Source organism: Microcoleus sp. Pol14D4 (genome assembly GCF_036701245.1).
Lineage (GTDB): Bacteria > Cyanobacteriota > Cyanobacteriia > Cyanobacteriales > Microcoleaceae > Microcoleus.
Window position 1 is genome coordinate 87284 of the sequence record NZ_JAUBQM010000004.1, and the last position, 57671, is coordinate 144954.

45 protein-coding genes, 1 tRNA gene and 1 CRISPR repeat array (1 of these 47 cut by a window edge) are annotated in these 57671 nt (G+C 45.9%); of the genes, 33 read left to right on the plus strand and 13 right to left on the minus strand.

The features are described 5' to 3' along the window. The coding region (locus QUA33_RS03560; protein ID WP_333146521.1) for a ribbon-helix-helix protein, CopG family at positions 1-573 on the minus strand (573 nt) is incomplete at its 3' end. A gap of 274 nt (positions 574-847) precedes the next feature. Between QUA33_RS03560 and QUA33_RS03565 the strand changes: the two genes are divergently transcribed. From QUA33_RS03565 to QUA33_RS03575, 3 genes are all read left to right on the plus strand, one after another. Next, positions 848-970 (plus strand): hypothetical protein, encoded by a 123-nt coding sequence (locus QUA33_RS03565; protein ID WP_333146523.1) that lies wholly within the window; start codon positions 848-850, stop codon positions 968-970. Positions 971-1163: 193 nt separating this feature from the next. Then, on the plus strand, positions 1164-1463 hold the full coding sequence (locus tag QUA33_RS03570; RefSeq protein ID WP_333146525.1) for a type II toxin-antitoxin system HigB family toxin: 300 nt from the start codon (positions 1164-1166) through the stop codon (positions 1461-1463). Next, on the plus strand, positions 1447-1845 hold the full coding sequence (locus QUA33_RS03575; protein ID WP_333146527.1) for a transcriptional regulator: 399 nt from the start codon (positions 1447-1449) through the stop codon (positions 1843-1845). Before QUA33_RS03570 ends, QUA33_RS03575 begins: the two co-directional genes overlap by 17 nt. Positions 1846-2282: 437 nt before the next feature. Here QUA33_RS03575 and QUA33_RS03580 read toward each other — a convergent pair. Further along, positions 2283-2367, minus strand: a tRNA-Ser gene (locus QUA33_RS03580). A gap of 214 nt (positions 2368-2581) precedes the next feature. Between QUA33_RS03580 and QUA33_RS03585 the strand changes: the two genes are divergently transcribed. The 9 genes from QUA33_RS03585 to moeB all read left to right on the plus strand — a co-directional run bounded on the left by QUA33_RS03585 (position 2582) and on the right by moeB (position 10084). Continuing rightward, positions 2582-2950 carry a 2Fe-2S iron-sulfur cluster-binding protein gene (locus QUA33_RS03585; protein ID WP_333040827.1) on the plus strand — a complete coding sequence of 123 codons (369 nt, stop codon included), beginning with the start codon at positions 2582-2584 and terminating at the stop codon, positions 2948-2950. Between the two features lie 34 nt (positions 2951-2984). Continuing rightward, the gene (locus tag QUA33_RS03590; RefSeq protein ID WP_333146529.1) at positions 2985-3500 is read left to right on the plus strand and encodes a thermonuclease family protein; all 516 of its coding nucleotides are present in this window, start codon (positions 2985-2987) and stop codon (positions 3498-3500) included. Positions 3501-3612: 112 nt separating this feature from the next. Continuing rightward, a complete protein-coding gene (locus QUA33_RS03595) occupies positions 3613-4428 on the plus strand; it encodes an inositol monophosphatase family protein (protein ID WP_333146531.1) in 816 nt (271 codons plus the stop codon). A 101-nt stretch (positions 4429-4529) separates the two neighbouring features. Continuing rightward, the gene (locus QUA33_RS03600; protein WP_333146533.1) at positions 4530-5447 is read left to right on the plus strand and encodes a tetratricopeptide repeat protein; all 918 of its coding nucleotides are present in this window, start codon (positions 4530-4532) and stop codon (positions 5445-5447) included. 442 nt (positions 5448-5889) lie between these two features. Next, positions 5890-7125: an ATP phosphoribosyltransferase regulatory subunit gene (locus QUA33_RS03605; RefSeq protein WP_333146535.1), complete on the plus strand. Its 1236-nt coding sequence runs from the start codon at positions 5890-5892 to the stop codon at positions 7123-7125. 144 nt (positions 7126-7269) lie between these two features. Then, positions 7270-7497 carry an indolepyruvate ferredoxin oxidoreductase subunit alpha gene (locus QUA33_RS03610; RefSeq protein ID WP_194061489.1) on the plus strand — a complete coding sequence of 76 codons (228 nt, stop codon included), beginning with the start codon at positions 7270-7272 and terminating at the stop codon, positions 7495-7497. A gap of 147 nt (positions 7498-7644) precedes the next feature. Continuing rightward, the gene (locus tag QUA33_RS03615) at positions 7645-8259 is read left to right on the plus strand and encodes a Uma2 family endonuclease (protein ID WP_333146537.1); all 615 of its coding nucleotides are present in this window, start codon (positions 7645-7647) and stop codon (positions 8257-8259) included. 93 nt (positions 8260-8352) lie between these two features. Beyond that, positions 8353-8832: a M67 family metallopeptidase gene (locus tag QUA33_RS03620; protein ID WP_333146539.1), complete on the plus strand. Its 480-nt coding sequence runs from the start codon at positions 8353-8355 to the stop codon at positions 8830-8832. Positions 8833-8911: 79 nt separating this feature from the next. Next, on the plus strand, positions 8912-10084 hold the full coding sequence (moeB, locus tag QUA33_RS03625; RefSeq protein ID WP_333146541.1) for a molybdopterin-synthase adenylyltransferase MoeB: 1173 nt from the start codon (positions 8912-8914) through the stop codon (positions 10082-10084). Positions 10085-10295: 211 nt separating this feature from the next. Here the strand turns inward: moeB and alaS are convergent, their stop codons facing one another. Next, entirely contained in the window at positions 10296-12944 is a 2649-nt protein-coding gene (alaS, locus tag QUA33_RS03630; RefSeq protein ID WP_333146543.1) for an alanine--tRNA ligase, read from the minus strand. A 1128-nt stretch (positions 12945-14072) separates the two neighbouring features. On the opposite strand from alaS, the gene QUA33_RS03635 reads away from it, so the two are divergent. From QUA33_RS03635 to QUA33_RS03665, 7 genes are read left to right on the plus strand one after another with little or no spacing between them, the layout of a single operon-like run. Continuing rightward, positions 14073-14681 (plus strand): hypothetical protein, encoded by a 609-nt coding sequence (locus QUA33_RS03635; RefSeq protein WP_333146545.1) that lies wholly within the window; start codon positions 14073-14075, stop codon positions 14679-14681. Between the two features lie 6 nt (positions 14682-14687). Beyond that, positions 14688-17402 (plus strand): OmpA family protein, encoded by a 2715-nt coding sequence (locus QUA33_RS03640; protein ID WP_333146547.1) that lies wholly within the window; start codon positions 14688-14690, stop codon positions 17400-17402. 2 nt (positions 17403-17404) lie between these two features. Then, positions 17405-17941, plus strand: coding sequence for a Rab family GTPase (locus QUA33_RS03645; protein ID WP_333146549.1), 537 nt, complete (start codon positions 17405-17407; stop codon positions 17939-17941). After that, positions 17938-19494 (plus strand): PAS domain-containing sensor histidine kinase, encoded by a 1557-nt coding sequence (locus QUA33_RS03650; protein WP_333146551.1) that lies wholly within the window; start codon positions 17938-17940, stop codon positions 19492-19494. The genes QUA33_RS03645 and QUA33_RS03650 overlap by 4 nt, the downstream gene beginning before the upstream one ends. Positions 19495-19551: 57 nt before the next feature. Next, complete coding sequence (locus QUA33_RS03655) at positions 19552-22377, plus strand: adenylate/guanylate cyclase domain-containing protein (protein WP_333146553.1); 2826 nt, start codon at positions 19552-19554, stop codon at positions 22375-22377. A gap of 44 nt (positions 22378-22421) precedes the next feature. Next, positions 22422-26129, plus strand: coding sequence for a PAS domain S-box protein (locus tag QUA33_RS03660; RefSeq protein ID WP_333146555.1), 3708 nt, complete (start codon positions 22422-22424; stop codon positions 26127-26129). Positions 26130-26133: 4 nt separating this feature from the next. Next, positions 26134-27252, plus strand: coding sequence for an ATP-binding protein (locus tag QUA33_RS03665; protein WP_333095457.1), 1119 nt, complete (start codon positions 26134-26136; stop codon positions 27250-27252). A 14-nt stretch (positions 27253-27266) separates the two neighbouring features. Here the strand turns inward: QUA33_RS03665 and QUA33_RS03670 are convergent, their stop codons facing one another. Beyond that, entirely contained in the window at positions 27267-28466 is a 1200-nt protein-coding gene (locus tag QUA33_RS03670; RefSeq protein WP_333146557.1) for an FAD-binding oxidoreductase, read from the minus strand. Between the two features lie 212 nt (positions 28467-28678). On the opposite strand from QUA33_RS03670, the gene QUA33_RS03675 reads away from it, so the two are divergent. Further along, on the plus strand, positions 28679-28957 hold the full coding sequence (locus tag QUA33_RS03675; RefSeq protein WP_333070811.1) for a hypothetical protein: 279 nt from the start codon (positions 28679-28681) through the stop codon (positions 28955-28957). A 51-nt stretch (positions 28958-29008) separates the two neighbouring features. After that, positions 29009-29548: a DUF2231 domain-containing protein gene (locus QUA33_RS03680; RefSeq protein WP_333146559.1), complete on the plus strand. Its 540-nt coding sequence runs from the start codon at positions 29009-29011 to the stop codon at positions 29546-29548. A gap of 67 nt (positions 29549-29615) precedes the next feature. Here the strand turns inward: QUA33_RS03680 and cutA are convergent, their stop codons facing one another. The 3 genes from cutA to QUA33_RS03695 form a co-directional block, all read right to left on the minus strand. Continuing rightward, positions 29616-29936 (minus strand): divalent-cation tolerance protein CutA, encoded by a 321-nt coding sequence (gene cutA / locus QUA33_RS03685; RefSeq protein WP_333146561.1) that lies wholly within the window; start codon positions 29934-29936, stop codon positions 29616-29618. Between the two features lie 273 nt (positions 29937-30209). Next, positions 30210-31109 carry a pentapeptide repeat-containing protein gene (locus QUA33_RS03690; protein ID WP_333146562.1) on the minus strand — a complete coding sequence of 300 codons (900 nt, stop codon included), beginning with the start codon at positions 31107-31109 and terminating at the stop codon, positions 30210-30212. Between the two features lie 252 nt (positions 31110-31361). After that, entirely contained in the window at positions 31362-33872 is a 2511-nt protein-coding gene (locus QUA33_RS03695) for a VIT domain-containing protein (RefSeq protein ID WP_333146564.1), read from the minus strand. 329 nt (positions 33873-34201) lie between these two features. On the opposite strand from QUA33_RS03695, the gene QUA33_RS03700 reads away from it, so the two are divergent. The 3 genes from QUA33_RS03700 (at position 34202) to QUA33_RS03710 (ending at position 37826) form a co-directional block, all read left to right on the plus strand. Then, positions 34202-35182 carry an Rpn family recombination-promoting nuclease/putative transposase gene (locus QUA33_RS03700; protein ID WP_333146566.1) on the plus strand — a complete coding sequence of 327 codons (981 nt, stop codon included), beginning with the start codon at positions 34202-34204 and terminating at the stop codon, positions 35180-35182. A gap of 106 nt (positions 35183-35288) precedes the next feature. Then, positions 35289-36947, plus strand: a complete 1659-nt coding sequence (locus QUA33_RS03705; protein ID WP_333095452.1) for a CTP synthase — start codon at positions 35289-35291, stop codon at positions 36945-36947. A 456-nt stretch (positions 36948-37403) separates the two neighbouring features. After that, positions 37404-37826, plus strand: coding sequence for a hypothetical protein (locus tag QUA33_RS03710; RefSeq protein WP_333095449.1), 423 nt, complete (start codon positions 37404-37406; stop codon positions 37824-37826). A gap of 150 nt (positions 37827-37976) precedes the next feature. On the opposite strand, the gene QUA33_RS03715 is transcribed toward QUA33_RS03710, so the two are convergent. From QUA33_RS03715 to QUA33_RS03730, 4 genes are all read right to left on the minus strand, one after another. Further along, positions 37977-38864 (minus strand): ROK family protein, encoded by an 888-nt coding sequence (locus QUA33_RS03715; RefSeq protein ID WP_333146568.1) that lies wholly within the window; start codon positions 38862-38864, stop codon positions 37977-37979. Between the two features lie 224 nt (positions 38865-39088). Beyond that, positions 39089-39793: a tetratricopeptide repeat protein gene (locus QUA33_RS03720; protein ID WP_333146570.1), complete on the minus strand. Its 705-nt coding sequence runs from the start codon at positions 39791-39793 to the stop codon at positions 39089-39091. 153 nt (positions 39794-39946) lie between these two features. Further along, positions 39947-41149 carry a murein transglycosylase A gene (gene mltA / locus QUA33_RS03725; RefSeq protein WP_445243214.1) on the minus strand — a complete coding sequence of 401 codons (1203 nt, stop codon included), beginning with the start codon at positions 41147-41149 and terminating at the stop codon, positions 39947-39949. Between the two features lie 13 nt (positions 41150-41162). Then, complete coding sequence (locus tag QUA33_RS03730; protein WP_172192361.1) at positions 41163-41420, minus strand: hypothetical protein; 258 nt, start codon at positions 41418-41420, stop codon at positions 41163-41165. Positions 41421-42102: 682 nt separating this feature from the next. Between QUA33_RS03730 and QUA33_RS03735 the strand changes: the two genes are divergently transcribed. From QUA33_RS03735 to carB, 3 genes are all read left to right on the plus strand, one after another. Continuing rightward, complete coding sequence (locus QUA33_RS03735; protein ID WP_333146574.1) at positions 42103-42342, plus strand: hypothetical protein; 240 nt, start codon at positions 42103-42105, stop codon at positions 42340-42342. Between the two features lie 180 nt (positions 42343-42522). After that, positions 42523-43362: a glycosyltransferase gene (locus QUA33_RS03740; protein ID WP_333146576.1), complete on the plus strand. Its 840-nt coding sequence runs from the start codon at positions 42523-42525 to the stop codon at positions 43360-43362. 657 nt (positions 43363-44019) lie between these two features. Continuing rightward, complete coding sequence (gene carB, locus QUA33_RS03745; protein ID WP_333146578.1) at positions 44020-47331, plus strand: carbamoyl-phosphate synthase large subunit; 3312 nt, start codon at positions 44020-44022, stop codon at positions 47329-47331. 100 nt (positions 47332-47431) lie between these two features. Here the strand turns inward: carB and QUA33_RS03750 are convergent, their stop codons facing one another. Then, positions 47432-47686, minus strand: coding sequence for a DUF6737 family protein (locus tag QUA33_RS03750; protein ID WP_333095439.1), 255 nt, complete (start codon positions 47684-47686; stop codon positions 47432-47434). Between the two features lie 52 nt (positions 47687-47738). Next, complete coding sequence (locus QUA33_RS03755; protein WP_333146580.1) at positions 47739-48341, minus strand: Uma2 family endonuclease; 603 nt, start codon at positions 48339-48341, stop codon at positions 47739-47741. A gap of 244 nt (positions 48342-48585) precedes the next feature. On the opposite strand from QUA33_RS03755, the gene QUA33_RS03760 reads away from it, so the two are divergent. The 6 genes from QUA33_RS03760 (at position 48586) to QUA33_RS03785 (ending at position 56385) form a co-directional block, all read left to right on the plus strand. Further along, complete coding sequence (locus QUA33_RS03760) at positions 48586-49248, plus strand: VWA domain-containing protein (protein WP_332953856.1); 663 nt, start codon at positions 48586-48588, stop codon at positions 49246-49248. Between the two features lie 177 nt (positions 49249-49425). Then, a complete protein-coding gene (locus QUA33_RS03765) occupies positions 49426-50193 on the plus strand; it encodes a PP2C family serine/threonine-protein phosphatase (protein ID WP_333146582.1) in 768 nt (255 codons plus the stop codon). A 174-nt stretch (positions 50194-50367) separates the two neighbouring features. After that, positions 50368-51039, plus strand: coding sequence for a hypothetical protein (locus QUA33_RS03770; RefSeq protein WP_333146584.1), 672 nt, complete (start codon positions 50368-50370; stop codon positions 51037-51039). A 149-nt stretch (positions 51040-51188) separates the two neighbouring features. After that, on the plus strand, positions 51189-51881 hold the full coding sequence (locus QUA33_RS03775; protein WP_333073944.1) for a hypothetical protein: 693 nt from the start codon (positions 51189-51191) through the stop codon (positions 51879-51881). A gap of 352 nt (positions 51882-52233) precedes the next feature. Continuing rightward, a complete protein-coding gene (locus QUA33_RS03780; RefSeq protein ID WP_333146586.1) occupies positions 52234-54003 on the plus strand; it encodes an NACHT C-terminal helical domain 2-containing protein in 1770 nt (589 codons plus the stop codon). A gap of 264 nt (positions 54004-54267) precedes the next feature. Continuing rightward, positions 54268-56385 (plus strand): DNA-binding protein, encoded by a 2118-nt coding sequence (locus QUA33_RS03785; RefSeq protein WP_333146588.1) that lies wholly within the window; start codon positions 54268-54270, stop codon positions 56383-56385. A gap of 278 nt (positions 56386-56663) precedes the next feature. Further along, positions 56664-57671: direct repeats of the CRISPR family, unit length 37 nt; unit sequence GTCGGAAAAACCATAAAACCCTATCAGGGATTGAAAC (it continues 3763 nt past the right edge of the window).

A 57671-nucleotide genomic window follows, 5' to 3' on the forward strand; every position in this document is an offset into this window, starting at 1 on the left:
TACTGTGTCCTGCAATTGGCTTTCGAGATTTTGCTTTTCGGTAGCTAATTGTTGCTGCAAAGAAGCGATCGAACTTTCGCGTTCACTCAACTGCTGCTGTAAACTTTCGTAACTTGACTTGGCTACTGTTTCTTGCAATTGGCTTTCGAGATTTTGCTTTTCGGCAGCTAATTGCTGCTGCAAAGAAGCGATCGAACTTTCGCGTTCACTCAACTGCTGCTGTAAACTTTCGTAACTTTCTTGCAACGGATTTGGCTTTACACTCACCGAGTCCGATAGAGTTTCTGCCGTTACAGCCTCATTAATTTCGCTTTCTTCGGCTGTTTCCCCTTGCAAGTCGGGGGCATCTACCTGCGTTTCTTCACCTTTTTTCCAAGTGACAGTAACTTCCGTCTTGTCCTTAGAAATATCCAGAGCGCCTTGTGCCAAGCGTTCTAGGAGTTCTGACCTTGATATTCCGAGCTTGCGAGCGATCGTGTTTAATCGATCGGCACTAGAAGAAGTCAGCGAAAGTCCGACTTTGACTTTACTTTCTGAATTGGAACTAACTACATTGCGATTTTTTTTGACCATTGGCATTTTCCTCATGCCAACCTACACTAATAAGTGTAGTGGCTGAAGTTTCTATTAAAATTAATTCTTGTTACTTACCAATTGTGCCAGCTTCTGTTCCCAATTGAACAAAAATTCGTGAATATACCCTTCGGTCGATTCCTCGCCGTAGAACCCCGTGAAGATTCCCTGGCACGGTTTTTTTTTCGGCACAATACCGCAGATATAACAGTTGAGCTTGTTAGATACTATCTAACTTTGCGCCCGATTTCACCGGTTCGGCGCGATCGACCAAATGCCAATAAGAGGCCAGATAGTCTTTGAACGCTGCAAAAAGGCGAGTTTCCACAACTTCCATGCGATCGCCCCAACCACGCTGCTAGAAGCTTTTTTACACGATGAGGATCGAGTCGGGTGAGCAAGAGTGGGATTAAAAATAAAGCCTGCGGTTTCCAACCCCCCTACATACACAAAACCCACTCCAAGTGGGTTAAAGAATTTTTAGTCGATCGGGCATTGACGTTTTTCTCTCAAAATGAGAGCATGGGCATAGTAGTCAATCAACCAGAAAATCAGTATGCAAAACAAAAGAACAAATCAAAGAAAAACAAATGCACCTAATCTCGATCCGGAACCTCCGTAAAGATGCTGCCCAGTATCCCGATGTCAAAAATAAAATTGATAGCTGGAATGCAACTGTAAAGCAAGCAGAATGGCAGAATTGGGAGGATGTTCGCAAGATTTACCGGGATGCCGAAGCAGTAGGAAACTTCACAGTATTTAATATCAAAGGCAACGAATATCGCCTGATTGTCGGCATCAACTACGAGGAGCAAACTATTTTCTACAAATATTTCCTAACCCACGCTGAATACGACAAAGACAAATGGAAAAATGATCCTTACTTTTGATGGAGCCACTTATAGCAAATTGCTTGCAGAAATCGCTCCTATGGCGATCGAAAGTGAAGAGGAATACGATCGCCTCCTGGCAGTGGCAGAACGGCTAACGTTTGCTAAAAACCTCACTCCAGAGGAGAGAGCTTTATACAAGTTGTTAGTCACGCTGGTTGAAGTTTACGAGAGAGAAAATTATCCGATCGACAAATCGGAGCCTCACGAGATTTTGCAACACATCATGGAATCCAGCGGTACCCGTCAAGCAGACTTGGTAGGTATCATTGGATCGAGCGGTGTGGTGTCTGAGGTTGTCAATGGGAAAAGAGCGATTAGCAAGGCACAAGCTAAGGCACTAGGCGATTATTTTAAAATCTCACCTAGCTTGTTTATTTAATTTGGAAATTGGGCATGGCAAATTGGGCATTGGGAATAGGGCATTGGTTATTTGTGATTAGAAAAACTACTAGCCAGTAACCACTAACTATTACCTATGCCCGATGCCCGATGCCCATGCCAGAGGCATCTGACCCTTGGGAGTTGCTGAATTAAGGTATGATTAGTTCAAAGATAAATTTGGAAAAAACAATTAAGTGACGCTCTTAGAGCATATCGCTGGGGATTGGTGTAGGTCACTATGGTTTTCTACTATTGGCATTAGATCGGGGCGTTTATTCTCCGTCCGATCGCCCGTAATTTACACTCAGAAACATAAAAGCGAGATCCCTTGATTTTTCTAAAATAATTCAAGGGATCTCGCTCTAATCAAAGTATTTATCTCATATCAGAGATTTTTTTTGCAAGCTGTTTTTTTTGCCTAAACAGCTTGTTTAACGGAGAGGGAGGGATTCGAACCCTCGTTAAGTTGCCCTAAACACACTTTCCAGGCGTGCGCCTTCAACCGCTCGGCCACCTCTCCAGGGCTAAATTCATTCATTTAGCCACAGCTAAACTATCTTAGCAGAACAAATCTGATTTGGGAAGGGGTAACGGCATAAATTTGCTGTTTAATATGGGTAGGGTGTGAAACGGGCAGGCTTGGGTTCTCCTCCCTGGGTCGCAAACCCATTCATTTCAAGGATCTTGCCCCGCCAACCCCAATCTAAAATCTAAAATCTAAAATCTAAAATTCCATGACTAACTCTTACACAATTAAAATTCATAACAGACAGACAGGCGATCGCCACACCGTGCGAGTACCCGAAGACCGCTACATCCTCCAAAGCGCCGAAAACCAAGGAGTAGAATTGCCCTTTTCCTGCCGCAACGGCGCTTGTACCGCCTGTGCGGTGCGCGTCAATTCGGGGGAACTGCACCAGCCAGAAGCAATGGGGCTTTCTGTGGAACTGCAAAAAGAAGGTTATGCCCTGCTGTGCGTCAGCTATCCCCGTTCCAACATCGAGGTAGAGACGCAAGACGAAGACGAAGTGTACGAACTGCAATTCGGCCGCTACTTCGGCAAAGGTAAAGTTAAAGCCGGTTTGCCGTTGGATGAAGAATAAGGCAATTTGATAAATTATCAACTACCAATTATCCATGCTTTATCGGTTATTTACGATCGCCCTTTGTCTGTTGTTAGCTAGCTGCCAAAAACCAGAAATGCCTCAAGGTACGATCGCCAAAGTAGAAAGGGCCATCAGCGGGCAAACAATCGAAGTTATCAGTACAGCCGACAAAATAGCCTTATTAGAACAAATCAGGCTGATTGGTATTGATGCACCGGATTTAAAACAGCAGCCTTGGGGAGAAGCAGCCAAACAAAGACTAGAACAGCTAACTACGGGAAAACAGGTATTGTTAGAATCCGACATCGAAGAGAAAGACCAGTTCGATCGCAAACTAGCCTACTTGTGGCAAGATAAAAATTTGCTCAACGAACAGCTAATCAAAGAAGGTTATGCCCTGGCCTCAGTGCGATCGCGGAACACCAAATATCAGCAGCGACTCATCAACGCTCAAGAATGGGCGAGACTCATGGGTAAAGGCCTGTGGAATCCAGAACGAGCATTGCGCCAAACTCCCGCAGAATTTCGCCAGCAAAATCGGAAATAGTCAGTAGGGAATTGTTGACTGTTGACTGTTGACTGTTGACGGTTGACTGTTGACGGTTGACTGTTGACAACTAACAACTAACAACTAACAACTAACAACTGACAACTAACAAATGACTGACACTCAACTGCAAAACTTCTTAGAAATAGCCACCGAAGCAGCCCTAGCCGCCGGTTCCGTCCTGAAATCTTTCTGCGGAAAATTAGAAAAAATTCAAGAAAAAGGTCGATCGGGCGATTTAGTCACAGAAGCCGACAAAGCCTCAGAAGCCGTCATCTTAGAAATTCTCGGCCGCCACGTACCCGACCACGCCATCCTTGCCGAAGAATCTGGCAAATTAGGGGATGCAACTAGCAAATACCTGTGGGCGATCGACCCTTTGGACGGCACAACCAATTATGCTCACCAATATCCTTTTTGGGCCGTGTCGATCGGACTTATAATCGACGGCATACCACAAATTGGAGTAATTTACGACCCTTTTCATAATGAATTGTTTCGGGCAGGCAAAGGATTGGGAGCAACCTGCAACCGATCCCCGATCGAAGTTTCCCAAATCGCAGAATTGAGAACCAGCTTGCTAGTCACTGGCTTTGCATACGATCGGCGCGAAACAGCAGACAATAACTATGCCGAATTCTGTCACCTCACCCACCTCACCCAAGGCGTGCGGCGCAGCGGTTCCGCATCCCTAGACCTCGCACACCTCGCGATGGGGCGATCGGACGGATACTGGGAACGGGGACTCTCCCCTTGGGACGTAGCAGCAGGTGTACTCATCGTCTCCGAAGCCGGAGGTCAAGTTACAGCTTATGACGGCAGTGCATTTGAGATGAACTCCGGTCGGGTTTTGGCCACAAACGGCAAAATACACGCCGAACTCAGCAGCGCACTGCTAGCCGTTCCTCCCTTATCTTCTTGGAAGTAGCGCCCCCCAGCAATAGATCGGGGGTAGTACGGGGGTCACAACCCCTTGACTCAAGCTACATTAAAGAATAGTGAAAAGCCAGGAAAGGAAGAGTAAAAGTTATGTCTTTTGAAATGACAAAAGGGCTGTTCAAGTACGACTTTACAGATCAGCACGCAATTTTGGGAATTCCCTTAGACGCCGAGTTTAACGACATCCGCAAGCGTTACATGAAAATCGCCCGCCGGTTGCATTCGGATACTTGCTCTTTTGAAAGCCAAGCCGATAAAGATTGGGCTAACCAATTTTTGTCAAAAGTAGTCAATCCGGCTTACAACAAATTTTCCAAGGAAAGCGATCGCAAAGAATACAGCCTGCTATTAGCAGCCATCGCCAAGCGCGTCGTTAAAGAACAGGCGAAAATGCAAATTGAAAGCGAAGCAGCCAAACAGTTAGCTACCGCTCAAAATTGGGAAGAAGCTTACAAAACAGCAGTTAGCAAACTCGCTCTCAAGCAGTACGAATCAGTTAAGGAAACCGAAGATGCGATCGCTCAAATTAGCGAACTCAACATGGTTTACCTGCTGCGAAAAGAGCGCCTTGGCGGTGGTGCGGTTACACCTGCTTCACCCATAAAAGATGCAACCCCAACCCCAACCCCAACCCCAACCCCAACCGCAATTCCAACCCCAACTCCACCTCTGCCCAAAGTCGAAGACCCGCAGACTGAAGCCTATTGCCGCCGAGCTCAAGGATTCATGGACAGCAAAAGTTACGCCAAAGCAATTTTAGAGTTGAAAGAAGCCGTGAAGCGCCAGCCAAAACACAGCAAGGCTCACGCTTTATTAGCAATGTGTTACCTGGAACAAAATCAAGCCACAATGGCGAAACTTGAGATGAACAAAGCTTTGGCATCAAATCCTGAAGAACCGACGGCTTTGGAGGTTAAGAAAAAGCTGGAACAAGTTTCCGCAAAGGCTAAAAAAAGTGACGAAAAACCAGGATTTTTTGCAAGTTTGTTTGGCGGGAAGAAGAAGTGAGAAGTTGTGATTTGTGAGTCTTGAATTTTGAGAAAATGGTGAACTGCACAGCAGTGGAGTGAGCTCGATCAAAACTTGGTGAGATCAAATCCGGTAACTAGGAATTATACCGTCAGTGCGATCGTCCGGCGAGAGCAGATGCTCCAGAAAGAGCGGGACGCTTGCACTGACGGGGAAAATGATTATTGCCATGCCCACGAAAACGCTATGAGGCATTAATTTGTTAAAGTTGAATGTTAAGCTTGCCTGCTTGGACTTTAACACCGTCTCCTAAAGCTAAGCTTATAGGCCCAACCTAAAATCTAAAATCTAAAATTGATATGACACCTTAATTTGTTAAAGTCAACTGTTAAGCTTGCCTCGTTAGACTTTAACACCGTCCATAAAGCTAAGCTTCTAAGCCCAATCTAAAATCTTCTAAAGTCTAAAATCTAAAATTGATATGGTTCACCAACCCCCATCCGGTGCAAGAGATTTATTGCCCCTTGACGTTGCTCAAAAAATTTCGATCGAACGGCGCTTGCAGCAGGTTTTTCACCGCTGGGGCTATCACCGGATTATTACCTCTACTCTAGAAAGGCTGGAGACATTGATGGCTGGGGGCGCGATCGACCGATCGACCTTAATTCAACTGCAAGACGCCGAGGATGGAGAACTTGGTTTGCGGCCGGAATTGACAGCATCCATCGCCCGCGCGGCTGCAATGCGGATGGCCGGGACTCGCTGGCAGCCTCAGCGCCTCTACTACAACGCTAACGTGTTCCGCAAAGGCCCAGATACGGGCTCAGGCGGGCAACAGGAGTTCTATCAAGCTGGTGTAGAGCTCCTAGGCGCGGGGGGTACGGTTGCGGATGCGGAAGTGCTGCTGCTGCTGTCTGAGTGCTTGCAGAGCTTGGGAATTGATGACTGGCATTTGGTTTTGGGAGAAGCGGGCTTGACTGCAAGATTGCTGGAACCGTTTCCGCCAAATGTGCGCCAAAAAGTTCGGGGGGCGATCGCCAATCTCGATCGAATTGCCTTGGAAACTTTGCCGCTGTCAACCGAATTGCGAGAAAGAGCTCTGCTTTTATTTGACTTGCGCGGTCGCCCAGAAGAAGTGTTGCCAATTGTTGCCAAGCTGGATTTAGATTTGCCGCAGCAAGCCGCGTTAAATAATCTCAAATCTGCGATCGAATTGCTGCACCAATGTCAGTCAAAAATTCCCAATCTCAAATCTCACATTCACCTCGATTTGAGTTTAATTCAAACATTTGACTACTACACTGGAATTGTGTTTGAAGTTGTCAGCAGCAGTAAGACAGGACAGCGAGTTTTAGGACAAGGGGGACGTTACGACCAACTGTTGGGACTGTTCGATCCCCTAGGGCAAAATTCCCCCGGCATTGGGTTTTGTCTGAATATTGAAGAGTTGCACCAAGTTTTGCTCACAGAGGGGCAATTGCCCAGCCAGACACCAGCTAGCGACTGGTTGGTTGTGGCTCAAACTCCTGAAGCTAGTGCCGCCGCGTTTGCTTACGCTCGCAAACTCCGAGAGTCTACTCACCTAGTTCGGGTGGAAATAGATTTGGAGAGTCGGGAGACAGCAGAGTCGGCGCGGGAATACGCGCGCGATCGACGAATTGCTCAAATTGCTTGGGTAAATGCCGAAGGATTCCCAACAATTGAAACGGTAAATTAGGCTAATTGGTAATTAGTAATTGGTAGTTGGTAATTGGTTAAAAATCACCGGATATGATATTATGTATCCTGCTGATTGAGAGAAGGTTTTGCCAATTACTAATTGCTAATTCCCTATCTAACTAAAATCTTTTGAGAGAACACTATGGCACACACTATTGTTACGAATATTTGCGAGGGAGTTGCTGATTGCGTTGGCGCTTGTCCGGTTGCTTGTATTCACCCTGGCCCCGGCAAAAATGTCAAGGGTACTGATTGGTTTTGGATTGATTTTGATACCTGTATTGACTGCGGTATTTGTTTGCAGGTGTGTCCTGTCGAAGGTGCGATCGTTCCAGATGAACGCCCTGAGTTGCAGCAAACTCCCGCTTGATTGCTTTAATTAAATTCATCCGTAAGGTGCGCATTGCGCACCCTACATTTTTTTATGAACCGCAGGGGGCGCAGAGGACACAGAGAAGAAGAGTGAGAAAGAGCCTAAAAATCTAACCTTTAGATATTTAAGTGCAGGTAATTAATTATGTTACTTTTAGATCCAAAAACTCTCGAACCGGCTACCGAACAACGCATTATTTTATATGATGTGAGTTGGGAGCAATACGAGCAGCTTTCTGATATGTTTGTCGATGAATTCCCCAGGATGACTTACTTGGAAGGAACGTTAGAAATTATCATGACGACTTCGCCAGAACACGAAAGGCTCAAAAAAATTATTGCCCGGTTGATAGAAACCTATGCGGTTGAAAGACTCATTAATCTCAACGGTTACGGAAGTGCTACGTTTCGCCGCGAAGTTGTGAGACGGGGTGCGGAACCAGATGAGTGTTACTGTTTAGGTTTACTTGCAGAAGTCCCGGATATTGTGATAGAAATTGCTCTGACTAGCGGCGGCGTTGACAAGTTGGAGGTGTATCGCGGTTTGCAGGTTCCTGAAGTCTGGTTTTGGGCTAACAATCAATTTTCTATTTACCACTTGCGGGAGTCTGGTTATGAGTTAATTTCGAGCAGTGAATTTTTGCCTGAGTTAGACTTTTCTGTATTGAGTCAATATGTAGGATATGTTAACCAAACAGAAGCTGTCATTGCTTATAGAACTGTTTTGCAAACAGCTACAGCAACCTCAAATCAATTGTGAACTCTTTCTCTTCCTTCGTGTCCTTCGCGCCTTCGCGGTTCATTTAAAAAAAAGCCCGATCGCACTTTACAAAAAAATCTACACTAAAATCCTATGCAGCCGATCGCACTTTCCGACTCTCACATTTTATCCATCCGCACCCACGCCGAAAGCGCTTATCCTGAAGAATGCTGCGGTTTGTTGCTCGGTCGAGTTACTGGCGGTGTTAAAACTTTGGTAGAAGTTTGGCCGACTGACAATGCTTGGAGTTCTGAGGCCCAGGAGAATTGGCCCGAACAAAAAGGATTGACAGAAAAACGCAGATATGCTATCAAGCCGGAAGATATGTTGCGGGCGATGAAACATGGGCGCGATCGCACTCTGGATATTATCGGCATATATCATTCTCACACGGATTGTCCCGCAGTGCCCTCAGAGTGCGATCGGACATTGGCGTGGGCCGAATACTCTTACATTATTGTGTCCGTCCGACAAGGCTGTTGGGAAGACCTCCGCAGTTGGAGTCTTGACGGAGAGAGGAACTTTCAAGCAGAGGAAATTCGCCTAGTGGAACCGACTGAGATTAAGAAATAATTAGTAAAAATAACAAACACGTAAAAATGCGAAAGATTCAGATAGGATGTAATTCAAAATCTGCGCTACACACAATATCATGCTAAATCCTAATCTGGAGGAGATCCAGCTCAACAAACAAGAATACGAACGCTACTCTCGCCACCTCATCCTGCCAGAAGTTGGATTGGATGGGCAAAAGCGTCTCAAAGCTGCCAGCGTGCTCTGCATCGGTACGGGAGGCCTCGGTTCGCCGCTGCTGCTGTATTTAGCAGCCGCCGGTGTTGGCCGCATTGGGATTGTAGACTTTGATGTTGTAGACCATTCTAATTTGCAGCGGCAAGTAATTCACGGCACTTCTTGGGTTGGGAAACCGAAGATTGAGTCGGCTAAAAATCGGATTTTAGAAATTAATCCTTTTTGCCAAGTTGATTTGTACGAGACTCGCGTTAGTTCCGAAAATGCGATCGACATTGCCACTCCTTACGATATCATCATCGACGGCACGGACAACTTCCCGACTCGCTATTTGATGAACGACGTTTGCGTCCTTTTAAACAAGCCCAACGTCTACGGTTCCATCTTCCGATTTGAAGGACAAGCAACAGTTTTCAACTACGAAGGCGGCCCGAATTACCGCGATTTGTACCCGGAACCCCCGCCTCCTGGGATGGTTCCTTCTTGTGCCGAAGGCGGCGTTTTAGGCGTTTTGTGCGGAGTTGTCGGGTCTATCCAAGCAACGGAAGCTATCAAAATTATCTTGGGTCAAGGCACTACTTTGAGCGGCCGACTGTTGCTTTACAATGCCTTAGATATGACTTTCCGGCAATTGAAACTGCGGCCTAATCCAGTGCGTCCGGTAATTGAAAAGTTAATCGATTACGAACAATTCTGCGGCATTCCTCAAGCAAAAGATAAGGAAGCACAAGATCAAAAGAAAATCCCTGAGATGACTGTCACGGAACTTAAGGAGTTAATCGACAGCGGTGCCAAGGATTTTGTATTGTTGGATGTTCGCAATCCCAACGAGTATCAAATTTGTCAAATTCCTGGGTCGGTTTTGGTTCCTTTGCCAGATATCGAACACGGCGCAGGTGTTGCCAAGGTCAAGGAATTGTTGAACGGCCACCGCTTGATTGCACACTGCAAAATGGGCGGACGTTCTGCCAAGGCTTTGGGGATTTTGAAGGAAGCGGGAATTGAGGGGATTAATGTTAAGGGCGGGATTACTGCTTGGAGTGAAGAAGTAGACCCGTCTGTACCTCAATATTAAGTTCAATCTTTTTCTGGGGTGGGTTTAGCTAATATCACGAGATACAAGCGAGTAGACTCTGGTCATTAGTGTTAACTTACGCTGAAAAACCTTTGTATCTTTCGTTCACAGCCGAGTCTAGAACCCTCTAAATTCCCCTTTTTTAAGGGGAATTTGACCTTTAGTAGTGAAGCAGGACACGGCATTGCCGTGTCCCTACAAAAAACGCAGATTAACCCAACCCTTCAACTAACAGATTGCGAGCACTTTCTAACGCTTCCTGCAACTTACTTGTATCGCGTCCCCCAGCTTGGGCTAAATTAGGCCGGCCGCCGCCTTTTCCGCCGCAAATTTGAGCAATTCCCCCGATAAACTTGCCAGCTTGCAATCCTTTCTTATTGACTTCTGGACTAAAAGCAGCCACCAAACTTACCTTGTCCGGTTCAGGAATTGAGGCCAAAACAACCGCAGCATTTCCTAACTTTTGCTGCAATCTTTCCGCCGCTGTTTTCAGCGCTTCTGTATCTACATCACCCAATTGAGCTACAATGATTTTGAATTCGCCGAGATCCTCAGCCACACTCAGCAACTGGTCGGATTTTGCGATCGCCAATTCCGACTTCACAGCAGCCAAATGTTTCTGAGTATCCTTCAACTCATTCTGCAAATTAGTAATCCGGTTCGGCAATTCTTCAGGCTTCGCCTTAAATCGATCGCCCAAATCGCGCACCACCTTATCGCGCACGTTCAAATAGTCCAAAACAGCTTGACCGGAAACCGCTTCAATCCTGCGAGTTCCCGCCGCTACGCCCGCTTCGGAAACAATCTTAAACAGCCCGATTTCTGCGGTATTGCTGACGTGAGTCCCCCCGCACAATTCCATCGAAACGCCGGGAAAATCGATAACCCGCACCACGTCGCCGTACTTCTCGCCAAACATCGCAGTCGCGCCTTTTTCCCTCGCTTGGGCGATCGGCATTTCTGCAACGACCGCAGCGTGCGCCTCAGCAATCCAACTATTAACTAAATCCTCAATTTTCTGCAACTCTTCTGCTGTGACAGCGCGCGGAGAATTGAAATCAAACCGCAATCTCTCAGACGATACCAGCGAACCAGCTTGCGAAATCGAATCGTCCACAATTTTTCGCAAAGCTGATTGTAATAAGTGAGTTGCTGTGTGGTTGGCCTGAATTCGGCGGCGACCGCTATTGTCAATTTTCGCCGTAATACTATCGCCAACTCTCAGCGTTCCCCGTTCCACAAAGCCGAAATGCACGAAGAAATCCGATTCCTTCTTCACATCATCAACTCTTACCAACAAACCATCACCATTATCTCCGCTTTTCAAATAACCTTTATCCCCAATTTGTCCGCCGGATTCTGCATAAAACGGCGTTTGGTTCAAAACAACTTGTACCTCGGTACCGGCGGCTTCTTCCACCGATTTGCCGTCAACCAAGATAACTTCCACCTCAGCTAAACTCGACAATTCAGCATAACCGACAAACTCAGTTCCTTGGATAGTTTCAGCCAACTTGTCCAAAGAACCCTGCACCGTCAAATCGATTGTTTGGCGAGCATCTTTAGCGCGAGTTTGCTGTTCCTTCATCGCCTCTTCAAAGCCGTCCAAATCCACAGTAATTCCCTGTTCCTCAGCAATTTCTTGAGTCAGTTCTAAGGGGAAACCGTAGGTATCGTAAAGAGTGAAAGCATCTTGACCGCTGATTTGTTGGTTTGCTTGCTGTTTTGTGCGATCGACAATTTCCTCCAGCAGCCTCTCTCCGCGTTCCAAAGTCTTGAGAAACTGCGCTTCTTCCCTTGCCAATTCCGCCTTAATTTGAGCTTCCCGCCGCCGCACGTTCGGATAAGCAGCTTCCGAAAGGGCGATCGCACTTTCAGCCACCCGCACCGTAAATTCGCCCTGAATTCCAATCAGTCGCCCGTGGCGCACCACCCGGCGAATCAACCGCCGCAAAATGTAACCCCGGCCCACATTTGACGCGCGAATTTCGTCCGCAATCATGTGCACCACAGCCCGAATGTGATCGCCAATTACTTTCAGGGAAACCTTGACTTTTTCATCGCTACTGTGGTAATCAATCCCGGCAATTTCCGCAGCCGATTGAATGATCGGAAAAATCAAATCTGTTTCGTAATTGTTGGGGACTTTCTGGAGGATTTGCGCCATCCGTTCCAGTCCCATGCCAGTATCAATATTTTGATTTTGCAGCGGTGTTAAATTGCCCTCTGCATCTTTATTGTACTGCATGAAAACCAGGTTGTAGAATTCAATAAACCTGCTATCATCTTCTAGGTCAATATTGTCGCCTCTCTCTGGGTGGAAATCATAGTAAATCTCCGAACACGGGCCGCAGGGGCCAGTCGGGCCGGATTGCCAGAAATTGTCGTCTTCTCCCATGCGCTGAATGCGATCGCCCGGAATGCCAATTTCATCGCGCCAAATCGCAAAAGCTTCGTCATCTTCTCGAAAAACACTAACAACCAAATTGGAAGCTGGTAAACCGAAAACTTCCGTCGAAAGTTCCCACGCCCAGGCGATCGCCTGTTTCTTGAAATAATCCCCGAAACTGAAGTTGCCCAACATCTCAAAAAACGTGTGGTGGCGGGCGGTGCGGCCGACGTTTTCGATGTCGTTGGTGCGGATGCACTTTTGAGAAGTGGTGGCGCGCGGTGATTCTGCCGTGCGCTGTCCGAGAAATATCGGCTTGAATTGCAGCATTCCGGCGATCGTCAGCAACACCGTCGGATCTTCGGGAACCAAAGAAGCACTGGGCAATATCTTATGTCCCCGCTGAGCATAAAAGTCGAGGAAGGTTTGGCGGATTTGGCTGCCACTGAGAAACTTAGGAGAAATAGACATGACAAAAACACTTAAGTATGTAAAGATGTAGCAACAATAGAATTTATAGGACTTACGCACGGGTGTCCAGAAACCCGGTTTTTCTACCAAAATACTTGCTTAAAATCCTCAATCTCGGTAGAAAAACCCAGTTTGTTGGTTAGGAGTGCGTGAGTGCTAACTTACATCTATTTGGAGATTCATATCATTATACTTAGTAATGTAAAGACCAATCAAGTTTTGCAAATAGTGCTTTACTCCTCCGAAAGGCTATGCTAACTTAATAATAGACACCGGGACAGAAAGAGAAAGGAGGTCGCTATATTTAGAAAGAAAGTTCAAGGATATAGGCATGGTGTCTCCGGTCTAGATTCCCAGGCGCAGCAGAAATTAAACGAACACAACTTGAAATAGTGGCGAACTGCCGATAGAGCAGTCAAGCCAAACCGCAGTCAAGTAAGACTTAGTTGTAGTTGCGGATTAAAAGTAAAGCTGCACGAGTTGTAAACCCTAGTAAGTAACAGTTCTCAATCGGAAACACATCACGTTTGTTAGAAAAAACAAAGCTCTCCTATTATTGGGTCTGGTCGCTGTCGATCGGGCCCTATGAATTTTTATAAGGCGATCGCAGGAGAAGAGGCTTCGAGGGGGAGACTGGGCAGAGTTCGGGTGTGTAAATGCTTTGTGCTCAAAGGCAACATCCCTGGGAGTCGATCGGCGAGCGATCTGTGCAGCTTTTGAGTTATATATTATATATAATAGGACGTGAGCGCCCGCCCCCGCCCGCTTTTTGCCGGGGATCAAGCGCTGTGGTATGAGGCACTGTCAAGATGCGATATCATTGAAGATGTCAGTACAAGACATTAAAACCTACCCCGCTGTGCTGTATAGCAGCAAAATCTACGCTTCTATGAGCTTGCTGCAAGCCAAGGATAGCAAATCGCCATTTTTGGTGACAAGACCAGGCTCAACAATTTGGATCTCAGGATATTTAGAGTCAAGACTCTAAAAAATCCCATCCCCGACGCAGGGGTGAGAGTTCAAAAAATAAAAGCCCGCCCACTTAAAAAAGCTAGTGCCACCAACAACGGTAGTAAATCACTAGCACAGTTCTTAAACTCACAATCTCCGGAGATTCTAGGTACAAGCATGGCCGAAATAACTAAAGAAGAAATGCGCGAACGGCTGGGAAATATCGACCAGATTCGCGATATAATTTTTGGAGCGCAGCTTAGAGAATACGACAATCGCTTCGATAAAATAGATTCCGACTTGTCGATGATGCAGCAAGATATGCAAACTCGCATCGAACAAGTAAAAACTGTTCTTTCAGGAGAAATGAGGGCTGCAGTTGATTCGTTAGAAAAGAAAGTTAAATCGCTCACCTCAAACACCCAAGAAGAAAGCGCAGACATCCGTCAGCAAGTCGATCGCGTTAACCGCAAATTCTCCAGCAGCATTGAAGCCCTCGACGAGGCTATTGACAATCAAACCCGTTCGCTTCGCGACGAATTCTCCCAAACCAGAGAGCGACTATCTGAAGAAACCCGCACTTTGAAAACACAGGTTTTTGAAGAGCTAGACCGTCGCTTTTCTATGCTCAGAGATGTTAAAGTTTCTAGAGACGACATGGCAGAAATTCTGTTTGAACTGGGCATGAGGCTCAAAGGAACAGAATTTGTCCCCGAACTTAAAGGCGTTGCGGATAATAAGTTAAATACCGAATTTCTGTTGCCGGAGCGCCACCATAACGGATAATAACGCATGGCTTTACCGAAAGAAAATCCGGCTGACGAAAATGAGTTAGAGGGTTTTGTTTCTCAACCTGATGAGTCCGCTGCTGATGCAGCAACCCAGCTAGAACCCTTGCTGAATCTGTTAGTCGATCTCAAAATTATTGCTGGTTCCAACCAGCAAAATGCACAGTCCGAGGATGACAGCAGTGGCGAAAATAATCAAGCAGGGGCCCTCGGCGGGTTGATGGATTTGTTAGGTATTTCTGAGCAAGAGCCAGAGGAAGTTGCAGCGAGTGTACCCGAAACTGGCTCTCGCCAACCGGAGTCTGGCGATTCCCCGCCTGTTGCAGACGAGTTTAAAAGTTTGCTATTCGCGACTCACAAACTCAACACTTCAGAACTGGAAAAAAACTATTCCTCCGCTAAAACTATAGATGTTTCCGCGATCGCCCAGCCGGATTTGGAGGAGGAATCAAAGCCTGTCGAAGAATTGTCTAACTTGACAATGAAAGATTCTCTACAGTACGTACAGGCTAAAAAATCCCACGGGTTCGATCGGCAACAAGATGTTTCCGCTTCCGAAACCGAGTCAAAATCCTCGGAAATTCCCAAGGACTTCATAGTTGCCCCAGTCTCAGAGCCTGCAGAAACTACCTATTTAGATCCGGTGATTGCTTCGCTTCAATCGATGCCCAACATTGTAGAACAGCCGACACCGATATCGCAGCCCGGAGAAATATTAGGCCAAATTAAACAGGATTTAAATGAAGCCGACAGCGCCATGGAAAGGCTGCAAAATCTGATGTTCGGCTCAAAAATGTCGGATATCGAGCAAGTCAAAAATCTTCTGGCAGAAAACGATTTGCCGGGGGTGCGCCACCTGATGGCAACAATCGACGATAAATTAGGAAAATTGGAGCACCAAATCTACGAGCCCCAAGAGTTGATTGAGTTGATGCTGCCTTGGATCGCAGAAATTCTCAGTCGCAAAGTGGCCGATTCCAGGGAAGAAGTGGTCAACGCGATCGTCCCAATTATTGACGAAGTGATTAGGGCAAAAACTCAGGAAAACAAGTCGGCAATGAGTGCGGCAATAGCTGAGCTGCTTCCCGACGCACTTGCTCAACAAATAGTCAATTCGCCAGCGGATATTGCTAAGGCGATCGCCCCAGAAATTGGTCTGGCAATTAAAGAGCAAATTCGCCTCGACCAAGAGTCGATCGCCCAGGCCCTCGCCCCGGAAATGGGTAAAGCGATTACAGCCCAAATAAAACTCGAACGCGACTCTATGGTGGATGCCCTCTATCCCGTAATTGGCAGTACAATTGCCCGATACATGGCAGAAGCTATCAAGACAATCAATGAAAAAGTGTCAAATGCCATCAGCGTCGAAGGATTCCAGAGAAAAATTCGCTCCAAAGTACAAGGAGTCTCCGAAGCTGAATTAATCCTCCAAGAATCAGTACCCTTCACCGTCCAAGCAGCATTCTTAATTCACAAAGCATCAGGCTTAATAATTTCCGAAGTTCAAAACTCAGAAAGCTACCAGTTAGAATCAGAAATGGTAGCAGGAATGCTCACAGCTATTCGCAGCTTTGTTAACGAGTGCATCGTGCAGCCGGGAGAATCTTCCGAACTAAATCAAATTGAATACGGAGACTCAAAAATTCTGCTAGAAGTAGCGGGATATTGCTACATGGCCGTCGTGATTAAAGGAGAACCGCCAAACTTGTTCATCCAAAAAATACGACAAACCGTTAGTCATATCATCCTTAATTACGGTCAAGTCATTCACGATTTTAACGGCGACCCCGGTACTATACCGGACTCACTGCACCCGTCTATAAAAAATTTATTCGACCCGCTACAAACGGAAAAATCAACAAAACCCCCGATCGCCCTAGCCGCTATCAGTTTAGCCGCCTTGAGCTTAATCTTAGTACCTTGGGGAATTTATCAGTATCGCAGCAGCGTTGAGCGTCGTGTGGAAGCAAATGCCATCGCAGCTTTAGCCTCGACTCCCGAATTAGCAGTTTACCGCTTAGATGTTGCAGTAGATGGCAAAACTTTAAAGCTAACGGGAAAGTTGCCAAATCAAGAATTGCGGGTACAAGCTGCAAAAATAGCCGCATCAACTGCACCGAAATTGCAATTAGATAATAAAATTATAGCTGTAGATGTCCCCCCAGATCCCGTTTTGACGGCAGCCGAGGTGCAGCGAATTAGCGCTGTTTTGAACCAGAGAGAGGGCGTTTCTATTTCTAGTCGGTATGGCGATCGTAAAGTGACTGTAGAAGGTACAGTTAGAGACGGTGCAGACGCACAGAAAATAGCTCAGTCCCTAAAGCAAATTCCAGGTGTTCAGTCAGTCATCAGTACCGTTAAATTAGAGCCGCTGAAAATTACAACCCGCATCTACTTCCAGCAAGGAACGGCAACATTAGACTCAACAGATGAAGAAATCATCGCCAGTGTCAAAAATTTCATGGATCAATATCCTCAAAAACAGATTAAGATAATTGGGCACAGCGATCGAACTGGAGAACTTGTGACAAATCAACAGTTGTCGCTCAAGCGTGCCGCAGCAGTGCGAGATGCTTTAGTGCGACAAGGTGCTGACCCGAAGCGCCTCCAAACCGTCGGCAACCCCAATCCTCCTGCAGACGTGGAACCGAATCAACCGCGACTTTTAAGCAGATGCGTGCTATTTGAACCCATAACTAAGACCGTAAACAGTAAATAATTATGTCAGTTACTATATCTAAAAAAATGTGCATGATCGGCGACTTTGGCGTGGGCAAAACCAGCCTGATCCGCCGTTTTGTCGATCGGCAATTCAGCGACCAGTACCTCTCCACTGTAGGAGTAAAAATTTCCAGCAAAATCGTAGAATTAAAAGGGGTAAAACAGCGGGAAAACGTGACTGCAAAGTTGCTGATTTGGGACTTAGAAGGGCATACAAAATTCAAAGGAATAGCACCGACTTACTTGCAGGGAGCAAGTGGTGTTTTAATCGTTGCCGATGTCAGCCGCTCCGAAACTGTTGAGCGAATCTCCGAACACATTCAGCTTTTTTCTTCAGTCAATCCTAAAGGATCGATAATCGTCGCTTTAAACAAAGTAGACTTGATTGACGAGGAAAAATTGGCGCTGCTAGTGGAAATATCCCATTCGATATGTCAAGACAAAGTAATAGCAGTTTACACGACATCTGCTAAAACAGGCAAAGACGTTGACGAAATTTTCTATAAATTAGCTTACACAATGGTAGAACAATTATGAATCCACTGTTAAGAAAGCTGTTAGGCCCGCGACAAACACAGTATTTTATAGTCAATCACCATTTTATCATTCAGGCAATCTCTGCCGAAGTGCAGCATTATGCCGATATTCCAGGCGATGCTATACCCGGTGCAGATGCTCGCCTGAGTTTTCCCGAACTGATTGGCATTGAAAATATCCTTATGTCTATCATTATGGGACGGCTGCCGGGTTTTGAAGTCAAAGGTATCGCTCGGTTTACCGACCCAAACCGCCCTTTATACTTTGATATGTTGGCTATCAAATATGAAGAAGAACAAGAAGATGTGCCAAGTAAATTGCTAATTTTGATTGAAGATACCACCGAAAAGATGGTGATGAAGCAATCGTTGATTCAGAGGGCGAATGAAGCTAATCTTTTGGTTAGTGCCTTAGCCGCTTCTAAAGACTATATAGATAAAGTTATTCGGTCGATGGGCGATGCTTTGTTGGTGACAACAACATTAGGAACTATCAAAACAATCAATCAATCTGCCCAATGGTTATTTGGGTATAGCGAAGCAGAATTGATCGGCAAACCCCTGTCTTTAATATTACTCGAAGACACATTAATTTACCAAGCTCGCCACCGCTATATTTTGTCTCAGAAAGAGCTGCGTAGAGAACTAGAAATAGTCTGCACTACTAAAGCAAGAGAAGAAATTTGGGTAGAATTTTCCTGTTCAGCAATTCAGACCGAACTAGAGGGACTTTACGATTTCATTTATATAGGCAGGGACATCACAGAACGCAAACAACAAGAAATAGAAATTCGCGGCTCTTTGGCAAAAGAGCAAGAACTCAGACAGGTAAAATCTCGTTTTTTCTCGATGATTGCTCACGAATTTGGCAATCCTCTAAGTACAGTATTATTTGCTACTAAAATCCTCCAAGACTACGGCGACGAAATCACCCACGCGGAAAAACAAAAATACCTGCAACACGTTAAATCAGCATCTCAACAAATGGCTCAGCTATTAGATGATCTGCGGTTGCTCAGCAGCGCCGAAGCCGGAAAACTCGAATTCTATCCCGCACCAGTTGACTTAAAAAACTTTTGCAGTGAGTTAGTAGAATCAATTAAAATTAGTTATGGAAAAAATCATACAATTAACTTTACTTATCAAGAATTAGTTACGCCCGCGCAAAAAAATGATAACGAGTCGCAGGAAACGCAACAGTTGCCCGCACTAGATCCAAAATTGCTGCGGCACATCTTGACAAATTTGCTGTCAAATGCTATCAAATATTCGCCCCTCGACAGCCATATTTATTTTGAATTAAGTTGTCAGAATAATAAAGAAGCTACATTTAAAATTAAAGATGCAGGCCTGGGTATTCCTCTCGAAGACCAAGAACAACTCTTTGAATCTTATTATCGAGCCAAAAATGTCGGAAAAATACCCGGTACAGGACTGGGTTTATCTATAGTCAAGCAGTGTGTAGATTTGCACGGAGGTCAAATAGAATTTTCCAGCGAGATAGGCTTAGGCACTACATTTTTAGTTAGAATTCCATTTGATAAAAAGAGATAAATAGATTGATTTTAGATGATTCTATCCTAATGGCGGCTTCAATAGTAAAAATCTCACATGAAAACCTTGTTAAAAAAACTGTTAGTTCCCCACCACTTGGAGTACCTAGCACTTGATAAAAACTTTTTAATCCAAGAAATCTCTCTAAAAGTTCAGCGATTTGCCGACTCTCCAGAAGAAGTAGTCGCCGGCAACGATGTTCGCATTCCCTTTCCAGAATTAGTGGGAACTGAAGAAATTTTCATCGATATTTTTGAAAAACGGTTGCCAAATTTTGAATTAAAAGCAATCACGCGGCTATTAGGAAACGGTTCGCGGCTTTATTTTGATATGTATATGGTCGAGTTCACCAATGACGAGAATTATCAGAGATTAATTATATTTTTTGAGGACGTAACCGATAGGATGGCTTTAGAACAAACTCTAGTGCAAGCTACCAATGAAATGGATATTTTATTGAGTACCTTAGCGGCTACTAATAATTATGTGGAAAAAATTATTACTTCAATGGCGGAAATTTTGTTGGTAACAACAGCATCGGGGAAGATTAAAAAAGTCAATCAAGCTGCTCAAGATTTGTTCGGTTACAGCGAATCAGAATTAGTAGGCCAGCCAATAGACGCTCTCGCGGCTTTTTGCTCATCTTTGCAAGCAGTCAGCCAAGAGGATCCTCAACAATTGCAAACTAACGCCGAAGTAATTTGCACAGCAAAAACCGGAGAAAAGCTAACAGTTTCGTTTTCCTGTACCGCGATTTCGGCTGACATTAAAGCTATTTCTGGCTCGGGGCCGGCCCTTCAAGATTTCGTTTACATCGGCCGCGATGTCACAGATAGACAGCGGGCCCGCAAGCGACAAATAACTCAGTACGTCACCACTCGCATCCTGTCGGCATCCGAAACAATAAAAAAAGCTATAGCAGCAATTCTCCCCGTAATTTGCGACAGCTTGGGATGGGATACTGCAGAACTTTGGATGCCAGAATCTGGGGAAAAACTGCTGTCAGAAACTAAGAGAATAACTGCGGTTTCCGACCCCAATTTGCTTCGCTGCGTCGCCAATTGGACAAAACGCTCAGTTTCTATCCCCAAATTTGCCGAATTTACTGAACAAATGACTTGTGCGTTTGGCGAAGGATTACCCGGTTTCGTGTGGGCCAGCGGTTCCTCTCAGTGGATTGCCGATGTCACAAAAAGCGACAGTTGTCTGCGCCGCGAAATCGCTGCTGAAGAAGGATTGCACGGAGCTTTTGGTTTCCCAATATTGGGCGACTACGACCCTGAAAATTCTGCAAAGTCTGTGTTGGGGGTGATGATTTTCTTCAGCCGCGAAGTGCAGTGTTTTGATGAAGAACTGCTCCAGATAATGGCAAGCATCGGCAGTCAAATCGGTCAATTTATCAAGCGAAAACAAGCGGAAATAGCTTTGCGGGAAAGCGAAGAACAACTGCGAGACTTATTTGAAAATGCTACTGACTTAATTCAAAGTATTGGAGCCGACGGTCATTTTTTGTATGTAAATCGCGCTTGGCGGGAAACTTTGGGCTACACCGAAGCAGAAATTGCTCAAATGACTGTTTTTGATATCATTCATCCGAACAGTTCCCCAGAGTCTCTGGATATATTGTATCAAGCTATTACAAAAAAAACGGTAAATGAAAATACCTTGTATCCAGAGTCTATTGAACTAACATTTATTACTAAACACCATGAAAATATTTTGCTTGAAGGCAGTATAAGCTGTAAATTTGCGGCAGGTTCGCTAGTAGCTATTCGCGCTATTTTGCGAGATATTACTGCTCGAAAAATGGCAGAGGAGGCTCTAGCAAAATCTGTGTCCCTGCTGCTAGCAACTTTTGATTCTACTGCCGACGGTATTTTAGCGATTGACAGGAACGGAAAAATTGTCACTTTCAATCGACAATTTGGGGAAATGTGGGGCATACCTAATGAAGTGATGGCACTGCGAGACGACGCCATAACGATCGCCTTTGTTCTCAACCAACTCAAAGACCCCCAAGCATTTCAAGAGAGAATACAATCACTTTACGAGCAGCCAGAAGCCGAAAGTTACGACTTGTTGGAATTTCAAGATGGCAGATTTTTTGAACGCTATTCGCAACCGCAGCGACTGGGAGATACAATTATCGGGAGAGTCTGGAGTTACCACGACATTACGGAACGCAAGCAAGCAGAAGATGCGTTGTGGGAAGAACAAGAAAAATCAGAAAAACTGCTGTTAAATATCTTGCCCAAGGCAATAGCAGAACGCCTCAAGCAAAACGAAACTACTATTGCCGAATACTTTCCGGAAGTGACTGTTTTGTTCGCTGACATTGTGGGGTTTACTGCTTTGTCTGCCGTCATGAATCCGATCGAACTTGTGGATATCCTAAATAAGATTTTCTCAGGATTCGACCTTTTGTGCGAACGGCACGGTTTAGAGAAAATTAAGACCATCGGCGACGCATACATGGCAGTAGGAGGACTGCCTGAACCCAGGGTAGACCACGCAGATGCGATCGCCCAAATCGCCCTAGATATGCAAGCAGAAATAGCCAGATTTAATGCTAAAAATAATCAATATTTTAGCATCCGCATCGGCATTCACAGCGGCCCGGTTGTTGCGGGAGTAATTGGTATAAAGAAGTTTATTTATGATTTATGGGGCGATACGGTAAATATTGCTTCCCGCATGGAATCTCAGGGTTTGCCTTGGCGGATTCAAGTAAGCGAAACTACTTATAAACTGTTGGAAAATAAATATTTGTTTCAGGAACGAGGAATGATTGAAGTTAAAGGCAAAGGAGGAATGAAAACTTATATTCTTCTTGGTCGAAAACCAGCCAGCTCATCAGCCATCAGTCATCTGGCTGATGACTAAAAGTGTTGCTAAAGTTAATTAACAATTCTTTTTCACCAAGACTAATGCAACTTGCTAATTTGTCGGCCAATTTACGATCGCCCGACGAAGCTGTCGATCGCCACCCGGCAACGGTTGGGTCCTCAACTTCGCTCGCAGAGGCGATCGCCCTGATGCGTCGGACGAGCTACCCTTGTCCAATGCCTAATTCACTTGCATTTCACGACTCAAACGAAACTGTACAAGCATCGATTAATTGCGTCTTAGTTGTCGATGAAAATCAGCTAGTCGGACTGCTAAGCCCGGAAGATGTGCTGAACTTAGCCGCCTCCGAATACGGATGGCAAGGCATGAAAGTTGCCGAGGCAATGACGCGGAATTTAATTGTCTTACAAGAATCAGAATTTACAGATCTTACTACCGCATTCAAGCTATTTTGTCAATACTCGATCGATTGCTTGCCAATTGTAGATGAACGGGGTCAGCCAGTAGGTATAGTCAGCGAAAAAAGGATTCGCCCAGCAATGTATAGCTGGATCGAGGCACTGCATCAAGAAGTGGCAAAACTCCAGGAACAATGCGAACTGTTAGAGGGCAATTGTGAACTCGAAAAAGTCAGCGATCGCCAAAATGCCGAAAATGCCATGCGGCAAAGCGAGGCGCGCTACCTGGCGATTGTGGAAGACCAAACCGAACTGATTTGCCGCTACCTCCCAGACGGTAAAATAACTTTTGTCAATCAAGCTTACTGCCGTTATTTCGGCCTGCAGGCGTTCGACTTACTCGGCAAATGCTTCATGTCCCTGCTGCCAGAAGCAGACCGAGAAATTTTTCAACAGCAATATACTTCTGTGTCTCCCGACAACCCTATTTTTACCTGCGAGCACCAAGTAATTTTGCCGAGCGGGGAAATTCGCTGGCACCAGTGGATCGATCGGGCGATATTCGACGAGAGCGGACAAATCGTCGAGTATCAAGCTGCAGGCAGGGATGTCACGGATCGCAAACAAGCAGAAATCGCTTTGCAGCAGCTCAATGCAGAGTTAGAACTGCGAGTGCAGCAGCGGACACAATGGTACGAAATGGCAGTATCGGCCGGCAAAGTGGGGGTTTGGGACTGGAATTTGGAAACCGACGAAATCTATATTGCTCCGTCTTTGAAAGCTTTGTTGGGGTATCAAGACGCAGAGATTCCTAACCGCATGGAAAATTGGGCATCTCACGTTCATCCCGACGATCGAGTTACAGTCGCCCAAGCAGTAAATGCTTATCTAGAGGGTTTAACAGAAATTTATGAAGTAGAACACCGGATGGTGCGTAAAGACGGCAGCACCTGCTGGATACTTGCCCGCGGCAGCGCGATCCGATCGGCTTCTGGCAAGGCTTTCCGCCTGACTGGCACTGACACCGACATTACGGATCGCAAATTGACCGAAGAAAAACTTCAAAACTCCGAAGCCGAACTGCTGGCGCTGTTTAACGCGATGACGGATATTGTCCTGGTTTTCGACGCAAGCGGCCGCTACCTCAAAATCGCCCCCACTGCTCCCCAACTGCTGTACAAACCTGCTCCTGAAGTGCTGGGCAAAACCCTCGCCGAAATCTTCCCAGAAGCGGAAGCTAATTTTGCCCTGGGTCACATTCGCCAAACCTTAGCATCTAGGCAAACTCACAGAGTTGAATACAGCATGGAAATTGGCTGCAAGTTATTCTGGTTTGATGCCACTATTTCGCCGCTGGATCTCGATCGGGTGATGTGGGTCGCCCGAGACATTACCGCTCGCAAACAGGCAGAAGCTGCACTGCAAAAGAGCGAGGAAAAGTTTCGCAACTTATTTGACGATGCTCCGATCGCGATTGGTTTGGCAAGCGTGCGCGACTACCGCACGATCAAAGTGAATGAAGCTCACCGCCAGATGTTGGGCTACAGCGATTCGGAGTTGGCTAGCATGACTTTTACTGAACTCACGCATCCAGAAGATTTACAAGCAGATGTAGAGGAAGTCAAGCAGTTGATATGCGGCAATATTTCTCGTTTACAAACGGAAAAACGCTTGATTAAGAAGAATGGCGAGCTGATGTGGGCAAACTTGACGGTGACGCTGATCCGCGATCGCGAGGGCATTCCTCTCTACAGCATGGGGGCGATCGAAGATATCAGTTATCGTAAGCGGGCAGAAATGGAATTTCAGCAGTTAAAAGAACGCCTGCAATTTTTACTGGCTTCTAATCCGGCAGTAATTTTTACTGCCGCACCCACGGGAGATTTTTGTACTACTTACATTAGCGACAACGTTAAGGCAATCATGGGCTACGATCCCCAAGAACTGTTAGCAGATTCTAAATTTTGGTCGAGCCGGATTCACCCTGAAGAGCGCCTCCAATTTTTAGCAAACTTTTCTAATTTGTCCGAGGGCGAAAATTGCATTTGCGAGTACCGCTTTCTGCACCGAGACGGACTTTACCGCTGGCTGCGGACGGAACTGAAGCTATTGGTTGACAGCAGGAGCATTCCGATAGAAATTATTGGTTACGCCGCCGATATCACCAATTCTAAATACGCAGAAATAGCGCTGCAGCAGCAGTTCGAGCGAGAACGGCTCGTCGAGGCGATCGCCCGTCGCGTCCGCCAGTCTTTGCAATTAGAGGAAATTCTCAACACTACGGTTGCCGAACTCCAGCAAGTATTATTAGCCGATCGAGTTTTGGTTTATCAACTTTTACCCAAAACCGGCGGCAGAGTCATTGCTGAAGCGGTGGCAGAAGGATGCAGCCAACTCGTGGATAGATATTTTGGCGAAGAGGTTTTTCCGCCTGAAAGTTATCAGCTTTATTTGCAAGGGCGAATTTCTGCGATCTCTGAACTAGATTCTCCCTTCCTTACAGATTGTGTGGCGGAGTTTATGAAACAGATTGAAGTTAGAGCAAAGTTAGTAGTGCCGATTATTCAGCACAGCGAACTTTGGGGATTGCTGATTGCCCACCAATGCGATCGTCCTCGTGAGTGGCTAGAATGGGAAATCAATTTATTTCACCAGTTGGTGAATCAATTAGCGATCGCTATTCAGCAATCTCTACTTTACCAGCAACTGCAAGCTGAACTGAGCGACCGCAAACAAGCGGAAGCAAATTTGAAAAACTCCCTCAGAGAAAAAGAAATTTTGCTTAAAGAAATTCACCACCGCGTCAAAAACAACCTCTGCGTAGTTGCCAGTCTGTTAGAATTGCAATCGAACACAGTTGCCGACCCGCAAGTAAGCAAAATGTTTGAAGAAAGTCAGAATCGCCTTTATTCTATGGCTCTGATTCACGAAAAACTGTACCGATCGACTAACTTAGCGCAAATTAATTTTGGCGAATATCTTGAAGATTTGGTAAGTAACTTGTTTCACTCTTATAATATTAGCAACAACCAAATTAAGTTGCAGGTATTAGCTAAGCCAATTTCCCTAAATCTTGAAACCGCTACTCCCTGCGGTTTAATTGCCAATGAATTGGTTTCAAATACGCTCAAACACGCTTTTCCTGATGCCACGAGTGGTACAGTTAGTGTAGAATGTTATCAAACTGACGATGGAGAAATCAACCTCTTAGTTAAGGATAACGGCATCGGCTTTCCTCGAAACTTAGATTTTCGGAAAACTAACTCAATGGGCTTTCAAGTTGTCTGTACTTTAACTGAGCAGTTAGAAGGAAGCATCGAACTGTTAACACAAACTGGCACAGCATTTCACCTGAAATTTCATGAATTAAACTACTGCCAAAGGTTTTAAAATTATGGATGTGGCCGAAAAAGCAATTAATATTTTGATTGTCGAAGACGAACTCTTAATTGCTAAAAGTTTAGCCCAAAAATTAGAAAATTTAGGATATCAAATCGCAGGCATTGTCTCTTCAGGAGCCGATGCCATTCATCGCGCCGGCGAATTGGAACCTGATTTAATATTAATGGATATAGTCATCAAAGGCGACATTGACGGCATAGAAACAGCAGTAATAATTAATCAAGAATTAGATATCCCAATTATCTATACAACTGCCTATGCCGACGACGCAACTTTGCAGCGAGCCGAAAATACTGGCTCTTACGGCTACCTCCTCAAACCTTTTAAGCAAAGAGAACTACACGCCACAATCAAGATAGCGCTGAGCAAACATCAAGAAGCAGTTAGTCTAAAAAAAATAATGGCATTAGCCGCAGAAAAAAGCGAAAATAGAGCGCGCTTTATTTCAATGGCTTACCACGATTTAAACACTCCTTTAACTACTATACAGTTATCGGCTGAAATGCTAGAAGATAGCGAATTGAATAAAACCCCCGGAACTACCAATAAAAATGTCGATCGCATTAAAAAAGCCGTCAGTAATATGAGTAGTTTGCTGGAAGATATTTTAATGCTTAGCAAAGCAGAATCAGGTAAAATCTCCTTAAATTTAAATCAGATCAATGCTACGGACTTATGCAAGTCTATTTTAGAAGAACTGCAACCTATCATCACCGACAAACACCTAGTACATTTCCGCAGTCACACAAATCCGCTGCACGCCAATCTCGATGCTAAACTACTGCACCACCTTCTGACTAATCTGCTTTCAAACGCCATTAAATATTCTCCAAACGGTGGCAATATATGTTTAGACTTAAGCTGCAAAAACGAACAAATAATTTTGTGCGTTCGAGATGAGGGAATTGGAATGACACCGGAATATCAAGGAAAACTATTTCAGCAGTTTGAACGGGGTGCTAATGTAGGCAAGATTAAAGGATCGGGTCTGGGACTCTGCATTGTCAAACACATAGTTGACCTGCACGGCGGTACAATAAGCGTGGAAAGTGCGATCGACAAAGGTACTACATTTATTGTCGCGCTGCCTTTTTTAGTCAGTAGTCAGTAGTCATTAGTCATTAGTCATCTATCCTTCTTCCTTCTTCCTTCTGCGATAAATCTATTGGGAGACAAAAGCCCGATCGCCCTATCTTCTTCTCCCCCCGCCGCATTCGCAAATCGCTCAGCCAAAGCAGGTACAATCACCAAAGGATTGCTCAGACCCGAAAAAACGTGCAATCCAGGGCGATCGGCAATCGGCCCCACTACAGGCAAATTATCAGCGCTGAATGCCACACTACACTCGTGCCAAGTTGCAGGTAAACCTGCCAAATCAGGCAAAACTTTGCCGATTCCTGCACGAATTGCCCTTTCGCTGGTTTCGCGATCGACTTTAGCATTCAAATCGCTCAAAGTGCGCGACAATTGCCCGATCCGCAAACTGCCATCCTTAAACCCAATTGCACCCGAATCTAAAATCGGCGACAGCAACTCTTTACCAGGTTCATCCCAAAGAAAATCCACCTCAATTCTACTCGATTCAGCTTCCAATTCAAAACGTTTTAATACCGCAGGCATCACCAAAGTCCTGAGTTTCAAATCCACAGGTGCAGTTTCCAAAATCTCGGTGCGAGTAAAATAAACTCCCACAGAAACACCAGCCACCTTCAGCAAACTCCGACTCCAACCTCCAGCACAAACCACAGTATTTTCACAGCGATAAATTCCCTGCGCCGTCTTGACTCCCGAAATCCGGTTTCCCTCTTCTATAAACCCAATTACTTCAGCAAATTCTATAGTTCCTCCCAACCGGAGAAACCCTTGACAATAAGCTTTATTTGTGGCAGTCGGCGAAATGTGACCGTGGCGCACAGTCAGAGCTCCGGCGATCGCACTTTTATTCAGCAAAGGTTCCAACTCGCCAGCTTCTGCAACACTCAAAAGCTGCGGAACAATCGCAAAATACGCGTAATTAGCCGCCACTTTTTCGGCATCATTGCCCGCATCAATTGTCAGCAACAAATCCAACTCGCGAAACTCAGTATCAGCATCTAATTCCGCCGATAAATTGCGGTGGCGTTCGATACCTTCTTGACACAATTTGCGAGTTAAATCAGTCGTCCCCGACCAATAAGCCAAGCCACCATAACTAAAACGAGTAGCATTTTGCATGGCAGCATCTCGTTCCAAAAGCAGCACAGCAAAACCTTTTTTTGCCAGTTCGTAACTCAGTGATGCACCAGTAATGCCACCGCCGACAACAATCCAATCGTAACTTTTCATGGGCAACTCAAAGGGAAGGAAAATATCATGCTTAGATTTTAGCTTAGGTTTTTTTCCGAACCAGCCGAAAAACCTCTACCTACAGGAAGAGGCTGCCTGCGATCGGCATAACTGAAACTTCCACCCGTCGGGAGATGTTTGCGTAGAGATATTTTTCGTTCAATAGTAGGAATTAGAGTCAGCAAAAAATTAGAAATACCAGAGAGGTTTTTATGAGTATCGACAAACCAGGCAAAGATATGGAACGCACTGTCAATCCGGGCGATCGCATTTCCGACGAACCGCAAAGCATCGAAGAAAAAGCCCAGCAACTGGCGGTAGACCACGTGCCAGACATCACGGGCGATGTTGTTACAGTTCCAACTTATGTGATCGTAGAAGAACCCGATGGGGAAAAGAAAGCTTTGCACCACGTCAAAGACGCCGACGAAATTTCTGACGTAATTCGGCAAGCCCGCGTTGACGAAAACGGCGAGCGGATTTGGGATTAATTTCAATCCAATAAAAACGGGTTTGTTGTACAAAAGTTATCTGTAGAAATCATGGAAACAAATCAAAGAAATAGTACGCCCTATCCCAATATTCCGCCGATTCTCGAAAGTGACGACACAGAATATCGCGATGCCGGCATTACAAGTACAGTTTCAGTTGCAGGTCATCCCCTCCACCCAGTGCTGATCGTGTTTCCGGTAGCCTTTTTAGTAGGAGCCGCCGGCACGGATATCGGTTATTGGCTGACAAGCGATCCGTTTTGGGCTAGAGCTTCGGTTTGGCTGATTGGCGCCGGTTTTGGTGCGGGGATTTTGGCGGGAATCACGGGCTTTTTAGATTTTTTCAAAATAAAAAGAGTGCGCGAGCGCAGTGCCGGTTGGTTGCACATGGGCGGGAATGTGGCGGCTTTGGTACTTTCCCTGATTAACTTGCTGTTGCGACAAGGAAATCCGGCTGAGCCGATCGTATATACAGGTTTAGCAATATCGATCGTCGTTGCAACATTGCTGGGCATTACAGGCTGGTTCGGCGGCGAACTAAGTTTTCGCCACAAAATCGGCGTCATTGGCCCTACCAGCCATAATTCCTAGGTTCCTGACCATTTGTAGTAGGGACTTTAGTCCCTCTTCATTTGACACTTTAGGACTAAAGTCTTGACTATAAACTTAAAGATTGTCCCAGCCAATTGAGATAAGCATCGCTGCCAGCGATAATAGGAATAGCAATAATTTCGGGAACTTCATAGGAATGGAGTTCCTGAACTTTTGTTTTTAAAGCCTCAAATTTAGCCATATCAGTTTTAATCACCAACTGCCACTCTGACTCGGCATGAATCTCGCCTTGCCAAGTATAAATAGAGCGAATTGGCGACAAACTCACACAAGCAGCCAGCTTGTGTTCAACTAGAGATTTCGCGAGATTCTCCGCCTCCTCCTCCGATGCCACAGTTACCAGCACCACCCCAAAATTAACAGTCATAGCGATTTTAGATTTGAGATTAAAGAATCGATTTCAACAGAAAACCTTGAGCGTAATTCTTTGTCGCTACAGGGCAATGCCCTTTCCGGCGAGGATATGTACCACTTTTAATAATTCTAGTTACCGGATTTAATCGATCGTGTCGCATCTAAATTTTACAGTCAAGTTGGAGGAAATTATTGGGGGGAGTAGGGGTTGGGCGGGATGCCCGCTCAAAAATCCAATTCAGATACGCAATTACCAATTCCCCACTTCCAAATTCCCCCTTTCCCATTACCCATTTTTAATTTCCGTCACTTCCCAAGAATTGACTCTGCCAGCCCCAGCTAAAGAAAAATAGCGTCTAATAGATTCCGGCAAAATTGCTCCCGCCAACAAAGCATTATCTAAATTAGCTCCTATTAACGTCGCCTCGCTCAAATCTGCAGCCATCAAATCAGCTTGACACAACTTTGCCCAATTTAGATTTGCCCCTCTCAAACAACTTCCCCTCAACTTAGCGCCGGTTAAGTTTGCACCCGCCAACTTCACCCCACGCAACTGAGCGGCGCTGAAATTCGCCCCCACCAAATTCGAGCCTTCCAAATTAGCTCCCATGAGTTTAGCTTCGCTCACGTTAATGCCGCTTAAATCTACACCGCAGAGATTCACCCCTGTCAACTGCGCTCGCCGCAGACTGACTCCGGTTAATTGAACTCCAAAAAGTTTTGCACTATTGAGCCTTGCACCGTAAAGGTTGGCCCAGTTAAAATTAGCTGCCGTCAGATTCGCGCCCAGCAAGTTAACTAATTGCAAGTCGGCGCTGCACAAATTGGCATTCCACAATACAGCGCCCCGCAGGTTTGCGCTAGTTAAAGTTGCGCCGCTTAACTTTACTCTGGGCAATTTTGCTTTTACCAAAAAAGCTCCACTCAAATTAGCTTTTGTCAAATCTGCACCCGAAAGTTGGGTTTCGCCCATTTTGGCAAAAGTCAGATTTGTTCTTTGCATCTGTGCATCGTTGAGTGTTGCTTTGGTGAGAAACGCCCTGCTGAGGTTCGCCCCGGAAAGATTAGCTCGCGAAAGGTTGACTCCGATTAAGATTGCTCCGCTGAGGTTTTTCCCGCTGAGATCGGCTCCAGTAAAGTCTCTTTGTCCTTTTTCGTAATTGTTGAGCAGTTCACTAACTTCCATAGGGCATCATACCTTCTATGATTGGGGGTTTCGATCCAGAAATCTTTACTGTTAAGGTTGTTTCAGAAAGGAAACTGTTTCAGAAAGGAAACTGTTTTAGCGTTTGCCTCAAACGGTATAAATTTCACTAACATCACTTTCTGTTTAAAGGCAATCTCTTAATAAAGATTTTATATCTTCCACGGGGTAGCGATCGCGCTTTCGGTATTTTTGAATTAAAAGTTAATGTTTTGTGACATAGATAGTCCTTGCTTAACGATCGACCGTAATTCGCAACTTCAGGCGCAGCGTGCCCTTGAACCCTGCTGGAGGTTGCCAGGAACTCAGGGCTCTCTTGAGAGTCTCTACGGCGTCTGTTGCTTGCAGCGTTGAGGTTTTAGTGTCGATCGCCACTCGGGCTACGCGGCCGTCTTGTACCGATAACTCCCACACCATTTCACCGCTAACCCCCGCCGGGAGATTAAGCGATTGCAGGTATTGAGTCAAAGCGGCGATCGCCCCGGCATCCAACCCTTCGGCGCTAACTACTTGGATGCGATCAGCCAAAGGCTTCGGGGCTGGCAACTCACCGTAAGTTCGCTGCCGCGGCATAGCAGGAGTTGGACTCACCGGTGCCGAGTGGCGATTCGAGGTAACGCTGCGAGTGCCGCCTCTAGTTTGCTCTGCCCCCTCCGACTCGAAAATACCCTCATAGCTGACACCCTGCGGTAATTCCACAGGCACTTGCACGCGGCGACGAGTTCCATCTGGTTCGACTCGCACTTCTTCGCTCACAGCCACAAAAGCCGTGTATTCCGACAGCAAGCGATAAGTCAGAGCAGTATTAGTCACAGCTTCCACCAGAGATTTAGTCTCACCACCAAACATTTGATTCATTAAATCTTTAATGCGCGATCGCCCCCAAAGTTGAGCTACCGCCGGATTGCCAAAATCCGTAGCGCCTGCTGCGACTGAAGTTGACTCCCGCTGCCGCCCGCCGGATTTAGCAAAGTTAACAGGTAAAACTTGCTCGTAAGCTTTGCCACCTGCAAGAGTGCCGCGGATGCGAAGTTGGCCGGGGGCTCGATCGGTCTTTTTGCCAAACAAAACCAGTGGCTGACTCGCAAACAAGTCTGGGGGTGCGATCGGATAAATCTGCGGTTTTTCCCCCATGCCTTCCCAACTAATTTGAATATTAGTCAATACCGGACTGTTAATTTGACGAAAAAACTTTTCTGCCGCTTCTGCCGACGGTTCATCTTGACGAATTACCTGAGACGTGCCTCTTCCCATTTCCGCCAAACGGTTAATCAAAAACCGATTCACAGAACTGCCGACACCAAAACTATAAAGTCGATTTCCCGGTTTCAGACTCCGCTGAACCAGAGCCAGCACTTCATTTTCATTACCAATGTAACCGTCAGTAATTAGTACAACACTCCGCAGCCTTCCCGTTGCCGCAGCCGGAAAATTCATCACTGCTTGAATGCCGTTAAGCAGTTCAGTGCCACCGTTAGCCTGCAACTTATCGATATAATTAATCGCGCTTTGTCGGTTGGCAGCCGTATTTGCTAAAGGAGTTGTTGAAAGCGCTTGTGCAGTGTTTGCAAAATCAATAATAGTAAAAGTATCGTTGGGATTCAGCCCTTGAATGAAGCGGCGCATCAACTCCTTAGATTTTGCCAGCGGTTCGCCCTGTTGAGAACCGGAAGTATCCATCAGAAACACGACATCTTTGGGTACAATTTCATTAGTTTTGTAGTTTAAAGCCGGAATCAAATAAGTAGCAAAATGACCGCCCCGCTTGTCTGATTGAGTCAAAATAGTTGCGCGAGTATTTTCGCCCGCGACTCGATAGCGCAGAATTAAATCTTTATTGGGAATTGTGTCAGAATTGGCTAATTGGACTTGTACAATATTGCCGCTGCGGTCAGTTGTAATTTGATGGGAAGTAGAGCGGACATCGCCGATCGCAACTCCGGCATCTATTTCTACCGAAACAGCGATATTGTGACCCGATCGTGTTCCCGGAGGCAAAACAGGCGGGTTAATGCGATCGGCACCAGAACTATAGCCCCCTCTTGCTAAGGAGGGGTTGGGGGGGATCGTATTTCCCGAAATATAGCGCGGCCCAACCACCATTGGAAACACAAATTCGTAATCGCCGCCGGCAAACTTGAGACTTTCGGTGTAGCGAATCGTAACTTCAATTTTTTCTCCCGGTTTGATATTAGCGAGAGACTGAGTAAAAATATTGTCACGTTCTTGTTCCAACAAACCAGCAGTCCGGCCTTGCTTTCTGGCTTGTTCGTAAATTTCCAAAGCTTCCTCGCGCAGTTTGATATCAGCTTTAATAATTCGTGAGCCTATTTTAATTTCCATATCGTCCACTGCCGCTTCGTCGGGCAAAGGAAATATATAAACAGCTTCTATAGGTTCGGGAAAAGGATTTTCAAACTTCTGAACAACTTCGACGCGGGAGATATTGCCAGCAATTTTGGCTTTAACTTCAGTCTGCTTGAGAGGAAAGACTTGTTCTTGAGTCGTATTGGGAGTTTTGACGAACAAACCGCCTACTCGACAGCTAGTTTCGGGCGATCGCGCCCCATTGCAATTAACATCGTTACTAGCGAGGATTTTCGGCGACACAGACGAATAATTTTCCCCAGGAGCTTTTGCCCGCGCCGCATTTGGAGCGAGCCACGCGCCACACTCGATCGCAGCGAGCAATGCGATACCAGCAGAAAGCAACCGTTGAGTGGATAGAACGCAGACAAACTTCATAGCTGTTTTTTTTAGCAGACTTGAGGTGCTATGTTTACCATGACTTTACGCTTCGCGAAACGTTCCTGAGTTAGCTTTCTGGGAAAAATCACCAAGGGCGTAGGGCTGATTTTAGATTTTAGGTTGACTAGCCTAGGGGCGGACTGGGCGCTGGAACTTTTGTCGAAGCCATGATTGCTCAGGGCGACTGCTGTCGGCCGCACGATCCGTATTTGGGTGATGTCGGTTGGGGCGATCGTCCGCGAAGCAAAACTACAAAATTGTATGATAGTTAAATAATTAAATCACTCTAACCTCAACCTCTCAAGCTCTAATAAATTGAAAAAGCCATGAATTTTATTAACCCCAAAACCGACTTTGCCTTTAAAAAAATCTTCGGCTCTGCTGACAGCAAAGACATTTTGATTAGCTTCTTAAATGCCATCCTCTACGAAGCGCAGCCAGTCATCGAAGATTTAGAAATTCTTGACCCTTATTTAGCTCCCAAAATCAAAGGAGTCAAAGATACTTACTTGGATGTCAAAGCTAAAATTAGTGGTAGCAAAACTGCGATCATTGAAATGCAGGTATTGAATGTAGAATCCTTTGAAAAACGAATTTTATACAATGCTACCAAAGCTTACTCAGTGCAATTGAAAAGCGGAGAAAACTACAACCTATTAAATCCCGTGATTGCCTTGACGATTACAGATTTCCCAATGTTTGAGCATCTGGACACAGTAATTTCGCGGTTTTGTATCAAAGAAAAAAACAACTTGGTCGATTATTTGGCGGATGAATTAGAATTTGTATTTGTTGAGTTGCCCAAATTTGACAAGACTTTAGCAGAATTAGAGACTCTGACTGATAAGTGGATATATTTCATGAAAACAGCTCGGACGTTAAGGTCTGTCCCGGAAGAGTTGGGAAATGTACCGGAACTCCGCAAAGCTTTTACAATTGCCAATGAAGCAAATCTCGATCCTGATGAATTGGAAGATTTAGAAAGGCGAGAAATTTTTATTCAAGACCAGCGCGGTGCAATTACCAAAGCTACCAGAATCGGGATAGAACAAGGAATCAGACAAGGCATCGAACAAGGCATCGAACAAGGCATCGAACAAGGCATCGAACAAGGCATCAGACAAGGAAAAGTGACATTAATTGTTCGTCAGTTGGAGCGCAGTGTCAGCGTGCTGTCGCCGGAGATCAAAACCAGCATCGCTGAGTTATCCGCTCAGCAATTAGAGAATCTAGGAGAGGAACTATTAGACTTTGCCAGTGTGTCAGATTTGACAACTTGGTTGCAAGCACATAACAATCGTCAATAATTTGGTCAAATGGGTGTAGGGGCCATCCCCCGTGGTTGCCCTTATGGATTACCTATGTCACATTTGAGTCTGACCTGACATTGAAACATCTAAAGTCGAAAATCCTATGAGCAAATTTGTGTTTGTGACTGGCGGCGTGGTTTCCAGCATCGGCAAGGGAATTGTCGGTGCTTCCTTGGGCCGCCTATTGAAGTCGCGGGACTATTCAGTCTCGATTTTGAAGCTAGACCCGTATATTAACGTTGACCCCGGCACTCTGAGCCCGTTTCAGCACGGAGAAGTCTTCGTCACACAAGACGGTGCGGAAACTGACCTGGATTTGGGACACTACGAGCGTTTTACCGATACTTCCATGTCGCGCCTCAACAGCGTCACCACGGGTTCCATTTATCAAGCGGTGATCAACAAAGAACGCCGCGGTGAGTATCAAGGGAGCACGGTGCAGGTGATTCCGCACATCACTAACGAGATTAAAGAGCGAATTCATCGGGTAGCAAAAAATACTAATCCCGATGTCGTGATTACGGAAATCGGCGGAACGGTGGGAGATATTGAATCTTTGCCGTTTTTGGAGGCAATTCGCCAGTTTCGCAAGGATGTCGGCCGGCAAAATGTTGTGTATATGCACGTCACGCTGATACCTTGGATTCCTTCGGCTGGGGAGATGAAAACTAAACCGACTCAGCATTCGGTGAAGGAATTGCGGTCGATCGGCATTCAACCAGATATTTTAGTCTGTCGGTGCGATCGCCCGCTGTCTTTGGGCATGAAACAGAAATTGTCCGAATTCTGCAACGTACCCGAAGAATGTGTCATCACATCTCAAGATGCTAAAAGTATCTACGAAGTACCCCTGATGATGGAAGAGGAGGGTTTAGCCCAACAAACGCTCAATTTGCTGCAACTCGAACATCGCCAGCCAGATTTGCATCAGTGGCAAACTTTAGTCAACAGGCTTTACAGTCCCAATCACAAAATTGATATTGCTTTAGTTGGCAAATACGTGCGGTTAAACGATGCTTATCTTTCGGTGGTCGAAGCTTTGCGGCACGCGGCAATTGCGATCGGCTGCGACCTGAATTTGCACTGGATTAACTCAGAAGATTTAGAATCGGGAAACCTCGATAATTATCTCAAAGATATCAACGGCATTCTTGTACCGGGAGGTTTTGGGGTTCGGGGAGTTGACGGCAAAATAGCGGCGATCGAATATGCTAAACACCATAAAATACCCTTTTTGGGATTGTGTTTGGGGATGCAGTGTGCTGTGATTGAATGGGCGCGCAACAACGCCCAACTAAAGGATGCCAACAGCGCTGAATTTAACCCGGATACAGCAAATCCGGTAATTAATTTATTGCCAGAACAGCAAGATGTAGTCGATTTGGGCGGTACAATGCGACTGGGTTTGTATCCGTGTCGCGTCAACCCAGACACCCTAGCTTTCAAACTTTATCAGAAAGAAGTGATTTACGAACGGCACCGCCATCGGTACGAATTCAACAACGCCTACCGCAATCTTTTCTTAGAATCAGGTTATGCAGTCTCCGGTACATCTCCAGACGGCCGATTAGTAGAAATGATCGAATTGCCGAACCATCCCTTTTTCATAGCCAGTCAATTTCACCCCGAATTCCAATCTCGACCTAGCGCCCCCCACCCATTGTTTCAAGGGTTTATCCAGGCCGCTAGCATCCAGGGAAAGCAGGATGTTTTAGAAGATGAGGGTCGCGGCTTGGTTGCCGAGAAAGTTGCAGCAAACTGATCTCGTATCATGTGCGATCGATTAGTTCTGATATATTAGATGTCTGTAGGGGCGGGTGAGAGTACACAATATTCAAATCAGGCAGACAATCACCCGCCCAACCCAACAATCGGATTTGATTCGGGTCCCACTTACCGGACATGATATCGGGCAGCATTCTCAACCAGTGAAAAACCTCATCCCCCAGCCCTAACATAGGGATTGGGGGGCTAGTACCCGAAAGGAGAAGGCAAAAGGCACAAGGCAGAAGGTAAAAATGCTGATATTTTTACTTAACTTTTTAGCTTTGATTTCAAGGGCGATACCAGTTTCCCAAAAAAATGCAACTTTAGGCACGTTCCAAATCCCGATAGTCATCAGTCATGCCCAATCTAAAATCTAAAATCTAAAATCTAAAATGGTATGAGTTGTCAAACTATCCTAAAATACCAGGAAACACAGGTTTGAGGAGGCTTTGTGGCTTATTGGAGCAAAATTACTTATGAGAAAAGTACATACATAATTGACCTTGACACTATTAGTGCTTTTTCTAGCGAACTGGATAACAAGCGTCTCACCTTTTGGCTGCCTAATAGCAGTCAGCCGATTATCCTCAATCCCCAAGGCAATTATGAGGCTTACAAGCAAGTTCTCGATTACCTCAAAAAAACCATCGATCGCAATTCTAGAGGTTCGTGGATTAAAATTCATTATGACCGCAAAGAATTTGCGATCGATATGAGTCGAATTAGCTCTTTTGCTTGCGAACAAAACGGTCGGCTAAGCTTTTGCCTGCCTGACAGCGCAACTAACATTATTATCCTGCGCCAAAGCAACCCGGACGCTTATCAAGAAATTCAGGACTACATTAAAAAGACGACTGGGCAATCTCTGCCATAAAACAGTCATTAGTCATTGAAGGATAAAGGGAGACTATGTTTAGTAACTCCTCACATTCATTTTATTTTTTTGATCTAAAGTGCTGAGGTTGCACCCTAATTTTAAATATTAAAAAAGCGCAGTAAAATGCGCTGCTTTTTTAAATTTTAACTATTGAACAAGCTGCCAAGCTAATTTGGCTGCCCCTACCATGCCTGCTTGATTGCCCAATTCAGCCACCAATAACTGTAAATCTTCGCGAGAACTCGGCAGTACACGTTGCTGAATTTCGGATTGAACCTGCGGTAAGAAAAATTCTGCACCGGCACTAATTCCGCCGCCGATAATAATAGCTTCCGGCGTTAAAATATAAATTATACTTGCCAAACCGATACCCAGATAGCGGCCGTAGTTCTGCCAAAATTCTAAAGCTTTGGCATCTCCCGACTTAGCTAAATCGGCTAATTCTAGAGGTTCCAAACCCATTTCCCGGCGAATTGCTTGCACGGAAACATACTGTTCTAAAGAACCGCGATTGCCACTATTGCATTCCGGGCCGTCGGGATTTATAGCAATCAATCCTAGTTCTCCGGCTGCGCCTTGATGACCTGCAAATAGTTTGCCGTCTAGGATAACTGCACCGCCGACGCCTGTACCTAAAGTGAGTAAAATGAGATTTTTAAACTTCCTTCCGGCGCCCAACCAAGCTTCTCCCAATCCGGCACAGTTGGCATCATTTGCTAATATGGTCGGCAGTCCGGTTTTAGCTTCCAACCAGTCAGCTAGGGGGACGTTATGCCAGTTTTTGAGGTTAATTGCTACTCTAGCTATGCGGCCTGCGGCGTCTGCAGGACCTGGAGTGCCAATGCCGATCGCACTTACAGCATTTTCGACCGGATTCAGTTGTAAAATAGCATCGGTCATTGTAGCTAAAACTGCTTCTGGCGTTGCGGGTTGAGGGGTTGGAACAGTTAAGGATTGGTGACAAATGCCGTCTTCGCTAAATCTGCCGAGTTTAATTGCGGTGCCGCCTAGGTCAATGCCGATTACTTGTGTCATTCGATGTGGGTTTTGGATGCAAGGATTTGGGATTAATCCTCATAGGATAAACATATTTTAGGGTACGGATTGTGCACCTTACCAATTAAGTTTGTAGTGAGGATTAAAATCATCCAACTCTTATTTTAGTGTATAATAATTAGCAAGTGAAACTGCGCTAAATCCTTAATAGTATCATAACGATCGCAATACCTAGAAAAAATTATGGATACAAGCGAGTTCGCCTATTTAATTTCGCCTAACTTACGTTGCGCTACCTCTCGGTTGTGCAAAGCATCGTGATAGTCTGGTTGGAGAGCGATTGCCTGGTTATAAGATGCGATCGCCTCTTCAAATCTTCCTAAATTATACTGCTCATTCCCTCGCTCGCACCAGGCTTTCGCCTCTACATTAACTTCCGATTCTGCCTCCGCACCCTCAGCGCCTCTGCGGTTCACTTCCCCAGAAAAACCCAAACCATCCCCAACAAAAACCGCCTCAATCACCCTCCCCTTTGTATCCTCCTCTTCAACCTCCGGCAGCGGAAATCGTGTCAATATCTCCCGCCCAATTTGCCTCGCAACCTCTGACAATTCCCCGCTGGCAATTCTACCTAACAATACCAGCCGCTGCGCCAATTCCTGAAGCGATGCCACGGCATCCGCAGCAGCAGTCTCATCATGTTCGCCCTCTAACAATCTTTGCCCAAACCGTCGCAACCAAGCCGCCAATTCACCATCTTTAAGGCGTTTTGCGATTAAGAATCCCGCTACATCCCCTCGACTCCAGCCGGCATTCACCCCTTCCAATATTTCCATGAATTTCGACTCGTATTCCGCGTCAGTTAAGGCTGGGCGGATGGCGGTATTTCCCGGCGGGGTGGATGGGGTTGGGGCTCCGAATATTTGCTGAAATAGTCGTTTGAAGAATTGCAGAATTTTGTTGAGCATTTGTAAGATTGAGAGGGTGGGGTATTTTCTATTTTATAGCAATTATCAAAAATAGATTATATATTGATTGTCGGCGATATCAGTAGGGACACGGCGCATTGCCGTGTCCGGGATTGCAACGCACAGTAAACAATCACATCAAGTAGAATTAATCTACTTTAAAAGCGGATAATACAGTTCTCCTGTTGAGTTGATAAAACCGGCCCTATCGCCCGCTAAATTCCCCGTTCCCATAAATACGTCAACTCTCCCCGCGCCTTTGATTGCACCGCCGGTATCCTGATCCAAAACGTACCGATTTACCGCATTTTGTTCGAGTTGTCCTGCCGCATTCGGATAAGGGAGTTTTGTACTAATTAATGCTAGTGCGCCAGGGGGCATTAAAGCTTTATCGGTGGCGATCGACCTTTCGGCAGTTACTGGCACTCCAATGCTTCCTGTGGCTGGAACTCCGTTAGTATCCCGGAAGAATACAAAGCTTTCATTTTTCGGCAAATACTTGTTCATCTCTGCGGGAAAGTTGGTGAAATATTCCTTTAGTTTCGGCAAATTTAACTCTTCTAAAGTAAACTTTCCGTCTTTAACTAATTCTCGCCCGACTCCTGTATAACTGTGACTGGTTTTGCCTGCAAAACCGACGGTCATCACGCTACCATCTGTTAGCTGCAATCTCGCCGAACCTTGGACGTGCACGAGAAATGCTTGGAATCGATCGCGCAACCAAACTAATTCTAATCCCCGCAACAACCCTTTGCTTCCCTGCAAAGCATCTTCGCCTTCTAATTGCAATCTGGTCGGGTGAGGTTTCGGCCAAGATGCCATGTTTGGCGGCATCCGGTACAGGGGATAACGGTATTCGGAATTCGGCGTGCGAGATGCTGCGTAAGTCGGCTCGAAATAACCCGTAAATGCGACTGTTCCTTTGCCGTCTTTGCCCGTGGATTTGTAAAATACAAATTCGCGCTTGACCGATTCCTGGAGTTGTGCCGGAGTTGTCGAACTGACAACTAATTGGCGAAATCGATCGAGAGAACGCCGAACTCGATCGCGCGTAACTCCTGCTACTGGATAGCGGCTGTAAGCAGTGGCGGCGGCCGATGTATCGAGATAGCGGAGGCTGTTGTCGATCGACCTTAACAGCAATTCTTTATCTCCGGGTTTGCCATTTTCGCCCCAGATTTGAGGGTCAAAGGCGAGATCCTCGGAATCGCCCGCTTGCAATTGATTTATACTAATTGCTTGCAGTGGCGCAACTGCAACGGCGGGCACAGAAAAAGCGATCGCCAAAACGCAACAGACGATGGCTAATAACTGATAGCGAAAAATCTTGCTCAACTTCCAATCTTTCCTATTCAATTGATTATTTTCCTTATTCATCGTATCGTTCGACGCTAGAAGTAAATATCGGTTCTACGCGAATTGCGAGAACGCTGGTAGGCCGAACTACCATGTATTCGCCTTGAATATTTTTAATCGGGACGTTAAGAAATTCTCTTGAATCTTGTTTCGGCACCAGCGTACTGCTGTACCACTTTTGAAAATCTTGCAGCGTTGCGAAACGCACTTCTTCGCGGTGGCCGCCCTCAAGCAGCAGGTGCACGGAATATTCGCTGGGTGTTCTAGGCATAGCAGATGGGGAGAGTTGTTGGAGGACAATCAAAAATCAAAAATCAAAAATCAAAAATTGATGTGGTTGCCCTCAAGCAGCAGGTGCAAGGAATATTCGCACTTGTATTCTAGGCATATCTGTATTTTAGTTTTTTGATTTTAAGCTTTTGGAACGATTCCATATTTTACATCTTCCTCGGCGCATTCCCTCATCTATTAGGTTGGATTGAGGGAGAGGGAGAGAGTGGGAGAAGGAGAGAGTGGGAGAGGGGGAGAGTGGGAGAGGGGGAGAGTGGGAGAAGGGGAGGGTGGGAGAGACCGGAGAGTTGTTGCAGGAAAATCTCAATCTAAAATCTAAAATCTAAAATCTAAAATCGATTGAGTTGTTGGAGAAAAATCTCAATCTAAAATCTAAAATCCAAAATCTTAAATCGATTGACGGCGGCCCCCATCTGCGGCTACGCTGTGAAAATAAGGCTGCTTTCCTCAAGGAGGAAGCAGCCCGCGTCGCTCAAAAATCTAGTTGCACTGCCCAAAGCTGCTACCAACAGCAATGGACAGCTAACCGCCAAACTGAGTAAGCAGTATGGAGGCTAATGGAGAATTCTAACATTCTCTGTAGCCGCCCTGCTCTGTGTTAACGTGCGGGGCGGCTGGGTTTTTGGGTTTTCCTAGAAAACCAAAAACCAGGAGATCATATTATGTCACAGGAATTCGTGCCTGACGATAACTTTTCCGCGCGTCCAAATGACGACTCAGCAGTATCCGAACAGGAAGTCGTGCGGATAACGGTTGTCGGTTCCCGCGCCGCCGTGTTAGAAACCATCCACACCTTGTACCGACTGGGATTTGCCGCCGTCGGGGATTGGAGTCCGCCACAGCGAGGTGCACAGCCGGGACAAGTGATTAGCGTACTCATTCGCCGTCACCGAAAAGCTTAAGAATTCGCCTCTTACATCCACGTCGGACGGTCACCGAAGGCACTTCGATCCGTGGGAACCTTAATTTGTAGGGCTTGTGCAGAAACTCGGTTTCTGCCAAGTTCTATCAACTGGCGATCTGCCTTGATAAAAAAAAATTATGCTATTTATATTTTCTATAAACCTTCATCAATCAGTGAAATGAACATATCCATTATTGGCGATAAAAATTACATTTTGGGGATAGCAGCCCTGCTGAAATCCATAGAACTCAATGTTACCGAAGATCCGAATTTGCCTGTCAACGTTACTGTGGTATCAACAGGTATAAATACACAGCAAAAGGAAAAGTTGCAAAAGTGCTGCAAATACGAGATTGAATGGGAAGAAGTTAAGCCGAATTACGGGGGATTGCTGTCCCTGTCGGGTTCTAAGCTGACTTACGCGAGATTGGAACCGGACAAATACACCAAGGTCAAAGACAGACTGATTTGGCTAGACAGCGACATGATAGTTCTGGGCAGCTTAGATCCTCTGTGGAACTTAGACTTTGAAGGAATGCCCGTAGCTGCCGCGCTCAATGTGTGGGGAAATCCAAACAACCCGGCTGATAAAAAACCTTATTTCAATGCAGGTCTCTTAGTTTTTAATCTGAAGCTTTGGGAGGAGGAAAAACTGTCTGAAAAAATGCTCGAAAACGCTCGCATCAACCTTTGGTGCGATTGCGACCAAGGGGCATCAAATTCGGTTTTAGAGGGAAGGTGGAAGCGATTAGAGCAGATATGGAACAACCACAATACGGAGGATATGTCAACTAGAGTGATGCACTTTATATCCAGTCCGAAACCTTGGGAAAGCCCCCAACCTAATAAATTATGGCTGGAGATGTTGTCTCAGACGCCGTTTAAGGATGACCTGCGCCTAATTAAAAATAATTCCGATTGGCTTTTGAGGCTAAATGTAAAATACAAACGATGGGAACCGTGGGCGAGGGAACCGATAACAAAAATTAAGAGCTATCTCAAAAATAAACTAAGGTAATACCTTTTGAGATTTGAGATTTGAGATTTGAGATTTGAGATTTGAGATTTGAGATTTGAGATTTGAGATTTGAGATTTGAGATTAAAAAATTGGGAAAGACTGATAATTAATGACTATCAGGTTTTGGATCGCGGGCCTGCAGTTGCATTATTTTTTGAAACAGGTGTAACTTGAGGCAGGATGCCTATTTCCCGATCATTGCTTAAGGGGCAACGACTGATGCCTCTCAAGCACATTCATCTTTGGTGGAACAGGCCTCCTGCCTGTTTCCGAAGTATTTTGGTGAAAAAACCCGGTTTTTGGGTAATTCTTGCTCTGGTGGAACAGACATTCGGCGCGTTTCCCCATCAAAAGATTTATCTGCGGTAGAACAGGCTGTGCGATCGACTCAGAAGCCTTGTACATCGCGTTAAGCCAGCAGCAACTGAACGCTGAGAGAATTTTACCAGAGGATTTGTATTATACAACACCATCTTACCAACAACAATTAAAATAGTTTGGACTTGATGATATCTTTCACCATTTTTCGATCAAACTCTTCGCGGGGGGGCTTCCCCTAGCTGCGAAAGTTGAGAGGTTTCAGCCTCCTACTTGTGAAAAATGGTGCAAAATGTCAAATTAATCCTTAACCTTGTCCAATTACCAATTACGAACCTATGCCCCGTCGTCAAGACTTAAAAAAGATTCTTCTCATTGGTTCCGGCCCAATTGTTATCGGTCAAGCGTGCGAATTTGACTATTCAGGGACACAAGCTTGCAAAGCTTTGCGAGAAGAAGGTTTTGAAGTAGTGTTGGTGAATTCCAACCCTGCAACGATTATGACCGATCCGGAAACTGCCGATCGCATTTACATCGAACCTCTAACGCCAGCCATCCTCGAACAAATCATCGCTAAAGAAAGACCTCAAGCAATTTTACCGACAATGGGGGGTCAAACAGCACTAAATTTAGCAGTTGCCGTCGCTAAAAATGGCGTTTTAGAAAAATACAAAGTCGAGTTGATTGGTGCTAAGTTGCCAGCAATTGAAATGGCAGAAGATCGGCTATTATTTAAGGAAGCAATGGCGCGAATTGGGGTTGCAGTTTGCCCTTCGGGGATTGCAAACACTCTCGACGAAGCCAAAGCAATTGGTCACCAAATCGGCAGTTATCCGTTAATTATTCGTCCTGCTTTTACAATGGGCGGCACGGGAGGCGGCATTTCTTACAATCAAGAAGAGTTTGAAGAAATGGCACAAGGCGGTATTGATGCCAGTCCAGTATCGCAAATTTTGATCGAACAATCTTTGATTGGTTGGAAAGAGTACGAACTCGAAGTAATGCGGGATTTGGCAGATAATGTGGTGATTATTTGTTCGATCGAGAATCTCGACCCGATGGGCGTCCACACCGGCGATTCTATCACCGTCGCCCCGGCGCAAACTCTCACAGACAAAGAATATCAGCGCCTGCGGGATGCTTCGGTGAAAATTATCCGCGAAATCGGAGTTGAAACCGGCGGTTCCAATATTCAATTTGCCGTCAATCCTGTCAACGGAGATTTCATCGTTATTGAAATGAATCCTCGGGTTTCCCGTTCCTCCGCCTTGGCCTCGAAAGCCACCGGTTTCCCCATTGCAAAAATGGCGGCAAAATTAGCTGTAGGTTACACCCTAGACGAAATTTCCAACGATATCACCAAGAAAACTCCGGCGTCTTTTGAGCCGACAATTGACTACGTGGTGACGAAGATTCCCCGATTTGCCTTTGAAAAGTTCCCCGGTTCCGAACCGACTCTGACAACGCAAATGAAGTCTGTTGGGGAGGTAATGGCGATCGGACGCAGCTTCAACGAATCCTTCCAAAAAGCCCTGCGGGGATTGGAAACAGGCCGCGCGGGTTTCGGGTGCGACAAACCGGAAAAGTTGCCGAGTTTGGAACAAATTCGCGCCGGATTGCGGACGCCAAATCCCGATCGCATTTTTACAGTTCGCCACGCGATGATGATGGGAATGTCGGTGGAAGATATCTTCGAGTTCACAGGAATTGACCCTTGGTTTTTGGATAAAATGCAGGAATTGCTGGAAACAGAGAAGTTCTTGAAACGAACGCGGTTGGAACAGTTGACAAAAGAGACAATGTTTGAAGTAAAGCAGTTGGGTTTTAGCGATCGCCAAATTGCTTACGCCACCAAAACACCGGAAGATCAAGTCCGCGCTTACCGCAAACAGTTAGGCGTAATTCCGGTTTACAAAACAGTCGATACTTGTGCCGCTGAATTTGAAGCGTTTACACCGTATTATTATTCCACCTACGAAGCGGGAGCGGCAATTTGGGAATTGGGCGATGAAGAAAAGAAAGTTTCGCCTGTAGGCCACAGTCTCACGCCGGAGTCGGAAGTTTTGCCTTCTACCAAACGAAAAGTGATGATTTTAGGTGGCGGGCCGAACCGGATCGGACAGGGAATCGAGTTTGATTACTGCTGCTGTCACGCTTCCTATTCCCTAGGAGAAGACGGCTTTGAGACAATTATGGTCAACTCGAACCCGGAAACGGTTTCGACCGATTACGATACGAGCGATCGCCTGTATTTTGAACCGCTAACAAAAGAAGATGTTCTCAACATCATCGAAGCTGAAAATCCAGAGGGCATAATTATTCAGTTTGGCGGACAAACTCCGCTGAAGTTGGCGCTACCTTTACAAAAATCCCTGGAAAATCACCCCGACGTACAAACAAAAATCTGGGGAACTTCGCCGGATTCCATTGATACTGCTGAAGACAGGGAGCGATTTGAAAAGATTCTGCGGGAGTTGGATATTCAGCAAGCTGCTAACGGTTTAGCCCGCAGTTTTGAGGATGCTTTAATAGTAGCTCAACGGATCGGTTATCCGGTAGTGGTGCGGCCAAGTTACGTGTTAGGCGGGCGAGCCATGGAAATTGTTTATTCCGATACGGAATTGGAACGTTACATGACCTATGCCGTGCTAGTAGAACCAGATCATCCGATTTTAATTGATAAGTTCTTAGAGAACGCGATCGAGGTGGATGTAGATGCGATCGCCGATGCTACTGGCAATGTGACGATCGGCGGTATTATGGAGCACATCGAGGAAGCGGGAATCCACTCCGGCGACTCTGCTTGTTCTATCCCTTACCAAACGCTTTCGGACGCAGCTTTAGAAACAATCCGCCGCTGGACTGTAGAATTAGCAAAATCCCTGAAAGTAATCGGGTTGATGAATATTCAATTTGCCGTTCAAGGGGAACAAGTTTTCATCTTGGAAGCTAATCCGCGCGCTTCTCGCACAGTACCTTTCGTGTCTAAGGCGATCGGAGTTCCCTTAGCAAAAATGGCCTCGCGAGTCATGTCTGGCAAAACTCTAGAAGCTTTGGGTTTTACTGAAGAGATTATACCCACCCATGTTTCGGTAAAAGAAGCTGTATTGCCATTTGCTAAGTTCCCGGGAACTGATACGTTGTTAGGGCCAGAAATGCGATCGACCGGCGAAGTCATGGGAATTGACACCGATTTTGGCAAAGCATTTGCCAAAGCTCAATTAGGTGCCGGACAAATGATGCCGCTGTTTGGAACCGTGCTGGTTTCGATGCGCGAGCGCGACAAACTAGCAGTTGTACCCGTTGTCAAGGAATTCTTAGAATTGGGTTTCAAAGTAGTCGCAACTCACGGAACACGCAAAGTATTGCAAGAGCAAGGTTTAGAGGTAGATTTAGAATTGAAACTGCACGAAGGGCGGCCAAATTTGTTGGATTCTATCAAGAATGAGAAAATTCAACTAATTATCACCACACCTTCGGGCGAAGAATCCCGGGCCGACGGAATCTTTATTCGCCGCACAGCTTTGACTTACAAAATCCCGATTATTACCACAATAGCCGGTGCCAAAGCTACAGCAGCGGGAATTCGATCGCTCAAATCCCACCCGATGGAAGTAAAAGCAATTCAAGACTATTACCCGCAAACCTAGACTGCGAAACACTCAAAGGTAGGGTGTGCACCGCACACCTTACCCACAACATAGGGTGCACACCACCAAAACCTAAACATAGGGTGTGCACCACCAAAACCTAATCTGGATGAGAATCCAAAACTCCGCTAGACATCATCAACCTCGGCCAAACTAACAAGAAAAAACCCATCCAGGCTAATAAAGGAATTGCGACTAAAACAGTTATCCAAACAGTTTTTAATAAAAACCAACTACCGCTAATCAGGCTAGTACCAGTTAAAAGAATCGACCAAGGCTGACACCACCAAGGTTTGTAAGTCCAAGGGCTAATAGCTTTTCGAGCGGAAAGTTTTTTATCAGAAATAGATTTCATATTTTCAGTAATTTTTTATGAATGATAGTCTGGCTAGCTGGATTAACGGAAGTTAAACATTCATCACCTCTTCTGCGGTCAGCGCTAATTCGGGAAAAGTCGGCGATACAATTCGTTCGCTGCCTTTAAACGCGCTTCTTTGATAGTTGCCATCTGCATCCAAAAGGTGAACAAATACAGTTGGAACTTTGGGATTTCCCAGAAATTCCCTGCTACCAATTGCTAAATAATCGACAATCCAATACTCAGGAATTCCGAGGCGCCGATATTCGTCCAATTTGTCTATATAATCGTCCTCCCAATTTGTTGATGTTACTTCCACTGCCAGTTGAATTGGTTCTCGTAAGGCAGAATAAGCAGAACGGTGCGATCGCCACAAATCGCGATCGATTACGCTGACATCCGGTCTCCGCCCTTGTTCGATGCCGGCTTTACTTACAGTTCTGATAACGGCTGTAGTGTTGACTACATAATTCAAATTTAGTCGCCGGATTTCATCGTTGAAGCCAAATAACAGGAAATTAGCAACATCATCATGATTTCTTGTCGCATTCATCTCTACAATTTTTCCATTTACCAGTTCATAGCGTCCATCTTCTGGACATTCTACAAGGAATTGGTCAAAGGTTAATTTCTGTGTGACTGTTGCAATCATAAGATTTATCATTATTTTGCACTAATACTATTAGCCTATATTACCACAGGTAGGAAGAAATTTGTTTTTTTGACGGCAGACATCCAATTCTTAAATCTAAAATATACAATCAAAAATTTAAAATCGATTCACGTAAATGGTAAAATGCGATCGCCCTAGCAATTTGCACTTAAATTTGTTACTGACTTGATACAGTAAAGTAACAAACCTAGAAATCGAGCCACTCCCAGGTCAACCCCGAACCATGAGACTAGACGAAGCCGTAGAATTTGCCGAAAACCCAGAGCCGCGCTGTCCCTGCGTCCTCCTGCTGGACACCTCCGGCTCCATGCAAGGCGCACCCATAGATGCCTTGAATGAGGGGCTGGAAATTTTTAGGAATGACCTCATTAAAGACGAACTAGCTAAAAAGCGAGTCGAAGTCGCGATTATTTCATTTGACAATCATATCAAAGTCGTGCAAGACTTCGTGACCGCCGACCAGTTCGAGACGCCACTGCTGACAGCTCAAGGACAAACCCACATGGGCGCAGGCATTCAGCTAGCATTAGATACCATTGCGGCCCGCAAATCCGAATACCGCAATAACGGCATTACCTACTACCGCCCGTGGGTATTTATGATTACCGACGGCGAACCTCAAGGCGAATCCGACGATGTTGTGGAAATAGCAGCACAGCGGATTAAAGAGGAAGAAACTAACAAACGCGTGGCATTTTTTGCTGTCGGAGTGGAAGGTGCTAATATCACCCGTCTGGCGCAAATTGTCGAGCGCACGCCTGTAAAATTGAGAGGATTAGACTTTAGAGAGATGTTCATCTGGCTGTCGGCTAGTATGCAGAGAGTTTCTCACTCAAAAATTGATGAACAAGTAGCACTGCCGCCACCCGGATGGGGAACTGTTTAGTCATTAGTTGGAAGTCATTGGTCATTAGTAAGTGACCAGCGGTAAGTGCGGTGTGCATGGAACCCTACATAATAAGTAAGGTGTCGTGTGCATCGCCCTACCTAATTAGGGATAAATAAATCCGTCCAGATTTTGCATAGTTGTGAATTTACGAAGTTTTGAGTTAAAGAGTTATTAATGCAGAATTCATCCTTTAATTGGCAAGTTGTAGCGGCATCGGTGATAGGTACAAGCCACGAAAAAAGATCGCAGCCTTGTCAAGATGCCCACTGCTGGCGTCTCTTGCCAAATGGTGTTTTAGCGGCAGCGGTTGCCGACGGTGCGGGTTCGGCAGCACTCGCAGAAGTTGGGGCAAAAATTGCTGTGGAAGCGGTTGTCGAAACGATTTGCCAGCAACAGGAAAGGCTGCCTCAAAATGACGGCGAATGGCAGGTATTCTTGACAGCATCACTGCAAGTCGCGCGGGCGCAGGTGGAAGCAGAAGCGGCTGTGCGGGCAGTGGCGCCGAGAGATTTAGCCTGCACTTTAATTGCTGTTGTTGCTACGCCGGAATTAATCGCAGTTGCTCAAATCGGCGACGGTGCGGCGGTAGCAGGCGACAGTGCAGGAAATGCGATCGCCCTGACTGTACCTCCCTGCGGCGAATACATCAACGAAACCATCTTTTTGATTTCGCCGAATGCTATAGAAACAGCGCAATTTAAGGTACTGCGGGAAAAACTCCGGCATTTAGCGGTTTTTTCCGACGGCTTGCAAATGCTAGCGCTCAAAATCCCGGAAGGCACGCCCCACGGGCCGTTTTTTGCGCCCTTGTTTCGGTTTTCGGGCGAGTGGAAAGAAGAGGAAGATGCGAAACAGCAGTTAGAGTCATTTTTGCGATCGCCCCGGGTTTCCGAACGCACCGATGATGACTTAACATTATTGTTAGCAACTTTTTCTAATTAATAATGTCTAAGTAGGTAAGGGCTAACAAAAATAGTATCTTGTCCGGGCGGGTTTAGCGTAGGAGCGTGAGATACCAGAGAGTTGATGAGTATTCTCACTTACCCTCCCATATAATGTTTATTTTTAAAGCCCATTTAATATGTTCCAATCCACTTAAAAACCAGGATAAAAATTATGACAGCTTCACGAATTAGTGCCAGAAGCCTGTTGCGAGAAACCTTTACTAATCTAGGTTCTAGATACGCTCCCCTGTTGCTCATAAACTCTCCAATTTTGATATTTGTCGGGATCAATAGGTTTGGCAAGCTAGGTTCAGCAGGTGTTGCTTTAAATATTATCTACTGGTTCGTGGTAGTTCCTTTATTGTCTGGAGCTATGATTTTTTACAGTTACCGAGATTTAACAAAAAATCAAGTAACTGTGGGTCAGGCTTTCAATCAAGCAAACAAAAGGTTGCTACAACTAATTGCGGTTTATATTATGTGTTTGCTACTGGGGTGCGCTGGCTTCATTGCACTCATAATTCCCGGCGTTTATGTATCATATCGGTTAATGTTTTCATCTTACGCTACGGTTATTGATAACTCTTCGGCATTCGACAGTGTTAGCAGCAGTTGGGAATTAACTAAAGGGCGTTGGTGGTTGGTATTTCGATCCGCCTTACTGATAATTTTTGTAGTTTTTGTGCCAATACTATCGATTTGCCTATTAATCGATCCGACGGGGAAATCCGTAACATATCAGCTTACAGCTAATCTACTGGGGTTTTTAGCCGGGCCGTTGATGAATGTTTATTTTGTTTTATTGTACCAGCGCCTGCGGGAATCAGCAGCAGCTACTCAATAGACATCTCCTCAAATAAAGTTAAGGGCTGGCAGGATACTTACCCACAACAATTTTGGGAGATGTCTAATGAGCGGTGAAAATTTGGCGCGGTTCTATAATAAAATCGAGGTGTCAACAATTCTGCTTTAGTTTGTACAGTAGGTCGTCGTTTGCAAGCACAAGAGATTAAGGATAAGCTCAACTCCCTAATTAGCGCAGCAGATCCAATAGATCCGAGTTTGGCGAGAAGATTGGATGAAATCAATCGCTGGGTGAAAGATGTTAAACCCGGTTCGCTAACGGCTAAAAAATTTGTGATGGCTTTTTTGCTACAGCTTATCCGAGATTCTCAGGTTTGGCTGGCAGTTCAATCTCTACCTTCGGAAAGAGAACAGCAAGCCGCGTTTGAGTTAATGACTCCGGGGGAAAGGTATTGGTACAGCTATCTGTTTCCTAAATGGCTGAGCGAAAACGATCGCAAATTTTACATCTGGAAACAAAAACTCAAGGCCGGCAAATTCGATCCGGGAGATGATATTGTGATTCGGGCGATCGCAGCCCGAATTGTCGATCGCCAAGGCACTGTTTTGTATCGATATGTTGCAGATCTTTCTATGGCAACCGATTCAATCGTTAGCAGCCGCCAACAGCAGCCACTCTGCATTCAAGTCACAACTCTTTCGGATGAATTCTCTGAACAAAAATATCAGAATTGGCAACAAACTCTTCAAGATTGGGGGATTGACAGAGGATTATTTTTAAGTTATGATAAAAACGATGCAAATTTCCTGAACCAGTTAGTTAATATAGCATTATATAATAGCGATAATTTGCCCGCCGGTCGTTACCTCAAGTTCCCGTAAATCAAGCAGATCTGCTGCTGAGAATATTTCGACTGCTCCAAACTCCGTGAAAAAAAAAATTTGACTAACTCACATATTGCATAATTCTCGACAATGCCAAAAACCTAACCCCCAGCCTGCTTCTGGAAAAGGGAAAACAGACCAAGATTTTTCCTCCCCTTTTCTGTTTCCGGGAGGGGTGTGCCAGACGGTGGCAAGAGGTGCTTGATACGAAGGCTAAGCAATGGGAACATTTACCGCAGCAATCAATCGGGTGAAATAACTAGCAACTCGGCCTAAATTGAATTGAGACTTGATTTAATTGCGGTGAAATTGTTGGAAATAAAATTAAAACACATCAAAATCAAATACTATGACTGTACAAGGTACACACACCGTTGAAAATAACTTGCAAAAAGTCTGGGAAGAACTGGAAGCAGCCAGAAAAATGCAGGATGAATGGATGAATCACGGGGTAGATTTTGTAGATTTGTATGTGGAAGATGCGGGCGGTGATTGGTTGGAAAAGTGGGGTAAATGTGAAGAAGAATTAGAGCGAATTAAACATAAAAATGTAGATATTGAAGCAGTCAAAGCAGCGATCGACATTCCCAGCTTTCAGCAGACAAAACTGCTGGAAATCGCCTTAAATTGCCGTTACTCTACCAGCTATTACTCCGATCGCCCCGAGGAGTCTCCCGCTTGGCAAGAGGTGAAGTACAAACGGCTGTCACTCCTAGGGGGAGCGATTTTCGGTGCTGTTGTTACCGATTACCTCTACCGCGAACATCCAGAACTCGACCCAGATGCTATCTCAACCTTAAAAGCTCGTTTAGCAGACTCAAAAAAAACTGCGGAATTCACACAAAACTTGAAATTAAACGAACTTAGTTGGCTAGTACGGAACGGGAAAGAAACAGACAAAAGCGAGTACACTATATCTTTTTCAGAAAGTTTTGAGGCTTTGTTTGCCGCGATTTACTTGGAGTTCGATCGCGATTTTTCCAGTGGGGGAAACTGGCTGATTGAACACTTGATTGAACCAAGGGTTAGCCAGCATCTGGATCCAACTCGGCCGCGGCAAAAAATATGTCCAGAAAACGAGGTGAAGCGTCGGGAAATCCTGGGTGCGGATATTTTAGAGGCGATCGCGATCGACTATTTGTACAACCGCTTTCCCGAACGCAACGCCAGCCAGCTAACTCGCTGGAAAAATATGTTAGTGGCTAAAAAGATTTTTCCTAAAGACTTTAAGGCAAAATTAGGCAGTCATTACCTAGAGTTGGAGAGCAATTTCTCGCGTACCCGCGACTGGTTGGTGGATAACTTTATCAAAAGCGCAGTTGACGAATTGCTAGAGGAAAGCGAAACTCAACCAGAATATGTGATTGACAGTGCCAACCCTGACTCGCTGCCAGAATTAGTCAGCCGAATTACCGACAAAAAGTGGAAAAATGAATTTGTGAGAGTTGCCAGCATTTTGCAACCGGCTGACGAACTTTTGCTGCTGATGCAAGAAAAATTAGACAGTATGGCGGCTAAAGATGAAACTTTGCAGCAGTTGCTAATCTGGGCCAATCACAAGTCTCAGTTAGTGCAAAGGAATTTCAAACCCGTCGAGATTCGTGCTTTTTATGTTGCCTTAGTTTGCGTGTTCGATTTGGCTTTGACTCGCGTCCTCGATCCGAGTCTGAAGTTTGATAGATCGAAAGTTCGCAAGTTGCGGAATTGTTTGGCAAAGGCGGGAAAAAATGTAGAATTTGCAGATGTTAACGAGTCTCTGAAATTGGCTTTTGATAATGATGTGGCGGGTATTTTAGTTGGCATTTGGGCCCTGGATATTGAACCCGAACTCAAACAACTGCTGGCACAATTTCAGACGGAGATGCCTGATTTGCAAAACTGGAAAAAGTGGCGCAAAGAGTGCGGTAGCTGCTGGCTGGCAAAATTCAAAACTGCGATGGACTACAATCGAGACTTTCGCCCCCAACAGAAAACTCTGCTGAAACAGTATTACTATGCCCACAACTTGCTGGTGGAATGCCTCAACAGCGATAATTGTCAGGTGACACCGGCCGTCAGACAAAAAATTGAGGATAAAATGTTGTTATTGTCGGTGGATTTGAAGCTGGTTCACATCTAATTTTGATAGCGCGGACGGGCGAGACGCCCATTCCACTAATCGATGGACGGGCGGGATGCCCATCCCACTAACAGCAAAAGGGCTTAACCACTTCCCCCCAAGACATCGGGTTTTTTACCGAATCTGCGGTTTGCAACACGTCTTTTGGTGAAAAACCCGGTCTCTCCTCACCGGTGCCTAAGTCATAACAAAGGTAAGATTTAATGGGCAAGTCAAGTTTATTGAGTCATGGCTTCCAAATCCTGTATCCCATAACGGAATTCTATGCAGTTGCAGCGCCAATTTAGCGGACAACTGATTGCGATCGACACCAAAACCGCGATCGCCAGTGGGGGTGAAGGTCGCATCTACCCGATCGCCCAAGACTCGTCCCTTGTAGCCAAAATCTACCACAAACCGACAGACGAAGACGGAGACAAACTCACAGTCATGTTCAGTATGCCGCCGGATGCGCCGATCGCGGAACCGGGACACGCTTCCATTGCTTGGCCGATCGATTTGCTGCATACTGTGGGCGGGCGAGAAAAAATTGTCGGTTTTGTGATGCCGCGCGTCAACAAAGTGATGCCGGTACACACTTTCTACACTCCCAAAACCAGGCGCGAACAAAAACCTCTATTTAGCTATCTTTACCTCCACCGTACCGCCAGAAATCTTGCCTCGGCTGTAAATGCCCTCCACGTCAGGGGTTACGTCATCGGCGACGTAAACGAGTCGAACATTCTCGTCACGGATACGGCGTTGGTAACGCTGGTAGACACGGATTCGTTTCAAGTGCGCGATCCTTATACGGGTTACGTTTATCGGTGTCCCGTGGGGAAACCCGAGTTTACACCGCCGGAGTTGCAGGGCCAGACTTTCCGCGATATCGATCGAGCTCCAGAGCACGATTTGTTCGGTTTAGCTGTATTAATTTTTCAATTGCTGATGGAAGGTACGCACCCGTTTTCGGGAGTTTATCTCGGTAGCGACGAACCGCCGGCTTTGGAAGCGAGAATTCGATCGGGCCATTTCCCTACAGGTACGAAGCGGATTCCTTACCGCCCGATGCCCGCTGCGCCTCCTTTCGAGATGCTGCATCCGCGGCTGCGGCAGATGTTTATCCGCTGTTTTGAGGAAGGGCACGGCAATCCTGCGGCGCGCCCGGATGCGAAAACTTGGGTGAATGCGATTCGGGAAGCGGAAGATGCTTTGATAACTTGCAGCAAAAACAGTCAGCATAAATACGGAAATCACCTCAGTCGGTGCCCTTGGTGCGATCGGGCAAAACTCCTGAAAGGGCGCGATCCGTTTCCTTCGCGGCAAGCAGTCAGCAACGGATTGCACTTGCAGCCCGCGAAAACCAAGCGTAAAAAGCCCCAACCGCCGCCCGTCGCGATGCAGCCCGCAGTGCGCCGGCAACAGCCCTCCACGGGGCTGCCGCGCCCACTCGGCCAGTACGCAGTGCCGCTGCTGCCTATGCCGATGTCTTCTCGGAGTCGGACTCCTGCGCCTCGGGTTCCTGTGGGCAAGTTTGAGCGCATTTTTCAGGATGCTGCTTGGGGAGGTGTTTGGGGCAGTTTGTGTTTGGCGGCGATCGGGGGGATTTATTCGGTAATAGCTGAGGGCGGCGCCGCTATTTTGGGGGCGATTTTTGTTGGTACGATTTGGGGCTGTTTTTTTGGGATGATGTGGGGCGTTTTTACTTTGGCGCCGAATCAGATTTGGCGGAAGTGGGGCGGAGTTTTGGTGGGGGCGGCTTGGGGGGCTTTTTTGTTGGCGGCGATCGGCGGTGCGGTGTTTGGGGCAATTAATAGCAATCCGGGAATCGGCGAGAGGATTTTGGCTGGGGCGGGGGTTGGGGCTGTCTGGGGCTGTGTTTGGGCGAGTTTTCGGCCTCCTCTGGCGCTGCCGGTGGGGAGGGTGTGGGGCCGGCGGGGAGGGTATTTGGGGGCCGTCTGGGGCTCGTTTGTGGGGACTCTGGCTGGTGTTTTGTTGGGGTCTGGGTTAGTGGTTTGGCAGCAGTACAATGTCCAGATGCGGCCGGTGGATGAGTTTGCGGGTTTGTTGCTGGGTGTGGCGATCGTGGCGGCTGGTGTGGGTTCTGTTGGGGGTGTGCTTTCTGGGGGTTTGTTGGGTTTGTGCGGGTTTTCGCCGAAGCTGCCGATTTCGTTTCAGCCTTCGGGGGTGAAGGGTGGGGCTTTGGGGGCGATTTGGGGCAGTTTTTTGGGTACTTTTGCGGGTGCTGTGTTGGGGGCGGGGGTGTCTGCGATGTTTCCGGCTGTTAGCGCTGGGGTGCCGGTGGAGTTGGGGCCTGTGGCGGGGGCGATCGTCGGGGCTGGTTTGGGGGCGATTTGGGGGGTGGTTTCGGGTACTGTTTGGGGGGCTTTGGGGAAGTGGTGATCGGTTGGTGTCTGTTTTTGGGTGGAAAATGCGTCTGGGAGTAGGTGTAAAAATCGAGGGGTGAATTTTTGGGGCTATAATGTAGATCCTGTAACGGTTAGAGGCAGTTCCAGCTTAAAAATGGTAGACGCAATTGCTGAAATTTATGCAGGATAAGGGTTTGAGGGCTGTATGAAAAGTTGGGTATTGACAAGTCGAAGGCTGAAATGGTACTTTTGTTTTATGCAGACGCAAATGAACCTTGAAAACCAAATACAGCAAAGCTTCTGGAACGGGCTGTCGGAAAAACCATAAAACCCTATCAGGGATTGAAACTCAGAAAAAGACTTTGCCAGCTACTATGCAGACAAAGAGTCGGAAAAACCATAAAACCCTATCAGGGATTGAAACGCGAGTCGCATCCCCCCACGTATAAGGACTTCCAGGGTCGGAAAAACCATAAAACCCTATCAGGGATTGAAACGAAAGCTACTTGCGCCGCGATCGGGGGAACCGGATGTCGGAAAAACCATAAAACCCTATCAGGGATTGAAACCCATTCATGGGAATTAAACTCCCAGTGGAAAGCGTGTCGGAAAAACCATAAAACCCTATCAGGGATTGAAACTTTGGAAACTGATAAGGATTGTTTATGATGCGGAAAATTGTCGGAAAAACCATAAAACCCTATCAGGGATTGAAACCCCCTTCAAGTGTGAGGACTCCGACTGGTTGCCTAGTCGGAAAAACCATAAAACCCTATCAGGGATTGAAACGTCCAGTGCAATGACGCGATCGGCAAGCTTGCAGATAGTCGGAAAAACCATAAAACCCTATCAGGGATTGAAACGTTGGCGTGGATGAATGCTTGCAGATGATTCGCCGGGTGTCGGAAAAACCATAAAACCCTATCAGGGATTGAAACGGGAATATAGAAAATCTGATGATGATGATGATCATGTCGGAAAAACCATAAAACCCTATCAGGGATTGAAACTTTGAAGAGAACCCTCATAAGATTGCTTGAGAATGTCGGAAAAACCATAAAACCCTATCAGGGATTGAAACTTTTTTGCGCTTCCGCTTCTGCGTTCATCAACTGGTCGGAAAAACCATAAAACCCTATCAGGGATTGAAACATATTGGTGGCGGGGATAGTCAAATTAACATCTTTAAGTCGGAAAAACCATAAAACCCTATCAGGGATTGAAACCGCGTTCCTGCTCTTGTTTGAGCAAGTGCACCTTATGTCGGAAAAACCATAAAACCCTATCAGGGATTGAAACAAGATATCAGTCCCCGTAACA

Excerpts from the sequence above, each read along its gene's own strand:
- QUA33_RS03650 (WP_333146551.1), top strand. The coding sequence starts at position 17,938 with ATGAATCCACTGTTAAGAAAGCTGTTAGGCCCGCGACAAACACAGTAT.
- QUA33_RS03730 (WP_172192361.1), bottom strand. The coding sequence starts at position 41,420 with ATGCCTAGAACACCCAGCGAATATTCCGTGCACCTGCTGCTTGAGGGC.
- QUA33_RS03575 (WP_333146527.1), top strand. The coding sequence starts at position 1,447 with ATGATCCTTACTTTTGATGGAGCCACTTATAGCAAATTGCTTGCAGAA.
- moeB (WP_333146541.1), top strand. The coding sequence starts at position 8,912 with ATGCTAAATCCTAATCTGGAGGAGATCCAGCTCAACAAACAAGAATAC.
- QUA33_RS03670 (WP_333146557.1), bottom strand. The coding sequence starts at position 28,466 with ATGAAAAGTTACGATTGGATTGTTGTCGGCGGTGGCATTACTGGTGCA.
- QUA33_RS03610 (WP_194061489.1), top strand. The coding sequence starts at position 7,270 with ATGGCACACACTATTGTTACGAATATTTGCGAGGGAGTTGCTGATTGC.
- QUA33_RS03780 (WP_333146586.1), top strand. The coding sequence starts at position 52,234 with ATGACTGTACAAGGTACACACACCGTTGAAAATAACTTGCAAAAAGTC.
- QUA33_RS03705 (WP_333095452.1), top strand. The coding sequence starts at position 35,289 with ATGAGCAAATTTGTGTTTGTGACTGGCGGCGTGGTTTCCAGCATCGGC.
- QUA33_RS03585 (WP_333040827.1), top strand. The coding sequence starts at position 2,582 with ATGACTAACTCTTACACAATTAAAATTCATAACAGACAGACAGGCGAT.
- QUA33_RS03760 (WP_332953856.1), top strand. The coding sequence starts at position 48,586 with ATGAGACTAGACGAAGCCGTAGAATTTGCCGAAAACCCAGAGCCGCGC.
- QUA33_RS03750 (WP_333095439.1), bottom strand. The coding sequence starts at position 47,686 with ATGAAATCTATTTCTGATAAAAAACTTTCCGCTCGAAAAGCTATTAGC.
- QUA33_RS03615 (WP_333146537.1), top strand. The coding sequence starts at position 7,645 with ATGTTACTTTTAGATCCAAAAACTCTCGAACCGGCTACCGAACAACGC.
- QUA33_RS03740 (WP_333146576.1), top strand. The coding sequence starts at position 42,523 with ATGAACATATCCATTATTGGCGATAAAAATTACATTTTGGGGATAGCA.
- QUA33_RS03720 (WP_333146570.1), bottom strand. The coding sequence starts at position 39,793 with ATGCTCAACAAAATTCTGCAATTCTTCAAACGACTATTTCAGCAAATA.
- QUA33_RS03690 (WP_333146562.1), bottom strand. The coding sequence starts at position 31,109 with ATGGAAGTTAGTGAACTGCTCAACAATTACGAAAAAGGACAAAGAGAC.
- QUA33_RS03590 (WP_333146529.1), top strand. The coding sequence starts at position 2,985 with ATGCTTTATCGGTTATTTACGATCGCCCTTTGTCTGTTGTTAGCTAGC.
- carB (WP_333146578.1), top strand. The coding sequence starts at position 44,020 with ATGCCCCGTCGTCAAGACTTAAAAAAGATTCTTCTCATTGGTTCCGGC.
- QUA33_RS03695 (WP_333146564.1), bottom strand. The coding sequence starts at position 33,872 with ATGAAGTTTGTCTGCGTTCTATCCACTCAACGGTTGCTTTCTGCTGGT.
- QUA33_RS03600 (WP_333146533.1), top strand. The coding sequence starts at position 4,530 with ATGTCTTTTGAAATGACAAAAGGGCTGTTCAAGTACGACTTTACAGAT.
- QUA33_RS03665 (WP_333095457.1), top strand. The coding sequence starts at position 26,134 with ATGGATGTGGCCGAAAAAGCAATTAATATTTTGATTGTCGAAGACGAA.
- QUA33_RS03645 (WP_333146549.1), top strand. The coding sequence starts at position 17,405 with ATGTCAGTTACTATATCTAAAAAAATGTGCATGATCGGCGACTTTGGC.
- QUA33_RS03570 (WP_333146525.1), top strand. The coding sequence starts at position 1,164 with ATGCACCTAATCTCGATCCGGAACCTCCGTAAAGATGCTGCCCAGTAT.
- QUA33_RS03680 (WP_333146559.1), top strand. The coding sequence starts at position 29,009 with ATGGAAACAAATCAAAGAAATAGTACGCCCTATCCCAATATTCCGCCG.
- QUA33_RS03715 (WP_333146568.1), bottom strand. The coding sequence starts at position 38,864 with ATGACACAAGTAATCGGCATTGACCTAGGCGGCACCGCAATTAAACTC.
- QUA33_RS03605 (WP_333146535.1), top strand. The coding sequence starts at position 5,890 with ATGGTTCACCAACCCCCATCCGGTGCAAGAGATTTATTGCCCCTTGAC.
- cutA (WP_333146561.1), bottom strand. The coding sequence starts at position 29,936 with ATGACTGTTAATTTTGGGGTGGTGCTGGTAACTGTGGCATCGGAGGAG.
- QUA33_RS03660 (WP_333146555.1), top strand. The coding sequence starts at position 22,422 with ATGCAACTTGCTAATTTGTCGGCCAATTTACGATCGCCCGACGAAGCT.
- QUA33_RS03785 (WP_333146588.1), top strand. The coding sequence starts at position 54,268 with ATGCAGTTGCAGCGCCAATTTAGCGGACAACTGATTGCGATCGACACC.
- QUA33_RS03565 (WP_333146523.1), top strand. The coding sequence starts at position 848 with ATGCCAATAAGAGGCCAGATAGTCTTTGAACGCTGCAAAAAGGCGAGT.
- QUA33_RS03735 (WP_333146574.1), top strand. The coding sequence starts at position 42,103 with ATGTCACAGGAATTCGTGCCTGACGATAACTTTTCCGCGCGTCCAAAT.
- QUA33_RS03755 (WP_333146580.1), bottom strand. The coding sequence starts at position 48,341 with ATGATTGCAACAGTCACACAGAAATTAACCTTTGACCAATTCCTTGTA.
- QUA33_RS03655 (WP_333146553.1), top strand. The coding sequence starts at position 19,552 with ATGAAAACCTTGTTAAAAAAACTGTTAGTTCCCCACCACTTGGAGTAC.
- QUA33_RS03595 (WP_333146531.1), top strand. The coding sequence starts at position 3,613 with ATGACTGACACTCAACTGCAAAACTTCTTAGAAATAGCCACCGAAGCA.
- QUA33_RS03700 (WP_333146566.1), top strand. The coding sequence starts at position 34,202 with ATGAATTTTATTAACCCCAAAACCGACTTTGCCTTTAAAAAAATCTTC.
- QUA33_RS03770 (WP_333146584.1), top strand. The coding sequence starts at position 50,368 with ATGACAGCTTCACGAATTAGTGCCAGAAGCCTGTTGCGAGAAACCTTT.
- QUA33_RS03675 (WP_333070811.1), top strand. The coding sequence starts at position 28,679 with ATGAGTATCGACAAACCAGGCAAAGATATGGAACGCACTGTCAATCCG.
- QUA33_RS03635 (WP_333146545.1), top strand. The coding sequence starts at position 14,073 with ATGGCCGAAATAACTAAAGAAGAAATGCGCGAACGGCTGGGAAATATC.
- QUA33_RS03640 (WP_333146547.1), top strand. The coding sequence starts at position 14,688 with ATGGCTTTACCGAAAGAAAATCCGGCTGACGAAAATGAGTTAGAGGGT.
- QUA33_RS03620 (WP_333146539.1), top strand. The coding sequence starts at position 8,353 with ATGCAGCCGATCGCACTTTCCGACTCTCACATTTTATCCATCCGCACC.
- alaS (WP_333146543.1), bottom strand. The coding sequence starts at position 12,944 with ATGTCTATTTCTCCTAAGTTTCTCAGTGGCAGCCAAATCCGCCAAACC.
- QUA33_RS03765 (WP_333146582.1), top strand. The coding sequence starts at position 49,426 with ATGCAGAATTCATCCTTTAATTGGCAAGTTGTAGCGGCATCGGTGATA.